General features: G+C 69.7%; 51 protein-coding genes, 1 tRNA gene and 1 pseudogene (1 of these 53 cut by a window edge). 25 read left to right on the top strand and 28 right to left on the bottom strand.

Annotated features, from left to right (window positions below; translation table 11 throughout):
- Together ACFW5B_RS18670 and ACFW5B_RS18665 are read right to left on the bottom strand one after the other, a co-directional pair.
- Window positions 1–209, bottom strand: the beginning of a protein-coding gene (locus tag ACFW5B_RS18670; protein ID WP_386440237.1) for an NADP-dependent oxidoreductase. The gene continues 697 nt to the left of window position 1, outside the view; only the first 209 of its 906 coding nucleotides appear in the window; the start codon lies at window positions 207–209; its stop codon lies off the left edge, out of view.
- Window positions 210–309: 100 nt separating this feature from the next.
- Window positions 310–1,380, bottom strand: coding sequence for an alkene reductase (locus tag ACFW5B_RS18665; protein WP_386440235.1), 1,071 nt, complete (start codon window positions 1,378–1,380; stop codon window positions 310–312).
- Between the two features lie 253 nt (window positions 1,381–1,633).
- On the opposite strand from ACFW5B_RS18665, the gene ACFW5B_RS18660 reads away from it, so the two are divergent.
- Complete coding sequence (locus tag ACFW5B_RS18660; RefSeq protein ID WP_386440233.1) at window positions 1,634–2,242, top strand: MarR family winged helix-turn-helix transcriptional regulator; 609 nt, start codon at window positions 1,634–1,636, stop codon at window positions 2,240–2,242.
- 231 nt (window positions 2,243–2,473) lie between these two features.
- On the opposite strand, the gene ACFW5B_RS18655 is transcribed toward ACFW5B_RS18660, so the two are convergent.
- Window positions 2,474–2,857 carry a winged helix-turn-helix transcriptional regulator gene (locus ACFW5B_RS18655; protein WP_386440231.1) on the bottom strand — a complete coding sequence of 128 codons (384 nt, stop codon included), beginning with the start codon at window positions 2,855–2,857 and terminating at the stop codon, window positions 2,474–2,476.
- A 233-nt stretch (window positions 2,858–3,090) separates the two neighbouring features.
- On the opposite strand from ACFW5B_RS18655, the gene ACFW5B_RS18650 reads away from it, so the two are divergent.
- Entirely contained in the window at window positions 3,091–3,609 is a 519-nt protein-coding gene (locus ACFW5B_RS18650) for a luciferase family protein (RefSeq protein ID WP_386440229.1), read from the top strand.
- Window positions 3,610–3,730: 121 nt separating this feature from the next.
- Entirely contained in the window at window positions 3,731–4,237 is a 507-nt protein-coding gene (locus ACFW5B_RS18645; RefSeq protein ID WP_386440228.1) for a DUF6640 family protein, read from the top strand.
- 32 nt (window positions 4,238–4,269) lie between these two features.
- Here the strand turns inward: ACFW5B_RS18645 and ACFW5B_RS18640 are convergent, their stop codons facing one another.
- From ACFW5B_RS18640 to ACFW5B_RS18610, 7 genes are all read right to left on the bottom strand, one after another.
- Entirely contained in the window at window positions 4,270–4,692 is a 423-nt protein-coding gene (locus tag ACFW5B_RS18640) for a DMT family transporter (RefSeq protein WP_386440347.1), read from the bottom strand.
- Window positions 4,693–4,694: 2 nt separating this feature from the next.
- Window positions 4,695–5,015 carry a DMT family transporter gene (locus ACFW5B_RS18635; protein ID WP_386440226.1) on the bottom strand — a complete coding sequence of 107 codons (321 nt, stop codon included), beginning with the start codon at window positions 5,013–5,015 and terminating at the stop codon, window positions 4,695–4,697.
- A gap of 450 nt (window positions 5,016–5,465) precedes the next feature.
- Entirely contained in the window at window positions 5,466–6,182 is a 717-nt protein-coding gene (locus ACFW5B_RS18630; protein ID WP_386440224.1) for a hypothetical protein, read from the bottom strand.
- A 347-nt stretch (window positions 6,183–6,529) separates the two neighbouring features.
- On the bottom strand, window positions 6,530–7,777 hold the full coding sequence (locus ACFW5B_RS18625) for a dienelactone hydrolase family protein (RefSeq protein ID WP_386440223.1): 1,248 nt from the start codon (window positions 7,775–7,777) through the stop codon (window positions 6,530–6,532).
- Window positions 7,778–8,510: 733 nt separating this feature from the next.
- Entirely contained in the window at window positions 8,511–8,867 is a 357-nt protein-coding gene (locus ACFW5B_RS18620; RefSeq protein ID WP_386440221.1) for a carboxymuconolactone decarboxylase, read from the bottom strand.
- Window positions 8,868–9,092: 225 nt separating this feature from the next.
- Window positions 9,093–9,908: a hypothetical protein gene (locus tag ACFW5B_RS18615; RefSeq protein ID WP_386440219.1), complete on the bottom strand. Its 816-nt coding sequence runs from the start codon at window positions 9,906–9,908 to the stop codon at window positions 9,093–9,095.
- Window positions 9,909–10,025: 117 nt separating this feature from the next.
- Window positions 10,026–10,658, bottom strand: a complete 633-nt coding sequence (locus tag ACFW5B_RS18610; protein WP_386440218.1) for an RNA polymerase sigma factor — start codon at window positions 10,656–10,658, stop codon at window positions 10,026–10,028.
- A 304-nt stretch (window positions 10,659–10,962) separates the two neighbouring features.
- On the opposite strand from ACFW5B_RS18610, the gene ACFW5B_RS18605 reads away from it, so the two are divergent.
- From ACFW5B_RS18605 to ACFW5B_RS18595, 3 genes are all read left to right on the top strand, one after another.
- A complete protein-coding gene (locus ACFW5B_RS18605; protein ID WP_386440217.1) occupies window positions 10,963–11,856 on the top strand; it encodes a hypothetical protein in 894 nt (297 codons plus the stop codon).
- A gap of 14 nt (window positions 11,857–11,870) precedes the next feature.
- Window positions 11,871–14,279: a glycosyltransferase gene (locus ACFW5B_RS18600; protein WP_386440215.1), complete on the top strand. Its 2,409-nt coding sequence runs from the start codon at window positions 11,871–11,873 to the stop codon at window positions 14,277–14,279.
- 82 nt (window positions 14,280–14,361) lie between these two features.
- Window positions 14,362–16,629: a transglycosylase domain-containing protein gene (locus tag ACFW5B_RS18595; RefSeq protein ID WP_386440213.1), complete on the top strand. Its 2,268-nt coding sequence runs from the start codon at window positions 14,362–14,364 to the stop codon at window positions 16,627–16,629.
- A 321-nt stretch (window positions 16,630–16,950) separates the two neighbouring features.
- Here ACFW5B_RS18595 and ACFW5B_RS18590 read toward each other — a convergent pair whose 3' ends face one another.
- Window positions 16,951–17,991: an Lrp/AsnC family transcriptional regulator gene (locus tag ACFW5B_RS18590; protein WP_386440211.1), complete on the bottom strand. Its 1,041-nt coding sequence runs from the start codon at window positions 17,989–17,991 to the stop codon at window positions 16,951–16,953.
- 116 nt (window positions 17,992–18,107) lie between these two features.
- Here ACFW5B_RS18590 and ACFW5B_RS18585 point away from each other — a divergent pair, with 116 nt between their 5' ends.
- The 4 genes from ACFW5B_RS18585 to ACFW5B_RS18570 all read left to right on the top strand — a co-directional run bounded on the left by ACFW5B_RS18585 (window position 18,108) and on the right by ACFW5B_RS18570 (window position 22,792).
- Complete coding sequence (locus ACFW5B_RS18585) at window positions 18,108–19,319, top strand: M20 family metallopeptidase (RefSeq protein WP_386440209.1); 1,212 nt, start codon at window positions 18,108–18,110, stop codon at window positions 19,317–19,319.
- A 136-nt stretch (window positions 19,320–19,455) separates the two neighbouring features.
- The gene (locus ACFW5B_RS18580) at window positions 19,456–20,808 is read left to right on the top strand and encodes an MFS transporter (protein ID WP_386440207.1); all 1,353 of its coding nucleotides are present in this window, start codon (window positions 19,456–19,458) and stop codon (window positions 20,806–20,808) included.
- A gap of 104 nt (window positions 20,809–20,912) precedes the next feature.
- A complete protein-coding gene (locus ACFW5B_RS18575) occupies window positions 20,913–22,358 on the top strand; it encodes an aspartate ammonia-lyase (RefSeq protein WP_386440205.1) in 1,446 nt (481 codons plus the stop codon).
- Between the two features lie 140 nt (window positions 22,359–22,498).
- Window positions 22,499–22,792, top strand: a complete 294-nt coding sequence (locus ACFW5B_RS18570) for a hypothetical protein (protein ID WP_386440203.1) — start codon at window positions 22,499–22,501, stop codon at window positions 22,790–22,792.
- A 690-nt stretch (window positions 22,793–23,482) separates the two neighbouring features.
- On the opposite strand, the gene ACFW5B_RS18565 is transcribed toward ACFW5B_RS18570, so the two are convergent.
- The gene (locus ACFW5B_RS18565; RefSeq protein WP_386440201.1) at window positions 23,483–23,959 is read right to left on the bottom strand and encodes an ArsI/CadI family heavy metal resistance metalloenzyme; all 477 of its coding nucleotides are present in this window, start codon (window positions 23,957–23,959) and stop codon (window positions 23,483–23,485) included.
- A 79-nt stretch (window positions 23,960–24,038) separates the two neighbouring features.
- Between ACFW5B_RS18565 and ACFW5B_RS18560 the strand changes: the two genes are divergently transcribed.
- From ACFW5B_RS18560 to ACFW5B_RS18550, 3 genes are read left to right on the top strand one after another with little or no spacing between them, the layout of a single operon-like run.
- A complete protein-coding gene (locus tag ACFW5B_RS18560) occupies window positions 24,039–24,446 on the top strand; it encodes an ArsR/SmtB family transcription factor (RefSeq protein WP_386440199.1) in 408 nt (135 codons plus the stop codon).
- Window positions 24,443–25,570 (top strand): ACR3 family arsenite efflux transporter, encoded by a 1,128-nt coding sequence (gene arsB, locus ACFW5B_RS18555; protein WP_386440197.1) that lies wholly within the window; start codon window positions 24,443–24,445, stop codon window positions 25,568–25,570. Before ACFW5B_RS18560 ends, arsB begins: the two co-directional genes overlap by 4 nt.
- Complete coding sequence (locus tag ACFW5B_RS18550) at window positions 25,563–25,982, top strand: arsenate reductase ArsC (RefSeq protein ID WP_386440195.1); 420 nt, start codon at window positions 25,563–25,565, stop codon at window positions 25,980–25,982. The genes arsB and ACFW5B_RS18550 overlap by 8 nt, the downstream gene beginning before the upstream one ends.
- Before the next feature lie 241 nt (window positions 25,983–26,223).
- Here ACFW5B_RS18550 and ACFW5B_RS18545 read toward each other — a convergent pair whose 3' ends face one another.
- A complete protein-coding gene (locus ACFW5B_RS18545; RefSeq protein WP_386440193.1) occupies window positions 26,224–26,961 on the bottom strand; it encodes a hypothetical protein in 738 nt (245 codons plus the stop codon).
- The gene (locus tag ACFW5B_RS18540; protein ID WP_386440191.1) at window positions 26,958–27,305 is read right to left on the bottom strand and encodes a PadR family transcriptional regulator; all 348 of its coding nucleotides are present in this window, start codon (window positions 27,303–27,305) and stop codon (window positions 26,958–26,960) included. Before ACFW5B_RS18540 ends, ACFW5B_RS18545 begins: the two co-directional genes overlap by 4 nt.
- Window positions 27,306–28,428: 1,123 nt before the next feature.
- Here ACFW5B_RS18540 and ACFW5B_RS18535 point away from each other — a divergent pair.
- The 6 genes and pseudogenes from ACFW5B_RS18535 to ACFW5B_RS18510 all read left to right on the top strand — a co-directional run.
- The gene (locus ACFW5B_RS18535) at window positions 28,429–33,165 is read left to right on the top strand and encodes a DUF6531 domain-containing protein (RefSeq protein WP_386440189.1); all 4,737 of its coding nucleotides are present in this window, start codon (window positions 28,429–28,431) and stop codon (window positions 33,163–33,165) included.
- Window positions 33,166–33,401: 236 nt separating this feature from the next.
- Window positions 33,402–33,584 carry a hypothetical protein gene (locus ACFW5B_RS18530; RefSeq protein ID WP_386440187.1) on the top strand — a complete coding sequence of 61 codons (183 nt, stop codon included), beginning with the start codon at window positions 33,402–33,404 and terminating at the stop codon, window positions 33,582–33,584.
- A gap of 1,161 nt (window positions 33,585–34,745) precedes the next feature.
- Entirely contained in the window at window positions 34,746–34,949 is a 204-nt protein-coding gene (locus tag ACFW5B_RS18525) for a cold-shock protein (RefSeq protein WP_006604711.1), read from the top strand.
- 345 nt (window positions 34,950–35,294) lie between these two features.
- Window positions 35,295–36,809 (top strand): DEAD/DEAH box helicase, encoded by a 1,515-nt coding sequence (locus ACFW5B_RS18520; protein ID WP_386440184.1) that lies wholly within the window; start codon window positions 35,295–35,297, stop codon window positions 36,807–36,809.
- Between the two features lie 126 nt (window positions 36,810–36,935).
- The gene (locus ACFW5B_RS18515; protein WP_386440182.1) at window positions 36,936–37,244 is read left to right on the top strand and encodes an SCO5918 family protein; all 309 of its coding nucleotides are present in this window, start codon (window positions 36,936–36,938) and stop codon (window positions 37,242–37,244) included.
- 30 nt (window positions 37,245–37,274) lie between these two features.
- Window positions 37,275–37,582 (top strand): annotated as a pseudogene (locus ACFW5B_RS18510) (hemolysin III family protein); the annotation flags it as partial.
- 218 nt (window positions 37,583–37,800) lie between these two features.
- Here the strand turns inward: ACFW5B_RS18510 and ACFW5B_RS18505 are convergent.
- The 9 genes from ACFW5B_RS18505 to ACFW5B_RS18465 all read right to left on the bottom strand — a co-directional run bounded on the left by ACFW5B_RS18505 (window position 37,801) and on the right by ACFW5B_RS18465 (window position 46,350).
- Complete coding sequence (locus ACFW5B_RS18505) at window positions 37,801–38,139, bottom strand: MerR family transcriptional regulator (RefSeq protein WP_386440180.1); 339 nt, start codon at window positions 38,137–38,139, stop codon at window positions 37,801–37,803.
- A gap of 842 nt (window positions 38,140–38,981) precedes the next feature.
- Window positions 38,982–39,557, bottom strand: coding sequence for a hypothetical protein (locus ACFW5B_RS18500; protein WP_386440178.1), 576 nt, complete (start codon window positions 39,555–39,557; stop codon window positions 38,982–38,984).
- A gap of 244 nt (window positions 39,558–39,801) precedes the next feature.
- Complete coding sequence (locus ACFW5B_RS18495) at window positions 39,802–40,071, bottom strand: hypothetical protein (protein ID WP_386440176.1); 270 nt, start codon at window positions 40,069–40,071, stop codon at window positions 39,802–39,804.
- 84 nt (window positions 40,072–40,155) lie between these two features.
- Entirely contained in the window at window positions 40,156–40,653 is a 498-nt protein-coding gene (locus ACFW5B_RS18490; protein ID WP_386440174.1) for a hypothetical protein, read from the bottom strand.
- Between the two features lie 46 nt (window positions 40,654–40,699).
- Window positions 40,700–41,035, bottom strand: coding sequence for a hypothetical protein (locus ACFW5B_RS18485; protein WP_386440172.1), 336 nt, complete (start codon window positions 41,033–41,035; stop codon window positions 40,700–40,702).
- A gap of 952 nt (window positions 41,036–41,987) precedes the next feature.
- Window positions 41,988–43,481 carry an MFS transporter gene (locus tag ACFW5B_RS18480; protein WP_386440170.1) on the bottom strand — a complete coding sequence of 498 codons (1,494 nt, stop codon included), beginning with the start codon at window positions 43,479–43,481 and terminating at the stop codon, window positions 41,988–41,990.
- Between the two features lie 218 nt (window positions 43,482–43,699).
- Entirely contained in the window at window positions 43,700–44,935 is a 1,236-nt protein-coding gene (locus ACFW5B_RS18475) for a cytochrome P450 (protein ID WP_386440168.1), read from the bottom strand.
- A 1-nt stretch (window position 44,936) separates the two neighbouring features.
- On the bottom strand, window positions 44,937–46,142 hold the full coding sequence (locus ACFW5B_RS18470; protein WP_386440166.1) for an NAD(P)/FAD-dependent oxidoreductase: 1,206 nt from the start codon (window positions 46,140–46,142) through the stop codon (window positions 44,937–44,939).
- Between the two features lie 16 nt (window positions 46,143–46,158).
- Window positions 46,159–46,350 (bottom strand): ferredoxin, encoded by a 192-nt coding sequence (locus tag ACFW5B_RS18465; protein WP_361121489.1) that lies wholly within the window; start codon window positions 46,348–46,350, stop codon window positions 46,159–46,161.
- Window positions 46,351–46,791: 441 nt separating this feature from the next.
- Between ACFW5B_RS18465 and ACFW5B_RS18460 the strand changes: the two genes are divergently transcribed.
- Window positions 46,792–47,295 (top strand): hypothetical protein, encoded by a 504-nt coding sequence (locus ACFW5B_RS18460; protein WP_386440164.1) that lies wholly within the window; start codon window positions 46,792–46,794, stop codon window positions 47,293–47,295.
- A gap of 379 nt (window positions 47,296–47,674) precedes the next feature.
- Entirely contained in the window at window positions 47,675–48,316 is a 642-nt protein-coding gene (locus tag ACFW5B_RS18455; RefSeq protein WP_386440162.1) for a TetR/AcrR family transcriptional regulator, read from the top strand.
- A 279-nt stretch (window positions 48,317–48,595) separates the two neighbouring features.
- Here ACFW5B_RS18455 and ACFW5B_RS18450 read toward each other — a convergent pair.
- Window positions 48,596–48,669, bottom strand: a tRNA-Gly gene (locus ACFW5B_RS18450).
- Between the two features lie 278 nt (window positions 48,670–48,947).
- On the opposite strand from ACFW5B_RS18450, the gene ACFW5B_RS18445 reads away from it, so the two are divergent.
- The 3 genes from ACFW5B_RS18445 to ACFW5B_RS18435 all read left to right on the top strand — a co-directional run bounded on the left by ACFW5B_RS18445 (window position 48,948) and on the right by ACFW5B_RS18435 (window position 50,479).
- Complete coding sequence (locus ACFW5B_RS18445) at window positions 48,948–49,106, top strand: hypothetical protein (RefSeq protein ID WP_016573140.1); 159 nt, start codon at window positions 48,948–48,950, stop codon at window positions 49,104–49,106.
- A gap of 215 nt (window positions 49,107–49,321) precedes the next feature.
- Window positions 49,322–49,897 carry a dCTP deaminase gene (gene dcd, locus ACFW5B_RS18440; protein WP_386440160.1) on the top strand — a complete coding sequence of 192 codons (576 nt, stop codon included), beginning with the start codon at window positions 49,322–49,324 and terminating at the stop codon, window positions 49,895–49,897.
- Between the two features lie 84 nt (window positions 49,898–49,981).
- Window positions 49,982–50,479, top strand: a complete 498-nt coding sequence (locus ACFW5B_RS18435; protein WP_386440158.1) for a phosphoribosyltransferase — start codon at window positions 49,982–49,984, stop codon at window positions 50,477–50,479.
- A 144-nt stretch (window positions 50,480–50,623) separates the two neighbouring features.
- Here the strand turns inward: ACFW5B_RS18435 and ACFW5B_RS18430 are convergent, their stop codons facing one another.
- Entirely contained in the window at window positions 50,624–51,187 is a 564-nt protein-coding gene (locus tag ACFW5B_RS18430; protein ID WP_386440156.1) for a hypothetical protein, read from the bottom strand.
- A 329-nt stretch (window positions 51,188–51,516) separates the two neighbouring features.
- Between ACFW5B_RS18430 and ACFW5B_RS18425 the strand changes: the two genes are divergently transcribed.
- The gene (locus ACFW5B_RS18425; protein WP_386440154.1) at window positions 51,517–53,022 is read left to right on the top strand and encodes a ricin-type beta-trefoil lectin domain protein; all 1,506 of its coding nucleotides are present in this window, start codon (window positions 51,517–51,519) and stop codon (window positions 53,020–53,022) included.
- A 93-nt stretch (window positions 53,023–53,115) separates the two neighbouring features.
- On the opposite strand, the gene ACFW5B_RS18420 is transcribed toward ACFW5B_RS18425, so the two are convergent.
- The 3 genes from ACFW5B_RS18420 to ACFW5B_RS18410 form a co-directional block, all read right to left on the bottom strand.
- The gene (locus ACFW5B_RS18420) at window positions 53,116–54,060 is read right to left on the bottom strand and encodes a Yip1 family protein (protein ID WP_386440153.1); all 945 of its coding nucleotides are present in this window, start codon (window positions 54,058–54,060) and stop codon (window positions 53,116–53,118) included.
- A 99-nt stretch (window positions 54,061–54,159) separates the two neighbouring features.
- Complete coding sequence (locus tag ACFW5B_RS18415; RefSeq protein WP_386440151.1) at window positions 54,160–54,717, bottom strand: GNAT family N-acetyltransferase; 558 nt, start codon at window positions 54,715–54,717, stop codon at window positions 54,160–54,162.
- Between the two features lie 73 nt (window positions 54,718–54,790).
- On the bottom strand, window positions 54,791–56,110 hold the full coding sequence (locus ACFW5B_RS18410; protein ID WP_386440149.1) for an FG-GAP repeat domain-containing protein: 1,320 nt from the start codon (window positions 56,108–56,110) through the stop codon (window positions 54,791–54,793).
- Window positions 56,111–56,307: the final 197 nt, after the last annotated feature.

Here is a 56,307-nt window from a genome sequence, read left to right as displayed (position 1 = left end):
CCGGCCGCATCCAGGCCGGGGATCACGGGAAAGCGGGCGGGGACGGTGCCGGCCATCAGACCGGACCGGATCTTGAGGTCGAGCGGGTTCACGGACGCGGCCCGCACCCGGACCCGGACCTGCCCCGGTCCGGGCTCCGGCGTGGTGACCTCCGACAGCCGCAGCACCTCAGGCGCTCCGTACGCGGAGAAAGTGATCGCTTTGGACATCAGAAACTCCCAGGAACAGGAAGGGGTGGGTCAGGGATGGTGGGTCAGGAACGGGGTGCAAGGGACGGGCCGTTCGCCCGCAGGCCGGCCGCTCAGCCGCTCAGCCGCCGAGGGCGGGGTAATCGGTGTACCCGCGGTGGTCGCCGCCGTAGAAGGTGGCCTTGTCGGCGGTGTTGAACGGACCGCCGGAGGCGAGGCGCCGGGGCAGGTCCGGGTTGGCCAGGAACAGCGCGCCGTAGGCCACCATGTCCGCGCTCCCGTCCTCGATCAGCTCCAGCGCGTCGGGGCCGGTGACGTCGGGGTAGGTGAACGGGTTGAGGACGAACGTGCCCGGCCAGTCCTTGCGCAGCCGCGCGGTCAGCTCGCGGTCCGGGCCCTCCATCAGGTGCAGATAGGCCAGGTCCAGGCCGCCGAGCCGCGCCAGCAGCGCGCCGTAGACCTCGGCCGGGTTCTCCTCCGCCATGTCGTTGTACACGTTCCCGGGCGAGATCCGCAGGCCCACCCGGTCGCCGCCGATCGCCTCGGTCACGGCCGTGACGACCTCGACGGCGAAGCGGATCAGGCCCTCGGTGTCGCCGCCCCAGCCGTCGGTGCGCCGGTTGGTGTGGGGCGAGAGGAACTGATGGATCAGGTAGCCGTTGGCGCCGTGCAGCTCCACGCCGTCGAACCCGGCCTCGACCGCGTTACGGGCCGCGTCGGCGAAGTCGGCGACGGTCTGCCGGATCTCCGCCTCGCTCAGCTCCTTCGGCGTCACGAACTCCTTCGGCCCCTCGTGGGTGTAGACCTGGCCCTTGGCGGCCACCGCCGACGGCCCCACCGGCACCAGGCCGTCGGGCAGCAGGCTGGGGTGGCCGACCCGGCCGGTGTGCATCAGCTGCGCGAAGATCACGCCGCCCTCGCGGTGCACGGCGTCGGTCACCGTCCGCCACGCCCGCACCTGCCCGGCCGTGTGCAGACCGGGGGTGTCCGGGTATCCCTGGCCGACGGCCGAGGGCTGGATGCCCTCCGTGACGATCAGCCCGGCGGCGGCGCGCTGTGCGTAGTACGTCGCCATCAGCTCCGTCGGCTCGGCGCCCGGCCCGTACGCGCGGCTGCGGGTCATCGGCGCCATGACGACGCGGTTCGCCAGCTGCTTGCCACTCAGGACGATCGGATCGAAAGCGGTGGTCATGAGTCTCTCCCTCGGAATGAGTGGTGCTCCGCGACACGGCGCTCGGACGCGGACACCAGCGGATGCCTGTCTGAACAAGTAAATCACCTGTCCGAACAAGTAATGGCGTCGAATCCCTTCCCGCTCTCGAATGTGAAGTAAGTAACTCCTTGCTGCCAGCGCGTATGCGCCCTGGATCGGCATCGCCCCACGTGGAGCGGGCCCGGAAGGTAAGGTGAGACTGTCCAAGCAGGAAAGTGAGGTTGAGGGGCAGATGACGCAGTCCACGCCGGGAGCCGGGAAGCCGGAAGCGGGGAAGGGTCCCGCCGGGATCGGGCAGGAGGCCACCGTCCCGGTGCCGGCCGCGGCCAGTGGCGGGCCGGTCAGTCACGCGATCTTCCGCCTGGCCCGCCTGCACCGGATGTTCGCCGGGCAGCTGCTGCGCCGCATCGGCCTGCACCCGGGCCAGGAGCTGGTCATGATGCACCTGTGGGAGCTCGGCCCCCAGCGCCAGGCCGACCTGGTGCGGCTGATGGACTCCGACGCCGCCACCATGACCCGTACGGTCCGCCGGCTGGAGCAGGCCGGCTTCGTCCGCCGCCGCCCCTCGCCCACCGACAAGCGCGCCTCACTCATCGAGCCCACGGCAGCCAGCCACGCCCTGCGCCGCGAGGTCGAACAGGTCTGGACCCACCTGGAGGCCATCTCGACGGCCGGCCTCACCGACGACGAACGCGCCGCGGCCCTGCACACTTTGGAGCGCCTGGAGCAGAACCTCGTACGGGCCGCCGCCGAGGCGGGGGGAGTGGGCGCGGAGACGGGCTCGGACGCTCGCGGTGGCGCAGGCACGGCCACCAACTCCGGTGCAGCCGAGGAGGATTAGCCCTCCAGCGGCACCAAAAGGGCCACAGGCGGCAACGGGCATCGACCGTCAGTCACCTCTGTTGCCGTGCCCCACAACAGAGGTGAACCCGGCCGGACCCATCGCCCTCCCCGGGGCACCGCTCCCGGTGCTTCGCCACCGCCTGCGCGTACGCCACCCGTTGGTCGAGCCTGCCGTTCCGGGCCCGGAGCCGGGCCCCCGTCGACCGCCCGCCCGGCCCTGGTCGTCCGCTCAGCCCTGGGCCCAGGCTTCTTCTTCCTCGCGTGCCGCGTCGAAGGCGCGGCGGGCGGCGGAGACGGCGGGGAGGTGAGCGTCGGACCAGTCCGTGATGGCGCTGAAGAGCGGCGTCAGGGTGCGGCCCAGGTCGCTGATCTCGTACTCGACCCGCGGGGGGATCTCGGCGTGGTACGTGCGGTGGACCAGGCCGTCGCGTTCGAGCTGGCGCAGGCGCTGGGTGAGGACCTTGGGGGTGATGGTCGGCAGGTGCCGCTGCAACTCGTTGAAGCGCAGGCGGCCGTGGTGTTCGAGGACCCACAGGATCGGCGTGGTCCATCGGCTGAAGACCAGGTCGATCACCGGGTTGATCGGGCACGCCTGCTCCACGGCGTCGGTCACGACTGCGCCTTTCCTTCCCGGCCGCGATCACGCCCGCGGCCACGACCCATGCCCACGCCCCACGAACGCGGCAGGGCACTTTCCTGTCGGAAACCACTATATCCAGGAAACTAGCCTGGTGATGTGCCCAGCGGCGACAGGGGCCGGCCGACCCCGGTCCCGCCGAGGCTGCAGGACGCGCACCGCTTGCCCCGCGGAGGGGAGCGGTCCCCGTAGACGAAGGAGACATCACCATGACATTCCCGGCACTCCCCACCCGAGAAGGCGAACGGCCCCGGACCGGCCCCGAAGTCCCGCACCTGCAGCTGAGTCAGCGCAGCCCCGCCGAGGTCAGGGAGGCGCTGCTGCGCTGGTTGGACGCCGCGCTGCCCGGCACCACCTGGGGCCGCAGCAAGGTGTCGGCCCCCAGCTCACGCGCGCGGTTCCTCGACGGCACCCTTCCCGCCCCGGGCGCGGTGCTGATGCCCCCGCGCGGCGATGAGGAGTTCGTGCACGTGCACGCCGACGGCAGCCTCCACCTGGCCCTGGACCCGGCCGACCACGCCGCCTTCCTGTCCTCCGGCTGGGGCGAGAAGCATCCGCTCTACGACCACGGCATCAACGTCGTGATGCTCTACGCCCCACGCAACGAGACCGAACTGGACACGGTCCAGCAGGTCATCGCCGCCTCCTACCGCTATGCGACGGGGCGGGCGCCGGCGTCGGCGCCGTCGATGCCTGAGGCCGCACGGTCCGACGCCACCAGGGTCTGAGGCCGCACGGTCCGACGCCTCCCGGGCTCGGCTTCCCTTCCGTCCCGGGCCTCTCCTTCCCGGGCCCCCTGGACCGGCCGCACCCGGCCGGCCGCCCCACCGACACGAAAGGTCACTTCCGATGCGTAACTCCCCTTCTCCCGCGCCCGCTTCCGGCGTGGCACCCGCCCGGTCCGCCGCCCCGGCACGTGCGGTGGCCGGCAAGGTGATGCTCTCGCTGGTCGCCGTCTTCACCGGCGTTTCGCCCTACGTCGCCGACTGGAACGCCACCCACGTGCTCAATCCGCTCTGGCCCGCACACGCCAGGTTCCACAACGGCCAGACGATGGCCATGGGCACACTCCTCGCCCTGGCCACGCTGTACTTCGTCTGGCGACGCCGCGGCGACGCCGATTCCAGCCTGCGCGCCGCGGTCGTCCTCGCCGGCCTGTACTGGGTCAGCCAGGCGGCGGCCATCCTCTACCCGGGTGCCGCCTACTTCGATCCGCAGTTCGACAAGCCGGGCATGTACGTTGCCGGACTGCCGGTCCAGGCGGTCATCGAGATCGCCGCCCTGGCCCTCATCGCGGGCGGCGCCCTGCTCGCTCGTCCGGCACCGGACGCCGACGCACCGACGACCAGCATCTGACCGCCCATCCGGACGCGCCGGCGACTCCGGCTCTATCCCGCCGACGGGCCCGGTGGCGTCGGAGGTGTTGCCGGGGGTGTGGTCGCCGTCGGCTTCTCGGAGGTCAGGTGGAGTCCGACCACGCCGGCGACGATCGCGAGGAAGCAGACCACCTTGCCGAGCGTGATCTGTTCGTCGAAGAGCAGCGCGGCAAGGAGGACGGAGCCGATGGTGCCGATGCCTGTCCAGACGGTGTAGCCGATGCCGACATCGATGGTCTTCAGGGCGAGGCTGAGCAGATAGACCCCGCCGCCGCACGCCACGACGGTGATGGCGGACGGAACCAGTTTGGTGAAGCCGCCGTTGGCGGCCGAGCCGAGCGCGAAGATCACCTCGAAGACGGCGGCGACCAACAGCCAGGTCCAGGCGGCCGCGGGACTCTGCTTCCGCTCCGTGCCCGTGTGCTCCCCGGTCATCTTCACACCCCCGAGAGCAACTTGAGGCCGGTGACTCCGCCGATGATGGCGACGAAGCAGACCACCTTGACCGGCGTGATCTTCTCCTTGAAGATCAGCGCCCCGAAGATCACCGTGCCGACGGCTCCGACCCCGGTCCACATCGGATAGCCGACCCCGACATCCAGCGTCTCCAGGGCCAGGCTGATGAAGTAGATGCCGCCCACGACGCCGACCAGGGTGATCAGGGAAGCCTTCAGCTTGGTGAAGCCCTGCGAGGCGCTCGCGCCGAGCGCGAAGACGATCTCGAAGATGATCGCGAGGATTAAGTAGATCCAGGCCATGGTGGAAGAAGGGTCCTCTCCGACTGATGTCCCCGGGCCGGGGCCTCATCGGCCGGCGGCCCGCCGCCCGCCGTCGAGTCGCGTTCGGCGACCCCTGAGGTGCTCGGCGCGCATCCGTTCCAACAGGAGGCCGAACGGGGTGTCCAGGCGCGGTATTCCCCGATTGGCTCCACCCGGTTTCCGCCGGGCTCGTGGTACGGATGGTGGACGCTATCCGAGGTGCCGCCGAAGTCGAGCGGCGCCATGCCAGAGAAGCGGGCACAACAGCCCGTTGACGCAGGGGACACCCGCAGGCCGCTGCCGGCCGAGGCGCACGGAGCGCAGGCCGCGGGGGAAGACGGGCCACCGGGGCCCCGTCGGTGAAGCCTCTGCTCGTGCCGGGCCGGAAGGCCTCGTGCCGCCCGCCGCGGAAGGGTGCGGCGAGCGGCACGAGGTGGGGTGGCAGCAGCCTCAGGAGGGGCTGGCGTTGCCGCAGCGGGAGACCTTCTCCTCTTCGGTCATCGGGCGGGACTGCTTCCGGAAGGCGTTGTACGTCACGTCGGCCTCAACATCCGTGAACTCGCGCGCCGGGATGGCCTTCACGGAGTCCCCTTCGTACGACCAAGTGCCCTTCAGGGTCTGGGTCATCGGAACCTTGTCCAGCCAGTAGATGGTGTAGGGCTGGTCCTGATTGACCGTGTCGGTGATGCCCGTGGTCTTGGTGTGGACCTGGCTGTAGTCGATCCTCGGGAGGACTTCAACTCCCATGGCGGCGGGGACCTTCAGCCCCATGCTGACGACGAGGCCGTTGCCGTTGGTCTCCTCCTCCTTGTAGGTGAAGGAGCCGGTGGTGGCGCAGGTGTCGTGGAATTCCGAGACCCGCTCCGGCGTACCCTCGGTCGGGTCGCTGACGAACTCGCCGCCGGAGACGGTGCACTTGTCGCCGCAGCTCGAGAGGAACTCAGCGCGCTTCTGCGGGTCGGCCAGCGGGTCGGGGCCGGGGGCCAGGCTGGGTATCGGCGACGTCCCCATGAGCCCCCCGCCGCTGGTGCCGCCTCCGCCTCCATCCGCCTGCGCCGGGGTGACGGTCAGGCACAGCGTTGCCGCGACGGCCATGGCCCCCACCGCGGCCGCCTTCTTCCCCCGCCCACTGCCGAACGGGAAAACGTTGCGTACTCGTATGGTCATGTCTGTTTCCCTTGCCTTCCACCTGAAGCGCGGATCACGTGCTGCGGCACCGTCCTCACCTCCGGGTGAGGCCGTCCAAGAAGGCGGCACCCGTCATGTGCGGAGGAGCGCGTCAGCTGCGAACCGCCCTGAACGCTCGGTACGCCATGAGCTTCCGCGGCAGCGCTCATGTGTGGCTCATGTCTTGCTCATGGCAGTGTGTCCGGATGCGCCGGTCTCGTCACCGCGCCGTTCGCCCGGGCCGTCGCCACCACGGCCGTACGGTGTGGCGCACGGCCACGGCGAGATGCGTGGGCGAAACGGACGCCCGCCCGTCAGCCGCGCGCCCGGTGCCCCGGCCAACTCCCTCAGAAATCCTCGCTCTTGCTCACCTTGAGGTCTTTGGGGATCGCGGGCAGCAGCCGCTCGCCCGAAGCGACCTCGGGAATCCGCAGCGGGTCGGTGAAGGTCACCTGCGGAGCTTTCCGGAAGGTGACCGAGGGGCCGCCGGTGCGCAGGTTGCCGCCCTTGGGGGTGACGCCGCGCAGCGCCGGCAGACGGTAGGCGGACGCCTTGTGCCGGGCCTGCCGGAGGAAGGACGCGGTCAGCTGGGCGGTTTGCGCGCGGGCGGCGGCCGGAGCGGCGGCCTGGCCGGCGGAGCAGCCCGGCCCGTCCGCGTGCGCGGGGGCGAGGTTGGTGTTGAGCATCGCGTGGCCGGTGCCGGGCAGCACGACGTCCGCGGCCACCGCGGTCCGCCCGGACTTCGCCAAGTCCTTCACCGTGTTCCGTCCCGCGTCCGCTCCGGTGTCCTCGTCACAGGCGCCGCGGATGTTGAGCACCGGCACCGTGTGGGTCGCCGGCTCCGCCGGCGCCGCCGGTTCGAGGGCGACCGCGCCGAACAGCCCGGCCCGCTTGGCGGCCTTCTGGGACAGGACGTAGCCACCGCCCCGGCTGTGACCGACCAGGCCCACCCGGGACGTGTCGATCCGCCCCTTCGTCCCGGGGATCTTCAGGCCGTGGCCGATGCCCTTGTTGAGGTCGGAGAGCAGCTTCAGGTGCGCGTCGATCAGCTGGGTGTAGCCCTTTTCCGGGTTGGGTTCGCCCACCCACCACTGCTCGGCGGCGACCGCGTCGACGGCTACCGCGACGAAGCCTTGACGGGCCAGCTCCTCAACGAGGTACGACAGGCCGGCGTCCTGGCGCAGGTAGTCCTGGCCGAGACCTGTCTGGGGCCTGGGATCGTCAGGGTCCAGGCACACCAGGGGCCACCGGGTCTTCACCGGCCGGTCGGCGATGCCCTTCGCGCCCGTCGGCACGCAGTTGGGGTGGGACCCGTGCACGACGAGGACGACCGGGTGGGGGCCCTTCCCCTTCGGCATGCCGAGCACGCCGTGCACCTGAGTCGGGTTGCCGCTGTCCTTCATCGACGTGTTCTTCAGCAGGCCGGGCGCGAGCCGGTAGCTGGTGAGAGTGGCACCGGAGCCCCGCGCGCCGGCAGCGGCCTGCTGGGGGGCGGCGGTCAGTGCCGGTGCGGCCGAGGCGGCCGGGACGACGGTCGGACCGAGGGCGACGGAGGCGGCCACGAAGGTGGCGGGCCAGAGCTTGGATATCTTCACAACCGCGGAGATGCAGCACGGGACCCAGCCGTTCCCTTTATGGCGTGTCGCCGGGAATGACATGAACGGTCCCTCGGTTCCGCGCCGTTGTGGCGGGAGACGCAGAAGGCAGTGCCGCCGAGCCCCGCCATCCCCGGAGCAGGAGCGGTCGTTCGTCCTGCCCGCTGAAAGTGCGGCGCGGGCGCTCACGCCCGCTGTTCACGGAAACGGGAGTCCTACGCCATGCCGGTCTCGGAGGGCACGGAAGTGTTGACCGCGTACATCCGACCTCCACGCCGGGACGGGTGGCCCCTGACGAACTCGACCCCACGGCACCGCAATGCGTCGTGAAGGTGCGGGCGCGCATGGACCACCGGACAGGTGCGTGAACCGGTCGGTCTTCGCCGACGGCACGGATGTGCGTGTACGGGGCCGGTGACCGTCGGCCCGAAGCGAACGATTAACGAAGGGGGAGCGACCGTGATCGCTACCTCCGTTCCCAGACGCCCCTACCTGCGCTCTCTCGCGCAAATCTCCGCCCTTGCCCTCGTGGCGCTCGGCTGGACGGTGTCACCGCTCAACGCCGGGGTGGCCCATGCCGATTCCTCTGCCGCGTCGGCCCTGACGATCACGACCAGTCAAGGGCCCGGTCTGACGTCGGTCCGGCTCGCGAGCCGGACCGGGCAACGGCCGCTGCGGTGAGATGGAGCCGAAGTCCGGGGATCGATGCGGGCACGCGTGAAGCCGGTGGCCCTCAGGACTTCTTCCGGCTCTCGGCTTCCGCCTGCGCGATGAGTTCGGCTTCGGAATCGGCCAGCGCGATGGCGAAGCCGAATGCCTCGGCGAGGTGACCAGCGGCTGACATGACGCGCGCCGTGCCCACGACGGGAGCGATCGCCACGAGAACATCCTGCAATTGCTCGCTCGTCAGCCGGGCCTTGAGCGCGGGACCGACGTGAGCCAGGTAAGAGACCGCTGGCGCGTCCATGGCCACGAGTGCGGCGATACGGGTCAGGATGAGCGTGCCGTCATCCATGCCGCAGCGCTCAAGGGAATCGATGGTCATGGCGGCGATGGTGTCGAGAACGGGAGCGTCAGACGCAGTGGCCATGTTCGGACCGCCTTCCGGTGCCCTACGGAGCCGACGCGCGATCTACGCGACCCACCTGGAACGGCGTTCGTCTCGTGCGCCGGTGCCTACCCCTCTCACCGTAGGAGCCTCCCGGGCCCCACGCATGTCGGCTACGGAGACGCATTGCCCCTCCGGGGCGCGCTTCCTGGCGCTGTCCGGGCGGGGCGCACGGGAGTTCACCCGCCCCGGCCGCCCACCGCGTGGCTACTGGTTCTTCTCGCTGCCGTTCCCACCGCTTGCCCGGCCGTTGCCGGTCGCGTGGTGCGTGCCGCCGGGGTCGGCGTCGGGTGTGCCGTTGCCGGAGGCGCCGGTGTTCCCTTCCGGCCCGTTGCCGGCGTGCGCGGCGCCGTTGCCGGGTTTGCCCGTGCCGGCCGGCCCGTTCGGCGCCGCCGTCGCCCGCGTCAGCTGCTCGGAGCAGTACGCGGCGACCTCGCCCTTTCCGCCGGCGGCCGCGACGAGCCGCTGCCAGGCCGTTGCGTCGAGTGCTTTGCCGTGCCCCCCGGCCTGCTGGTAGGCGCGGCAGTGGGCCTCGGTGTCCTTGGCCGGGGAGGGGCGGTTGGTGGGGCCGGGGCGGCCGGAGGACGTCGAGGGGGTTCCGCCGCCCGGCTGGTCCGGGGCGGTCGCAGAGGGGTGCGCGGTGCCCCCGGTACCGGCACCGTCGGCGGACGAGCCGGCCGGACCGATGGCCGCGTACGCGACACCGCCCAGGGCGAGGCCGGCGAACACCGCGCCGAACGTCATCCGCACCGGGCGCCGGAGACTCCGCTCCTCGCGCGGCCGCCAGTCGTCCCGGCGCCGGGTACGTGCCCGGCGTGCGCCCGTGCCGTGGGCGGCGGCCCGGAAGGCGCCCAGGGCCCGTTCCTCGGCCTCGGGATCGAGGTGGTCCGCGCGGATGACGGCGCCCAGCACCGTTTCCAGCGTGGCGGAGTCATGCGCGTCCCGCGGGCCGGAGACGGTGCCGTCGGGGGGCCCATGCCGGTGACGGACCGGTGCTCCGTCACCGCTCAGCCGTTCACCCATGTCCGCTTCCGTTCCTGTCCGTTCCCGTCCGACCGGTTCGATTCGTCGAGGCGCCGGTCCTCGGCACCTTCCGACCGCTCACTGTCGCCCTCGTCCGTCCTCGTGCGCCCTCGTCGTTCATTTCGACTTCCCCAGCGTTCGGCAGGCCGCATCCGTCACACCCTCGTCCGCTTCGCCGCCGACGCCCAGCTGGCGGGCCAGACGCTTCAGGCCCCGGTGGGCGGCCGTGCGCACCGCTCCCGGACGCTTGCCGAGGACGCGTGCGGCGGCGGGACCGTCCAGGCCCACGACGACCCGCAGGAGCACCGCCTCGGCCTGGTCCTGTGGCAGCCCGCGGACCAGTTCCAGCGCCTGCTCGGTGGAGAGGGACTCCAGGGCCTGGTCATGGGTGTTCTGCGGTCCCGGCAGGTTCAGTACGTCCTGTTCGGTCCCGCCGGACCGGGGCCGCACGCGCTGGCGGCGCAGATGGTCCAGTGCCCGGTGCCGGGCGATCGTCGTGGTCCAGCCGCGGAATCCGGCCCCGTCGCCCTGGAAACGCCCGAGGTCGCGGGCGATCTCCAGCCAGGCGTCGGAGGCCACGTCCTCCGCGTCCCCGCCGACCAGCCCGTGCAGATAGCCGAGCAGGCCCGGTTGCACGATGCGGTAGGCCATCGCGAAAGCGGCCTCGTCGCCGTCCTGGGCCCGCGAGACCGCTGCGCCCAACGCGTCGTCGCACGTCCCTGCGCGCCGGGTTTGCCCTACTTGACCCAAGCCTGTCCTCGTTAGCGCCGGTTTTTGTGGCGAGTACGTGTCGTCCGCCGCGCTACGGTCGCATCGACGGCCCATGGTGAACAGCGTCCGTCCTCACGGAACGGCCCATGGTGAACAGCGTCCGTCCGCACGGAAGTGTCACAACGGCCAGTGATCCTTCACGTCTTCCGCTCGCCCCTTGTTCATATCGCCCCATTTCGGAGACTTCGTCCGTCCCGTGCAGTCCAGGTGTAACGCTTTCGGGCGCGTGCGCTCTTTCCCTGCGGGCGACCGCGTCGGTCGGCCAGGACAGGGGACACGACTCGTGCGGTGGACAGACGGAAGCGGAGCGGCGTACGGCGAGGATCCGTACGGCGGCGCCGGCTACACCTATGCCTACGGGCGCCACGAGTACTCCTATGGTCACGAGTACGGCTACGGCCACGCGTACGGCAATGGCCACGCCTCTCCCCATGTCAACGAAGACGCCTATGGCCACGTGTACGGAGGAGGCGTCACCGGCGTCGCCACCGACACGGCCCCGCAGCCGTGGGACGGGGCACAGCCCGCCCAGTGGACCCACCCGACGGGGCAGTGGACGCACCCGACAGGGCAGACCACCACAGCGTGGGACCCCCTGTACGGCGACGCCCTCACCGGGCAGCTCCCGCCGGTGCTCCCCACAGAGCAGCTGCCGGTGTCCGACACGGCGCAGATACCGGTGTCCGAGACGCCCGGCCACCCCGTCCCTGAACCTGACACCCTCCGGAGCGAGTCAGCGGGGCCCGTCTTCGTCGATTCCTCGGGGCGACGCCAGCGCCGCGTGCTCCGCGCCGCCCGGCTGATGATGATCCCCGCCGGCGGCTATGTCGCCGTGCTGATCAGCACGATGCTGGGCGGCACCGGCGTCAGCTCTCCGTTCGTCCCGCACGCGGACTCCCCGCACCCGGCCAAGCCCACGGCGACCGCACCCGACTCGTCGTCCGGCACCGCACACCCGGCGCGGAGCGCGAGCCCCGCCGCGGCGCGGAAGAACTCCGGCACCCCGGTGCGGCATGCCCCCGGCCCCACCGACCGGCCGGGAGTCTCCACCGCCCCTGCGGCCTCGTCCCGGCCCACGACTGCGCCCACCGGGACCGCCGCCCCGGCCTCGACCGCCGCCCCCACCCACCCCTCCAAGGGGCGCGCCCTCGGCTCGTCCCACAAGCCCGTGAAGTGATCCAAGGCCCCGACGTGACCGACCGCCGACACCGCAACGCTCCCGCCCGCCGCCCCGGCCGGATCACACCCCGCGCCCACTGGCTCCTGCTGAGCGTGCTTGCGGTGACCCTGTCGGCGGCCCTCCTGTTGCAGGGTTACACCCACCACATGTTCGGGATCACCTCGGACGCCGTGACCGGTGCGCGAGGGCGGCACGAGGCGGTGCCCAGCCGGGTGACCCACGGCGGCCCCGTGATCGCGGGCGCCGCCACCTCCGCGCACACCGCCCGGGTCAAGGACCGCACCCTCGCGCTCACCTTCGACGACGGCCCCGACCCCGTCTGGACGCCGCGCATCCTGGACGCGCTGCGCCGCAACCATGTGCACGCGACGTTCTTCGTCGTCGGAACCCAGGTCGTGGCGCACCCGGAGCTGGTCCGCCGGATCGTCGCCGAGGGCCACCAGATCGGCATCCACACCTTCACCCATCCCGACCTGGCCCGCCTCGCCCCCTGGCAGCGTTCCCTGGAGCTGCGGGAGACGCAGCTCGCGGTGGCCGGCGCCGCGGGGGTCACCACCGCACTGCTCAGGCCGCCGTACTCCTCGAAGAGCGACGCGCTGGACGATGCCGACTGGTCCGTCCTCCAGCAGGCGGACGCGGCAGGCTACGTCACGGCGCTCACCACACGGGACGCCGAGGACTGGCGGCGCCCCGGTGCGGACCGCATCGTCGCCCGTGCCACACCCCACGGCCACGCCGGGCAGATCGTGCTGATGCACGACGGCGGCGGTGACCGGGCACAGACCGTCGCCGCGCTGAACACCCTGATCCCACGGCTCAAGGCGCACGACTTCCGGTTCGCGACGGTCGGCGCCTCGGTCGGCATGGCCGGGCCGGTCCGGCGCGCCGGACTCGGTGACCATCTGCAAGGTCGGGCCCTCATCGGGCTGCTGCAGGCCGGCGACTGGACCGTGTGGCTGCTCGGCGTGCTGATGTGCGCGGCCGGAGCGCTCAGCGTGCTGCGCGCGGCGGTCCTGCTGCTCGCGGCCCGCCGGCACCGGCGGCAGCGGACGGGGGGCCGCGGCCGGACCTGGGGGCCGCCGGTGACCGCACCGGTCAGCGTCATCGTCCCCGCGTACAACGAGAGCGCCGGGATCGAGGCGTCCGTGCGCTCACTGCTCGCCTCGGACCACCCGGTGGAGATCATCGTGGTGGACGACGGTTCCACCGACGGCACCGCCGACCTGGTGGAGTCGCTCCACCTGCCGGGGGTGCGGGTGATCCGGCAGCGGAACGCGGGCAAGCCCGCCGCGCTCAACACGGGCCTCGCCGCCGCCTCCTGCGAGCTGGTGGTGATGGTCGACGGCGACACGGTCTTCGCACCCGACACGGTCCGCACGCTCGTGCAGCCCTTCGCCGACCCCCGGGTGGGCGCCGTCTCGGGCAACGCCAAAGTCGTCAACCGCCATGGCCTGCTGGGCCGCTGGCAGCACATCGAGTACGTGGTCGGCTTCAACCTCGACCGCCGCCTGTTCGACCTCGCCGAGTGCATGCCGACCGTCCCGGGGGCGGTCGGCGCGTTCCGCCGCCGGGCGCTGTTCGCCCTCGGCGGCGTCAGCGACGTCACCCTCGCCGAGGACACCGACCTCACCATGGCGCTGTGCCGCGCCGGCTGGCGTGTGGTCTACGAGGAGGGCGCGGTGGCCTGGACGGAGGCGCCCGCGTTACTGAACGCCCTGTGGCGGCAGCGGTACCGCTGGTGCTACGGCACGCTCCAGGCGATGTGGAAGCACCGCGGCGCCCTGGTGCAGCGCGGCGCCGCCGGAAAACTGGGCCGACGCGGCCTGGTCTACCTGCTGCTCTTCCAGGTGCTGCTGCCGCTGCTCGCACCCGCCGTGGACATCTTCGCCCTGTACGGGCTGCTCTTCCTCGACCCGGTCCGGATCACCGGGCTCTGGCTGGCCTTCCTGGTGCTGCAACTCCTGATGGGCCGGTACGCCTTCCGCCTGGACGGGGAACCGCCCGGCCCGCTGTGGAGCCTGCCGTTGCAGCAGTTCGTCTACCGGCAGCTGATGTACCTGGTGGTGATCCAGTCCGTCTTCACCGCCGTTGCGGGCTCCCGCCTGAGGTGGCAGCGCATGGAGCGGTACGGCAGCCTCCAGACCCCGGGGGCCGCGCAAGCGCCCGGCACCGACCTGCCTCCGCAGGATCCCGGCCCCGCGCACCCGGCGCCGTACGGCCGTGTGCCGTGGCAGGCGCCGGACGGCCGTCAGCCGCAGCAGGCGCCGTACGACCCCTTCCACCAGATGGCACCGTACGCCGGCCTTCCACAGCCCCCGCCCCCCAACGGATACCGGCAGCCCCCGCCCCCCAACGGTTACCGGCAGCCCCCGCCCCCCAACGGTTACCGGCAGCCCCCGCCCCCCAACGGTTTCCGGTAGCCCGCACCGCACCAGATATCGCAGTTGTACCGAGCAGTTGCACAGAGCAGCAGCTGCAGTGAGAGGACAGTGATCCGAGCCCATGAGCGGACACCGGCGCCGACCGTCGCAGCAGCCCCACGACGGAGTGGAGCCGGAGGAGAGACGCTGGAGACGGTGGATCGACTACCCGCGCCGGGGCAGGACGGGCCCGCGCCGCTGGCTGCCGTCGGTGCGTCAACTGCTGGCGCTCTTCCTGTTCTTCTTCGGCTGCACGACGGCGGCCGTGGGCTATGCGTACGCCACGGTCACCATCCCCGACCCCAACCCCAGGACGCTGCTGCAGAACAACGTCTACTACTGGTCGGACGGCACGGTCCTGGCGACCGACGGCAGCGTCAACCGGCAGAACGTCCCGGTCTCGCAGGTCCCCGCCGACGTGCGGTGGGACTTCATCGCCGCGGAGAACGCCTCCTTCTACACCGACCCGGGCATCGATCCGCAAGGCATCCTCCGTGCCGTCTTCCACATGGCCGGGGGCGGCAGCGTGCAGTCCGGGTCGACGATCACCCAGCAGTTCGTCAAGAACACGTACCTGGACCAGTCGCAGACGGTCTCGCGGAAGTTCAGAGAACTGCTGATCTCCACCAAGATCGGCGCCGGTATGAGCAAGCAGCAGATCCTCCAGGGGTATCTGAACAGCTGCTTCTTCGGCCGGCAGGCCAACGGCATCCAGGCCGCGGCCCGCGCGTACTACGGCGTTCCGGTGCAGAAGCTCACCCCGAGCCAGGGAGCCTTCCTCGCCGCGGCGGTCAATGAGCCGAGCCTCTTCCAGCACGCTGACTCCGACCCCAGGGCCCGGGCCAAGGCCAAGGCACGCTGGTCCTGGGTGCTCGACCGGATGGTGAAGATCGGCAAGCTGACGCCGGGACAGCGCGCACGGTACGCGGCCGCGGGGTTCCCGACACCCAAGAAGTGGACGCTCGGTTCGGGCCTCCCGGGCCAGACCGGCTACCTGGTCCAGCTCGCCCGGTCGTACGCCCAGGCACACGACCGGAGCATCACCGACGGCAGCCTGAGCAGAGGCGGCTACCAGATACACACCACCTTCGACCGGAAGCGGACCGCGAAACTGGCCAAAGCCGTCGCCAAGGTCCGTGCGGAACGCCTCGACCCCGCCCACCGGTCGGTCGACCGGGACGTCCAGGTAGGAGCCTCCTCGGTCGATCCCAGGACCGGCAGGATCCTCGCCGTCTACGGCGGTTCCGGCTTCGACCACGCCCACTACTCGGACAACGCCGACACCACCGGCGTCCCGGTGGGATCGACGTTCAAACCCATCGTCCTCGCCGCCGCGCTCCAGCACCGAGCCGTACTGAAACCCGGTGAGCCCCCGGCGCCGATCACCCCGGCCAGCAAGTTCAACGGCGACGACGGCATCAAGATCAAGGACCAGCAGGGCAATTACGTCACCGACGACAAGGACCCCACCGGCCTCCTCCACCAGCGCAACGACACCCGCCGGCGCTGGGGCTACATCACCCTGCGCAAGGCGATGGAGCAGTCGGTCAACACGCCCTACGTGCAACTGGGAGAGGACGTCGGCCACCAGAACGTGGTGAGCACGGCGCAGGCCCTCGGCCTGCGCCCCGACAGCCTCGCCGCCCCCAGTGCCGGCTTCTACATCGGTACCTCGACACCGAGCGCCATCCGCATGGCAGGCGCCTACTCGACCTTCGCCGCCTCCGGTATGCGGGCCACCCCCTACTCGGTGACCAAGGTGACCCACAACGGCTCCGCCCTCCCCGGATTCACCGCCCCCGCCCCCGTACGGGCGCTGCCGGCGGCCATCGCCGACAACGTGACCGACGTCCTCCGGGGCGTCATCGCCAAGGGCACCGGCACCAGGGCCCAGGCCCTCGGCAGGACGGCCGCGGGCAAGACCGGTACCACCGACGACTTCCACTCGGCCTGGTTCGTCGGCTACACCCGCCAACTGGCCACCTCCGTGGTCCTCTTCCGCGAGGATCCCGCCCACCCCCAGCTGCAGTCCCTGGTGGGCGTCGGCGGCCTGCAGAAGGTGTTCGGCGGCGACATCCCCACCGAGATCTGGACCCGGTACATGAGCGACGCCCTCGCCGGCCTCCCCGACGCCCCCTTCCCCGCCCCCGTCTCCCTCGGCCACGGCGCCAACGAGCCGGGCGCCCCCACACGCTCCCCGTCCGTCACCCACCACAAGAAGGACGACACGACCGACCGGAGCGACGGGACGGGCAAGACCGGCAGGCCCGGCAAGCGGACGGACACCCCTCCCGACGCGTCGGAAGCCCCGACAACGTCCCCCAAGTGCCGCCACCACAAGTGCCGTTGACCCGCTGCGCACACCGGTTGGCCCAACGGTGCTGCCCGGTCACGGTAGTTGGGCGGAGCCCGCGCTGCTCGGTGTCACGCTTTCATGGTTGGCGCCCGGCTGCTGTGGCGGGAGAAGCCCGGACCACCAACTCGTCCTGGGCACCCAGGCGCTCTTGGACGCCGTCGTAGCCCTGGCCGAGGAAGCGGCACGTCAGCCGCGACTGGCCGTCGCCGCCTGACGACCAGCCGCGCCGCCCCATCGGAAAGCCGGGTCGGAATCCCTGACCCGGCTTTCCGGCCGGCGCCGCGGTTCCCACCGCCGGGAGCCCGCGGGCGGAGGTCAGCGAAGCAGTGCCTCCGGCATCCCGGCCCACGGATTGATCGGTACCGTGCCGACACTGCGGCCGTAGTCGTCGAGCAGCCAGCCCATGCGTTTCGTCATGCGCAGCACGACCGCCCGTTCCGTCAGCTTCAGGGCCGGGAAGCGTTCGGCGAGTTTCTCCTCCAGCCGATGGCTGTCGCCCAGGGAATGCAGCCAGACGATCACCAGCAGGTTGTCCGTGCCGGTCATCGCCGCGCACATGCGGATCTCCGGAAGGGTGACCAGGGTGCGCGCGGTCTGCTCCAGGTCGCCCGGCGGGACGCTCGCCCAGAAGTGGGCGATGACCGGCCAGCCGCTGATCACCTCGGCCACCTCGCAGCGGAAGGACACCAGCCCGTCCCGGACGATCCGCTCCAGCCGACGCCGGGTGGTGGACACGCTCATCGAGGCGCGGTCGGCGAGCTCGGCGATCGTCCGGCGGCCGTCGTCGCCGAGAGCGAGCACCAAGTCGCGGCAGGAGTCGGGCAGCAGCCCCTCGCCGACGGTGCGCGGCGGGGCGTGACGGGCGAGGAGGGTGCGCTGGTCGGAGGTGAGCGCCTGGAGACGCCATCTGCTGGCTTCGCTGTAGAAGTGCGTCGCGGTGTGGGTGCGCGTGCCGCGGACCCCGGTGAGCCGGCTGACGTAGTCGAGGATGAAACGCGACAGCGCCTGCAGATCGGTGAACAGCACGATGAGGAACAGGTCGCGTCCGCTGCCCACCTGGGAGACCGAGGCGACCTGGGGGACGCGCATCAGCGCGTCCACGACGTGGTGGCGGCTGCTCGGTTCGCAGTCCACCTCCAGGAAGGCCAGACAGTTGCGTTCGGCCCACACGGAGAGCTTGGGGTAGGCGGTCACCCAGGCGAGCCCGTCCGCACTGATCCGCTCCCAGCGCCTCGCGGCCGTGACCGGATTGATGCCGAGTACCTTGCCGATCTCCGTCCAGGTGGCCCGCGGGGCGATCTGCAGGACGTGGATGAGAGCCAGATCCGCCTCGTCCAGGTTGAAGGAATCCTGCATGAGCGTTCACCGCCTGGCTCTTTCCTGCCATTTCAGCACCGGCGTGGTGGGCGCGTCCAGCCTGAGGAAGCCGCCGAACGGACGGCGGCGCGAATGCTGGAGGTATCTCCCCCGCAATGACGATCTGCGTAGACGCGACTACCTTGCGCGATGACATGGTGCGGCTGCGACGCAACCTGCACGCCGACCCCGAGGTCGGGCTGCACCTGCCCCGCACCCAGGAGAAGGTCCTGGCGGCGCTGGACGGACTGCCGCTGGAGATCTCCACGGGCGACCGGCTGTCCTCGGTGACCGCGGTGCTGCGCGGCGGCCGGCCCGGCCCGGCCGTGCTGCTCCGGGCCGACATGGACGGCCTGCCGCTCCCCGAGCGCACCGGCCTCGACTTCGCCTCCCGCACGGACGGCGCCATGCACGCCTGCGGACACGACCTGCACACCACGATGCTGGTCGGCGCGGCACGGCTGCTCGCCGCCCGCCGCACCTCCCTCGACGGGGACGTGGTGTTCATGTTCCAGCCGGGGGAGGAGGGCTGCGACGGCGCCGGCGCGATGCTCGCCGAGGGCGTGCTCGATGCGGCCGGCCGCCCCCCGGTCGCCGCGTACGCGCTGCACGTGTTCACCACCGGCTTCGACCACGGCGTGTTCGCGGCCCGCGGCGGCGCGACCATGGCGGCCACCAGCGACCTGGACGTACGCGTCGTCGGCGCCGGCGGCCACGGCTCGGCCCCGTACCGCGCGAAGGACCCGGTGCCCGCGGCCTGCGAGATGGTGACCGCGCTGCAGACCATGGTCAGCCGGGTCTCCGATCCGTTCGACCCGGTCGTGATCACCGTCGGGTCCTTCCATGCCGGCGTGCGTCGCAACGTCATCCCCGAGGCCGCCCGGTTCGAGGCCACCGTGCGGACGTTCTCCGCTGCGGCGCAGAACCGCATCAAGGACGCGTCGGTCACCCTCCTCCGCTCGATCGCCACCGCCCACGGCCTGCGGGCCGAAGTGGAATTCACCCCCCGCTACCCGGTGACGGTCAACGACGCAGACGAGACCGCCTTCGTCGAGTCCACCGTGCAAGAGGAGTTCGGCGCACACCGCTTCCGGCCGTTGCCGCACCCCCTCACCGGCGGGGAGGACTTCTCCCGGGTCCTGGAGAAGGTCCCGGGGAGCCTGGTCATGCTGGGCGCGACGCCTCCGGGCGCGAACCCCGCGGCGGTCGCGAACAACCACTCCTCGCACGTCGTCTTCGACGAGGCGGTGCTCCCCGACGGCGCCGCCCTCCATGCCTCGCTCGCCGTCCGCCGGCTCGCCGCCGAGCCCACCGGCTCCCTCGCCTAGCGGGTGCCTTTCCGGTCTCCGTGGACCAGCCTGCGGTGCCAGGCGTCGCAGGCCCACGGAGACCGGGAACCCGTGGCCCGGCCGTGGCACCCCCCCCGGCCGCAGTACCCCGTTTCCCGCCCGCCCTGGAGATACGATGCCCATCCAGACCTCGCCCCGTCCGGCACCCGAGCCGTCCCCGGACCCGTCAGAGTCGCAGATGTCCGCGCAGCCCCCGAGCATGTCCCGCTGGGAACGACGACGCGTCGTCCTCGGTACGGGGATCGGCAACGCCCTCGAATGGTACGACTGGCACATCTACGGCATCTTCGCGCCGTTCTTCGCCAAGCAGTTCTTCGACCCGCACGACGAACTGTCCGCGCTGCTTTCGACGCTGGCCATCTTCGCCGTGGGATTCCTGATGCGACCGGTGGGTGGATTCCTGTTCGGCTGGCTCGCCGACCGCAAGGGCCGCCGCTTCTCCATGCTGACCTCCATCGGCCTGGCCGCGGCCGGCAGCCTGGCGATCGGCGTCGCACCCACGTACACCAGCATCGGCGTGGGCGCCTCCGTCTTCCTTCTGCTCGCCCGGCTCACCCAAGGACTGGCGCACGGCGGCGAACTGCCCTCCGCCCAGACCTATCTCGCCGAAGCCGCCCCGCCCGCCCGCCGTGGCCGCTGGACCAGCGCCATCTATGTCTCCGGAGCCTGCGGCATCCTCCTCGCCACCTTGCTCGGCGCCGGCCTGGCCGCCGCGTACGGGGCACACGGAGTGGCGGCGTGGGGCTGGCGCGTGCCCTTCGTCGTCGGCGGACTGCTCGGCCTGTACGCCCTGTTCCTCCGCCGCCGGCTCACCGAAACCCACGCCTTCACCAAGGAGCACGCCGCCGACGCCACCGGACGACGCCCCTCCGTGCTGCGCGGCATCTGGCAGAACCGCGGCGCGGCCGCACGGGTGATCGGCCTGACCGTCGGCGTCACCGTCGTCTACCAGTCGTGGACCGTCGCCGCACCGGCCTACGCCATCGGCGTGCAGGGGCTCGACGCCACCGCCGTACTGGCCGCCGAGGTGGTCGCCATCGTCGTGTTCATCGCCGTACTGCCCCTGTGCGGCGCCCTGTCCGACCGCATCGGGCGCCGGCCCAACATGCTGGTCTTCGGCCTGGGCATGGCGGTGCTCTCCTACCCCCTGAGCCACCTGGCCCGAGCGGGCGCGGTGTGGCAGCTCGGCCTCGCCATGACCATCGCCCTGGTCCTCATCGCCCTGTCCGTGTCCATCCTGCCCGCCCTTTTCGCCGAGCTGTTCCCCACCCGCGTGCGGGCCACCGGCACCGGCGTGCCCTACGCCATCGCCGTGGCCCTGTGCGGCGGCACCGCGCCGTACCTCACGACCTGGCTCTCCGGCCACCACGTCCCGGGCTACTTCACCGGCTACGCCATCGCCCTCCTGCTGCTCGGCGTGCTCGTGGTGCTCACCACTCCCGAGACGCGCGGCAAGCCCCTCGACTGACCGCACCGCCGGCACCGTCTCCCCCTCCCTCTCCCACGGCACGCCCGTTCCCCGCCCGCAGGCCGGACCCCGCGTCCGGCCTGCCCCACACTGGAGCACTCCCCATGGCGGACGACCGCTTCCGCACCGAGCACGACCTCCTGGGCGACCACCCCGTCCCCCACGACGCCTACTACGGCATCCACACGCTGAGGGCGGTGCACAACTTCCCCATCACCGGCACCGCCCTGTCCGCCCACCCCGACCTCGTCAACGGCCTCGCCGCCGTCAAGCAGGCGGCCGCACTGGCCAACCGCGACCTGGGGCTCCTCGACGCCCACAAGGCCGACGCCATCGTCGCCGCATGCACCGACATCCGCGCCGGCCACCTGCACGACCAGTTCGTCGTCGACGTCATCCAGGGCGGAGCCGGCACCTCCACGAACATGAACGCCAACGAGGTCATCGCCAACCGCGCACTGGAACACCTCGGCCACCGGCGCGGCGACTACCGCCATCTGCACCCCCTCGACGACGTCAACGCCTGCCAGAGCACCAACGACGCCTACCCCACCGCCGTCAAAGTGGCCCTCCACATCGCCGCCCGACGTCTCAAGGAGGCGATGTCCACGCTGCGCCACGCCTTCGAGACCAAGGCCGGAGAATTCTCCGACGTCGTCAAGACCGGCCGCACCCAGCTCCAGGACGCGGTGCCGATGACGCTCGGCCAGGAATTCGGCGCCTACGCGGTGATGCTGGGCGAAGACGAGCAGCGTCTCCTGGAGTCCTGCAGCCTCCTGTGTGAGATCAACCTGGGCGGTACCGCCATCGGTACCCGCCTCAACTCCCACCCCCGCTACGCCGCACTCGCCCGCGAACACCTCGGCGCGCTCACCGGACTGCCCCTGTCCACCGCCCCCGACCTGGTTGAGGCCACCCAGGACGCGGGAGCGTTCGTCCAGTTCTCCGGAGTCCTCAAACGCATCGCCGTCAAGATCTCCAAGACCTGCAACGACCTGCGCCTGCTGTCGTCCGGCCCCCGCGCGGGCTTCGGCGAGATCAACCTCCCGGCGGTGCAGGCCGGCTCCAGCATCATGCCGGGCAAGGTGAACCCGGTCATCCCCGAAGTGGTCAACCAGATCGCCTTCCGGGTCATCGGCAACGACACGACCATCACCCTGGCCGCGGAGGCCGGACAGCTCCAGCTCAACGCCTTCGAGCCGGTCATCGCCCACTGTCTGTTCGAAAGCACCGCCCAGCTGCGCGCGGGATGCTTGACCCTGACGGAACGCTGCGTCAACGGCATTACCGCCAACCGCGACCACCTCCGCGCCGTGGTCCACGGCACCATCGGCATCATCACCGCCCTCACCCCACGCATCGGCTACGCCCAGGCCGGCGCCGCCGCACAAGAAGCCCTGGCCACCCACAGCTCCGTCGCCGACGTCGTCCTGGCCCGCAAACTCCTCACCCGCGCCGAACTCGACCGCATCCTCCGCCCGGAATCCCTCACCGGCACGACCGAGGGCGACCAGACCCCGCACGGCGCCCCCATCCGAGAGCCCTCGTGAGCGCATCCAGGTGCACAAATCCTGCGCTCATCCCCCCACGCTGACCAAAATGCTCCATTTATCCGCCTCGGACGGACCGCCCGTCAATCTGAGGGAAACCGCTGAACGGGCCCGTCCCCTTGGAGAAACAGGTGAGCACCATGGCCAGATGGGAAGTCCGCATTCCCACCTCCGCACCCGACGGCGCACGCGGGTTCCAGATGTTCCTCTACGACCTCCGGAACCACAGCGAGGCCCTGGCCCGCTCCCGCGCGCTCGTCGACGTCACCACCCCCGCCGCCTTGCACCACCGCCGCGGCGCCACCGCCGACACCACTGCCCTCGCCATCACCCTGCGACCCACCAACCCCCTCTGGGGCCCGCCCGATCAATCCGAACCTGTCCCGCGTCACCTCACCTGGCGCACCCTCAGCCCGGCCCCCGCGGCGGGGTGACGTCGCGCGCCCGCGGCCCACGGGGCAGGGCAAAAGCGCCGGGCACCGTGGACGGGCGGTCTGATGGTGTGCGATCCACTCCGACGGCCGGTTCGGCACAGATCTGCCCTGATGCTGCCGAAGGCCGTCGCGCCTCCGCACCGGCAAACCTCCGAGGAGCAGGAACGACGATGGCATCCGATCCGGCAATCGCCCAGGTGACCATGACGCTGGCTGCCCTTGCCCGGACGACGAGTTCACCTACACCGGACGCCAGCGTCCGCACGCCCCGTTCCCGGGTGCCCCTTCGAGGGGCCCCGGGCCCCTTGCCGTCGAGCTCCCAGAGAAAGGTGAACAAGTTGAAGATGGCGGTAGACGATCTCTGCGGTCCTGAGAGCGCCCGGTTCCTTCAGGAGCACGTCCGGCAGCCGGCTCGAGGGCCCGAGCGTCTGCCGGACATGGCCTTGTCGCTGCCGCACAATGGACGTGAGCCCCAAGTCACCCACCTGGGGCTCACGCTATGCAGCGGGTGGCGGGAATCGAACCCGCGCTCTGAGCTTGGGAAGAGACGGCTCGCGGAAGCCCGCCGTGCGGACGGGATTGAGCATGCAAGACCGGCGTGACGAGTCGGGGCTCCCGCATCGCCATGCCGGGTCCTTCTCGGCCGGTGCCTCCTGGGCGCAGCTGTTGCTGAGGGGCGAGCGCCGGGCATCAGCTACCGCAGGCGCAACCCGCGACCGGCTCCGTGGCGACTGTCTTGCTCGCACAGCAGGCGTTGCTGCCGGTGCCTGCGGACGGATCGGTGCTCGTGCCGAGCGTCTCGGCGTCGGCCTTGACGACGTAGACCTCCCACGGCTCCTTGCCGGGGCCGTGCACCCACACCTTGTCCTGGAGGGCGTAGCAGCAGGAGGTGTCGTTCTCCTCGAATGTGGCGAGGCCGGCGTCCTTGAGGCGGGTCGTGGCGGCCGTCACCTGGTCGGTCGACTCGACCTCCACGCCGAGATGGTCGAGGCGGGTTTCCTGTCCCGGCTCACCCTCGATCAGCACGAGCTTGAGCGGCGGCTCGGTGATGGCGAAGTTGGCGTACCCCTCACGTCGCTTGGCCGGCTCGGCACCGAACAGCTTCGAGTAGAAGGTGACCGACGCTTCAAGGTCGCTGACGCGCAGGGCGAGCTGTGCACGTGACATGGCGAGACTCCGATCGGCTTGCATTGGTGTCCGTCGATTCAAGGTTGCATCCTGATTTGAGGAACGTCAATATAGAGATATGTCGAATCAAGAGCTCGTGGTGATCGAGCAGACCGGCGAAGCCGGTGAATGCTGCCCCGGCCTGCTTTCGGCCCCGCTCGACGAGGGCCAGGCCGTAGAACTGTCGAAGGTGTTCAAGGCCCTCGGCGATCCGGTGCGGCTCCGGCTGCTGTCGATGATCGCCTCGAAGGCCGGCGGCGAGGTGTGCGTCTGCGACCTCACTCCCGCGTTCGACCTGTCACAGCCGACGATCTCGCATCACCTCAAGCTGCTTCGACAGGCCGGCCTCATCGACTGCGAGCGGCGCGGGACGTGGGTCTATTACCGGCTGCTTCCCGAGATGACTGATCGCCTCGCGGGCATCCTCACGCGTCCCGCGGGCGGGCTGCTGCCCTCCCGTGTCGGGGCAGACGGTGTGAGCGCGTGAGTGCCGCACCCGAACAGGCGGTCGCGGGCCGGCTGTCCTTCCTCGACCGCTACCTCGCCGTGTGGATTCTCGCCGCGATGGCGCTCGGCCTCGGCCTCGGGCGCCTCGTGCCCGGCCTCGGGGACGCTCTCGCCAAGGTGACCGTCACCGGGGTGTCGCTGCCGATCGCGCTCGGCCTGCTCGTGATGATGTACCCGGTCCTCGCCAAGGTGCGCTACGACCGGCTCGACACCGTCACCCGCGACCGTCGGCTGCTGCTGCCATCCTTGCTGCTGAACTGGATCGTCGGCCCGGCGCTCATGTTCGCGCTGGCGTGGCTGTTCCTTCCCGACCTTCCCGAGTACCGCACCGGCCTGATCATCGTGGGGCTCGCCCGCTGTATCGCCATGGTCATCATCTGGAACGACCTCGCGGGAGGCGACCGCGAGGCCGCCGCCGTCCTGGTCGCTCTGAACTCGGTGTTCCAGGTGATCGCATTCTCGGCGCTCGGCTGGTTCTACCTGTCCGTGCTCCCCGGGTGGCTCGGCCTTGAGCCCGGCGGGACGGGGTCTCCCCTGCTCGAACGGAGCCGAGAGCTTGGGGAGGTGTCCGTAGCGGAGATCGCCCGCAGCGTGCTGATCTTCCTCGGCATCCCGCTCACCGCCGGCTACCTCACCCGCCGGATCGGAGAGAAGGTCAAGGGACGCGCCTGGTACGAGTCCGAACTGATCCCGCGCATCGGCCCGTTCGCGCTGTACGGCCTGCTCTTCACGATCGTCATCCTCTTCGCGCTGCAAGGCGACGCGATCACCTCGCAACCGCTCGGCGTCGCCCGCATCGCGCTGCCGCTGCTCGGGTACTTCGCCCTGATGTGGGCGGGCTCCATGGCACTCGGGCGCTCCGTCGGCCTCGACCACCCGCGCGCGACGACGCTCGCGTTCACGGCCGCCGGCAACAACTTCGAGCTGGCCATCGCGGTAGCCATCGCCACGTTCGGCGCCACCTCCGGACAGGCCCTCGCGGGCGTGGTCGGCCCGCTCATCGAAGTGCCGGTGCTGATCGGCCTCGTGTACGTCGCGCTCTACGCCCGCCGCTACTTCACCGCCCCCGCGCCCCTGACCGAGGAGGGCCCCGCGCATGCCTGACCCCGCTCTGCCCTCCGTGCTGTTCGTCTGCGTCCACAACGCGGGCCGCTCGCAGATGGCCGCCGCGTTCCTCACGCACCTCGCGGGCGACCGCGTAGAGGTGCGGTCCGCCGGCTCCTCCCCCGCGGACGCCGTGAACCCGGCCGTGGTCGCGGCGATGGCCGAGGTGGGCATCGATGTCTCGGCCGAGGTGCCCAAGGTGCTCACCGTCGAGGCCGTGCAGGCATCCGACGTCGTCATCACGATGGGCTGCGGCGACACCTGCCCCGTCCTCCCCGGTAAGCGGTACCTGGACTGGCAGCTGCCTGACCCCGCCGGGCAGGGCGTCGCGGCCGTACGGCCCCTCCGCGAGGACATCGAGCAGCGGATTCGCGGACTGCTCGACGAGATCGCCCCTGAGAAGCAGGCGTGACCACGTGCGGGACGGGACGACCTCGTACGGGCCCCCGCGGCACGGCGCATCAGAAGCCTTCGGGGGCGGATTCGGTGCGCACGCCTGAACCGGCCCGCACAACGATCGAGGCCCAGGTTGCTGACCTGGGCCTCGATTCCGGAGCGGGCGACGGGACTCGAACCCCCGCTCAGAGCTTGGTCATCAGGGGCTTTGGAGTGCCAGTACCTCTCCGGCGCGGCACCGGCACGGTTCGGGGCGGTCAGGCGGCCGGCAGCCGGTACTTCACCCGGGACCCGTTGAGGGGCGGGCAGGTGCGGTCGTGGACCCAGGCGGCGGCCGCCGCGACGGCGCCGGTCATCGCGACCGGCGCGACCAAGACGGTGGCGATGGCCTGGAAGTACGGGAACGCGTAAGCCCCGAGGAGGTTGATCGCGGTCCCCAGCAGGGTCGCTGCCAGGAGAATCAGGGGAAGGGCCTTGGCCAGGGCCCGCGTGGTCTTCTCGCGTGCGGGGTCGTGCCGGAGTTTCGCGGCCACGGCGCGCCGGATGAGGAAGAAGGCGGCGACCAGGCACACCGCCCAGCCCACCCACATCAACGGAGTGCCGGGATTGGGGTAGTGGTGCACCTCCCACACCGGCGGTCCATGCAACTGCGTGGTCATCGCTTCGCTGTCGCGGTCGAGGAGGCCACCCGGTGTTCCTGCCCACCAGAGGATGACGGCGACGACGGCGGGGAGGGCGGCGCCCCTGGCCGCCGCGGTGGCGGTCTCCTTCAGGTTCGGGCGGGTGGGCAGCAGACCGCGTTCGGCCGCCCAGGAGGTGGCCAGCGCGTCGACGTCGCCGCCGATGTAGTCGGTGACTGACCGGCCGTCGAAGGCGGCGGCGGTCAGGTCCGCCGCCAGCTCTTCGGCCATCTCATCGGTCGCGTCCTGTTCGATTCCGAGGCGGCGCCACGTCTCCATGACCTGGTGTATTGCGTCCTCGACCGTCAGCGTCATGATTCCTCCCGCGTGGGCTGGCTGATGATGGAGCCGATGCTTGTGGCGAATTCGTTCCAGTCGCGGCTCCACGACCGGAGCATCTGCATGCCCGCTTCGCTGGGCCTGTAGTAGGTACGGGCGGGACCGCCGTCCCCACTGCGGCGTTCGATCTCGACCAGCTCGCGTTTGCGCAGCCGCGCCAGCGCCGGGTAGATCGAGCCGTCCGCGACGTCGAGCCCCGCCTTCGCGAGCCGGACGGTCATCTCGTACCCGTACACCGGGGCCTCCGCCATCAAGGCCAGCAGGCACATATCCAGCACCCCTCGTAGCCACTGGGCGCGTGGGGTGGATGTCTCCTCCATGGCCAGTACCTTACACAGCACGAGTCATGCATTGCAAGCTAGTGCTGTGCAAGCTAGTGCCGTGCAAGGTAGTGCCGTATGCCGACCATCCTCCGACGGCGTTGCTGAGCCACCGGACCGACGAGGTGGACGCCGAGTTCAGCGCGTCGCCGGCCGACCGCCGGCGCCCCGAGCAGGTGCCGCGGCGTTCGACCGAGGGCCGACCCGACCGGGCGCGCGCTGGGCGAGGCGCTCGCGCACTGGAGTCCGCCGACGACCTGCTCGGCTCCATGCCGGAGCGCCACCCTGACAACGGGCGCGTGCCCACGCCGATGCTCGTCGGGCTGTCCGCCAGGGAGTTCCTGGCCGTCGTGGAGGGCTCCGTCGACGCGCTGCCCTCGGACCCGGCCGCCGCCCGGCCACGCCGGCTGTGTCAGCCACCACGAAACCGCCCCAGGGCAGGGGTAGAAGAAATCGGGCACGTTCGCAGCCCGTGGGGAGGGCGTGCGCACATCTCACCGGACACCCAGGGTTGTTGCCGATGCGCCCTCCTGCGGGCGCATCGATGCGCTGAAGGCGCGTCACCCCGAAAGCTCCCAGACAACAAACAAGGCCCAGGTCACCGACCTGGGCCTCAACTATGGAGCGGGTGACGGGAATCGAACCCGCGCTCTGAGCTTGGGAATCAGGGGCTTTCGGATGGCTAGTGCCACCCTGACCAGCGCGAACACCGCAGGTTAGATGGGTGTGCCCGGCTGGATTTCTTCCCGTTGTTGGCCACTGTTGACCCCCTGTCTGGCACGACAGTGGCACAGCGATGCACCTGTTCCGAAACGGGAGTGTTCCCGCAGGGGGAGACTCAGCGTGCGCCACAGGCTCTGTGGCTTACGGCACGCGGATTGCTTTGGCGAAGGCACTGCTGTTGAGGGTGGGGGATGTGGCTGCACCGAAGTCGCCTCCCTACTGGCCGAGGAGGCAGATGCTGACGGCATCGACCAGTGCGAGGCAGGCGGGCCCGATCCAGTCCCACGCTGATATCGACGATCGACACCCGTTGCATCTGACTCAGATCGCTCTTGGGGGGCTGTTTACCCTGATGGGATTGTGATCATCTGACTGTTAGTCGACGGGGGCGTGGTTTGTCGTGGGCGTGGTGCTGCCGGGGTGGGCGGATGAACTGCTCGACCTGATCGGTGTGTCGTGGCCGAATGTGGACGAGGACGACTACCGCGAGATGGCAAATGCCATGCGGGAGTTTGCCGATGACATCGATGAAGGCACGAACGAGGCTCACACCGCGATCCAGGGCCTAGTCGGTTCGGCGGGCGGTTCCACGGCCGTGGAAGCGCTGAACACCCACTGGGGCAAGATCAAAGGCAAGCACCTCCAGGGGCTGGCTGGTTGCGGCCGGGTGGCGGCGACGGCGATGGATGGCGTCGCCGTTCTCATCGAGGGTGCGAAGATCGGCGCGCTGGTACAGCTCGGCATCCTCGCCGCGGAGGTCATCGCCGCGCAGGCCGCGGCCCCTTTCACCCTCGGACTCTCCGAGGTTGGCGCGCTGGCCGCGACCCAGGCAACCCGCGTGATCGTCAAACGCCTCTTCAAGGAGGTCTGCCAGCAGGTCGCCGAACAGGTCATCAGCATAGCCCTGACCCCCGTCGAGGAAGCTCTCGGCGCCATGGTCGGTGACCTCGTAGTCCAGCTCGGAGCCAACGCTCTCGGCGTCCAGGACGGAGTCAACCTCGGCCAGACCGCCAAAGCCGGTAAGGGCGGCTTCAACCAGGGTGTCCAGAACACCAAGGATTCAGCTAAGTCGGCGGCCGACAACCCTATGGAGCTCCTCAGCGCCGGCGGCGGTCGAGGTGGTGGCGGCGGAAACCTCGGTGGAACCGGCAGCGCCGGCGGCAGTGGTGGGTTCAGCTTCGACAAGGACGAGCACGATCGGGTCGTGACGAGCCTGGAGAGCGCGGGCGGCACATTCCGCAATAAGGCCGGCGGCAAGATCGGGCGGGCCAGGAGCCACCACGGCCGTACTCGTGGCAAGGATGCCATCGCGGATGCCGCCAATGCCATGCTCGACAAGGTCATCGACGGCATCGAGGACGGCGTGAAGAAGACCGCCAAGCACCTCGACGACAACATGACCCGCGGCATCAAGCAAATGGCCAAGAATCACCAGGACAACGACAAGGGGCTGGCCGACCACTTCAAGGGCCTCAACAAGGACGGCAAGAAAGACCCCAAGTCCCCGGACGGTGGTGGTTCAGGCGCCGGTGGTGCAGGCAGCAACACGCTGCCGAACGCGAGAGGTTCGAACACCAGGCGGCCCTCGAAGAGTGAGGCTGCCAAGCAGGCGGACGCCGACGGTCCCCACGACAAGACCCGCAAGGACGAAATCAAGGAGACGGACGGCACCGACCCGGTCGACCTGGCAACCGGCAAGGTGTTCCTGTCCCAGACCGACATCGCACTTCCCGGTGCGCTGCCGCTGCTGTTCACCCGCAAATACGAGTCCTCTACTCGTATCGGTCGGCACATCGGCCCGTCCTGGTCGTCCACCGTCGACCAGCGCCTGGAGATCGATGCCGAGGAAGTCGTCCTCGTCACCGAGACCGGACTGCTGCTGCGCTACCCGATCCCGGAGACCGACGCGCGAGTCCTGCCGAAGCACGGCCCCCGCTGGCCGCTAACGCGCACGGTTCAGGGTGACTGGGCCATCCACGACCCGGAGACGGGGCAGACACGCTACTTCACCGACGCCCTGCACGCCCCTGGCATCGCCCTGCCCGACGAGATCACGGACCGCAACGGGCACCGGATCACCTTCGACTACGCGGATGCGACCGGCATCCCCTACGCGATCCGCCACAGCGCCGGCTACGAACTCAAGCTGACCAGCGACGAAGACGGGCGTCTGACTGCCCTCCACCTGGCGGGCGCGGGGGAGGACGGAGCGGACCAGCTGATCCGCTCCTACGGCCACGACGAGGCAGGAAACCTCACCACCGTCACCACTTCCACCGGCGCGGTGACCCGGTTCGAGTACGACACCGAACACCGCATGACTGCCTGGGTCGACTCCAACGACTCCCGCTACGAGTACACCTACGACTCCCGCCACCGCTGCACCACCCAGGCCGGAGCTGAAGGGCACATCTCCAACCGCTTCACTTACAGCGAGATCGACACCGAGACCGGGCACCGCGTCACCACACACACCAATGGCGAAGGCTTCCCAACCCGGTACCTCATCAATGACCGCCTTCAGGTCATCGCGATCACAGACCCGCTAGGGAACACCACGCGTACCACGTACGACACGCACGATCGCCCGCTGCAGATCACTGACCCGCTCGGAAACACCACACGCCTCACACACGACGAGGACGGCCACCTCGTCTCCATCGTCCGCCCGGACGGCTCCATCAGTGTCGCCACCTACACCGGCCTCGGCCTCCCAGCGGAGATCACGGGACCTGATGGCCTCACCCTCCGACAGGCGTATGACGCCAAAGGCAACCGGACCGCCGTCACCAATCCCACCGGCCACACCATCCGCTTCACTCACGACGAAAACGGCCACCTCACCTCGGCAACCGACGCACTGGGCAACATCACCCGGGTCCGGTGCGACGCGGCGGGCCTCCCGCTCACCGTCACCGATCCGCTCGGCGCCGTCACGACCTTCCACCGGGATCGCTTCGGTAACACCACCTCCGTAACCGACCCACTCGGCAACACCACCCACTACACCTGGACTGTCGAAGGACATCTCGCGACCCGCCTGAATCCTGACACTACGCAGGAATCCTGGGTCTACGACGGTGAGGGCAACTGCACTGCCCATACCGACCCTCTGGGCAAGGTCACTACGTTCGAATACGGTCACTTCGATCAGCTGAAGGCGCGCACTGAACCGGATGGTGCACGCCACGAGTTCGTGCACGACACCGAGCTCAAGCTCATGAAGGTCACCAACCCCCAGGGCCTGACCTGGCGATATGAGTACGACGAGGCCGGCCGTCTGATTTCCGAGACGGACTTCGACAACCGCACCCAGGACTACAGCCACGACGCCGCGGGTCGGCTGACCTCGCGCAGCACCGCACTCGGCCACGTGATCGGCTTCACCTATGACGCACTGGGGCGCAAGACCACCAAGGACGTCGATGGCGAACTCACCACCTATGCCTACGACGTCGCTGGGCGCCTCGCCCGGGTTGTCAGCCCAGACAGCGAACTCACCTACGCCTGGAATGAGCTCGGTCAGGTCGTTGCCGAGACGGTGAACGGCCGCACCACCGCCTTTACCTACGATGTCCGCGGGCGTCGAATATCGCGCACCAGTCCCACCGGTGCGGTGAGCACCTGGACCTATGACGCGGCAGGGCAGCGCACTGGACTCGACGTCGCCGGGCGCACCCTTGCCTTCACCCACGACGCACTAGGCCAAGAGCTCTCCCGCACCCTCGGCGACATCACCTTCGCCCACACCTACGACTCCGTCGGCCGACTCACCAGCCAGCATGTCGCCTCAGCCTCCGAAACAATCCAGCATCGCGCCTACACATACCGCGCGGACGGGTACCTCACCGGCATAGACGACCACCTCAACGGACCACGACGCTTCGAACTCGACTCTGCAGGCAGGGTCACCACAGTCTCCGCCCACAACTGGGCCGAGACGTATGCCTACGACACGGCAGGCAACCAGACCCATGCCACCTGGCCTGACCGCCACCCGAATCCCGAGGCCCGTGGTGAGCGCACCTACACCGCTACCCGACTCAACCGCGCGGGCGGTATTCGCTACGAATACGACGCAGCCGGCCGTACCACCCTTCGCCAAAAGACCCGCTTGTCCCGCAAGCCCGACACGTGGCGCTACACCTGGGATGCCGAAGACCGCCTGATCACCTGTATCACCCCCGAGGGCACAGCCTGGCGGTACACCTACGACCCCATCGGCCGACGCACCGCCAAACTACGTCTGACCGAAGACGGCCGGAACATCGCTGAGCAGGTGACATTCACGTGGGACGGCACCACCCTTTGCGAACAGACCACCCTCGTTCGCGGACAATCCGCACAAACGACTATCACGTGGGATCACCATGGCTTCACGCCCCTGACCCAGCGAGAACGCCGTACGCAAGCCCACGCTCCGCAACACGAGATCGACCAGCGCTTCTTCGCCATCGTCACTGATCTCGTCGGAACCCCAACCGAACTCCTTGACGAACAGGGCGCCATCGCCGCCCGCACCCGCGCCACCCTCTGGGGCACCACCAACTGGAACGCAGATGCCACCGCCCACACCCCCCTCCGGTTCCCCGGCCAGTACTTCGACCCCGAAACCGAGCTCCACTACAACTTCTTCCGTCACTACGATCCCGATACGGCGCGCTACACCACCCCCGACCCTCTCGGCCTGGCGCCTGCCCCTAACCCCATCGCATACGTCCGCAACCCGCATATCTGGGCTGACCCGATCGGGCTGGCGCCATACGATCGCTATCGTAGAGACTCCCGAGGGCCAGCTGATATTTTCAGAGATGGATTTGCGCCTCGCGGAAACAATATGAGCCTGGAGGAACACGTCTACGGCGTCGCTGGCGATTTCACGCCTCCTTCAGGGTACGTGTCCACCACAGAATCCCTTGATCATGCTCTGAGCCGCCAGCGTCGAAGTGGAGGTCACGTCTACCATGTGCAGGCGGGAGATGGCGGTATCGACGCAAATGCGGAACTCCCTGGGAATCCACATGCTGACGAGATGGAGTTTTCCTACCCTCGCGTCATCAATCCATCTGAGATTGTGGGAGCATGGGGGCCTTCAGGTGACTGGATACCCAATCCAAACTTCAAGGGAAGTCGATGACAGAGTCCGTCGCACTGACCGCGGCCGGCGAAGGTGGTAGTCGCGCCGAGGTCGTAATCCTACGGTTCACTACCACTGACCCTTATCAGTTGACCGCCATCAGAAAAGGTCATCCGGAGGTTACTTACTCGGGGAATCACCTGACGCATTGCCTGCGGAAATTTCGCAAGGACCTCGAATCCGAAGGGCTCCTATTGTGCTGCCAAGGTGCCCGAGTAGACGTTACATTGTCGGGAATGCAGGCTCAGATGGAGGGAGGGCGATTCCCTTATACCTTCGATGCGGCATCCGGCAGAGTAAACAAAGAGGTGGTTGATATCTTCGCGCCGGCCAAGTTGGAAGAGGTCGTCACCACGGCGGTGCAGCGCGCCGCAATTTTCGACTTCTACGGCATCGAAGATCGCGGTGAAGAAGCCTGACACCTTTCCCAGGCGGCTGAGTAAGCTCCGGTCCTTGCCCAAGGGGCGGTGAGGAGAAAACGGTGCACATTGAGGCCGAGGCCGAGAGAAGATCGATGCCCAGGAAGCGCTGAGCGCGTGATGAGTGGATCGGTGAGTTGTCCACGATCCGTTGCTGGCCCGTCAGGTGAGGACACAACGGTAAACGTCATGACCGCTGAGCGGGGCCGGGCCGACGAGATGTCGGCCCGGCCCCTGCCATAGCCACCTCTTGCGTCGGTCTTGATCTGGGCGGTCTTGGGGCAAGGCAACTTTTCCTGTATGCAGTGACTTCAGGGACGAACTGGCGGGTGGCAAGTTCTTCCGGACAGGGGCATATGGCGATCAAGATCGTGCCTGCGGCGGAGGCGTAAGCGGTGTCTCTACGGCGTGAGCACCTTGGCATCGTCACCACGATCGTGATGATCTGGGTCAGAGGGGCCCTCACTCTGGGCCGCTTACCTCAGAGTCGCGCGACAGTGGTCTCCTCAACGCGCAAGCTTGATGACAAGCACCGAGCGATGCAGAGCCCCGGTGTTGTCAGTGCCCGCGGATACGGTCCCCACCATCGCACACGCGAGCATGCTGTCTGGTCGTCGGCGCCGGGCCGCCAATGAGCCGGGTGCATCTTGCTGGTTGGTCAGCAGAGGCTCAACAACCGAGAGGCCTTCGAACTCGCTGGCCTTGAGCCAGACCAAGGACCTGCGTCGACACCGGCCGCCGTGGCGGCCGCGCGGCGCGGCGCGAACTGTACCGGTGCGGTGCGGTCAGGCACAGATGGTGCCCGGCCCGTGCCTGCGGGGCCTGGGCGGTGGCCGAGGAGGGCGGCGCATTTCCAGTCGAATAGAGGCGAGCGCCGGTGCTGAATATCTCATGCCGCAACTGCAGAAATGACTACGGGGGCGGTAGTTGTTTTTTGCCCTCTCGAAAGCGTCGGGATCATGTGCCGCGCACGGCCCGCCAGCGCGTGCTACCGTCGATCTCAGTTGCAGTTGTGGTTCCCAAGACTTCAAGCGTGCTCGCTGTCGTACATGGCGGAGCGCTTTCGTATTTCCGGTGTTTGTTTCCGGACGGGCAATCAACGCAGCGACACGGAGTCCGCGCGGTGTGGGCTCCCGGGCACTGCCCCGAAGGAGATATGACATGGCTACTGGCACCGTGAAGTGGTTCAACGCGGAAAAGGGTTTCGGCTTCATCGAGCAGGAGGGTGGCGGCGCCGACGTCTTCGCCCACTACTCGAACATCGCTGCCCAGGGCTTCCGCGAGCTGCAGGAAGGCCAGAAGGTGAACTTCGACGTCACGCAGGGCCAGAAGGGCCCGCAGGCCGAGAACATCGTTCCCGCCTGACGCTGATGCGTACACCGTAGCTGGGGCCCGCACCTTGGGTGCGGGCCCCAGCTCGTTGCTTTGCAGTGCTTCCCGTGTGCCCACAACGGCCGCCCACGCGGCGTGCGGGCAGCCAGTTCGACTTCCGGCCGCTATGACACGGTGGGCAATCCGCCCGAGTTCATGCTCCGGCAACTGTTTCGCTCTTCTTTTGCGGCGTTGCCGTTCCCGCTCGGGTGTGCAGGGTCGCCATATTTCCGTCCTGCTTCGTTTCATCTCAATTCATCGGTTCGTTCTTGCGGTTCTCTGTGTGCGGCTCATCGCCGCCGGGAATTCCTCGACGTACCGCATCGAGGAAGGTTCGCCTTGAACCGCACAGCTCGCACGAATGACCGCTACTCCCGCTCTGCCGGATCGTCCGGCTCAGGCCGCGGTGGTTACCGCTCCGGTGGGCCGAACCGCTCGGGCGCGGGCCGTTCCGGGGGCCCCGGACGGCGTCCCGCGACACTGCGGGGAGAGTTCGCCCTGCCCGTCACCCACACTCCCGCCCTGCCCCCGGCCGAAACTTTCGCCGAGCTGGACATGCCGGCGGCGCTGCTGGCGGCCCTCAGCGCGGAAGGCATGTCCGCCCCGTTCCCCATCCAGGCTGCCACGCTGCCGAACTCGCTGGCCGGACGCGATGTTCTCGGCCGCGGACGTACGGGATCGGGCAAGACGCTGGCCTTCGGTCTGGCCCTGCTGGCCCGTACCGCCGGACAGCGCGCCGACCCCCGCCAGCCGCTGGCCCTGGCCCTGGTCCCCACCCGGGAGCTGGCCCAGCAGGTCACCGACGCACTCACCCCCTACGCCCGATCGCTGAAGCTGCGGATGGCCACCGTCGTCGGCGGGATGTCGATCGGCCGCCAGTCCAGCGCACTGCGCGGCGGCGTCGAGGTGGTGGTCGCCACGCCGGGACGGCTCAAGGACCTCATCGAGCGCGGCGACTGCCGCCTCAACCAGGTCGCCGTCACCGTGCTGGATGAGGCCGACCAGATGGCCGACATGGGCTTCATGCCTCAGGTCACCGCCCTGCTCGACCAGGTCCGGCCCGAGGGGCAGCGCATGCTTTTCTCGGCCACCCTGGACCGCAACGTCGACCTCCTGGTCCGCCGCTACCTCACCGACCCGGTGGTCCACTCCGTCGATCCCTCGGCGGGTGCCGTGACCACGATGGAGCACCACGTGCTGCACGTCGACGGTGCCGACAAGCACGCCACCACCACCGAGATCGCGGCCCGCGAAGGCCGGTCGATCATGTTCCTGGACACCAAGCACGCGGTCGACAACCTCACCAAACACCTGCTGAACAGCGGCGTGCGCGCCGCGGCCCTGCACGGTGGCAAGTCCCAGCCCCAACGCACACGCACCCTGGCCCAGTTCAAGACCGGCCAGGTCACCGTCCTGGTGGCCACCAACGTCGCCGCCCGCGGCATCCACGTCGACAACCTCGACCTCGTCGTCAACGTCGACCCGCCGAGCGATCACAAGGACTACCTGCACCGCGGGGGACGCACTGCCCGCGCCGGGGAGTCCGGCAGCGTCGTCACCCTCGTCCTGCCCAACCAGCGCCGCAGCATGAAGCGCCTGATGGCGGACGCGGGCATCACCCCGCAGTCCACCCAGGTCCGCTCCGGCGAGGCCGAACTGAGCCGCATCACCGGCGCCCAGGCACCCTCCGGCATCCCGGTCACCATCGCCGCACCAGTCGTCGAACGCGCCAAGCGCAGCGGCTCTTCCTCGCGTGGCCGCCGCAGCCGCCCCGCCCAGGCCCGCCGTGCCGCCGGATCATCCCGGACCGCGACACCGATTCCGCGGCAGACCTCCTCGGCCCCGGCCGCCTGAGGCCGGTCCTGGACGATCACGCTCAAGGACGGGCACGCCCTGGGCATCGTCGTCCTCACCCGTTGATCCCTCTCCGACCGGGCCGGCGATCCGTTTCCGGCTTCTCTTCGACCTTGTAGAGGCACTATGCGCGTCGTCATCGCCCGCTTCCCCTTCGACCTGCTCAAGACCGAGGTGCAGGAGGCGATGAAGGGCGTCAAACCCGAACCTGTCACGGGTGAGTCCGTGCTCATCGGCCGCCGCCATTACCCCGTCAAGCAGGTCGGGGAGATCATCACCCGGCAGGACCGCCGTGACTTCTCCGCCGGTGAAGTGACCCGAGCCCTGAGCCGCCTCGGCTTCGTGTGCCGCCCGGCTGCCGCGCTCGTGCCACCGACCGGTCTCACACCACTGGAGAGGGCGTCGGCCTTGCCGGGGCACCCGGCCCGGGCCTGACCGGACCGCTGTGGGCAATGAACGGGGGGCGTGCGGACGGGGGCGCTGGTCGGCATCGCCTTCCGCGTCCTCTGGGCCGGAGCTCCCCCGCTGGCTGTACACCCCTGCTGCCTGGCCCTGGGCTGGGCACCGGTGTGTTACCTGCCTGACTTCCTGCACACCGGCGGAGCGGCCGTACTCACCCTGATCGGGCCGGCGGTCTCCTCCACAGCGTGGGCGCTGGGGTCTACGCCCTCCAGTGACCTGCCTGCTCACCTCGCTGGTTCCCCTTTCACGAGGTCTTCCACGTCCCGACTGCGGCAGGCTTCACCGCGCTCTGCATCGCCATCCCCCTCGCCGTCTGCCGACCACAGCGGGGGACGCCTCGACCGCGGTGCTCAGCCGGGTTGGCGTCAGGCTGCCGGCGAAGAACTCCGGCGACGATATCGGCGGAGCTCCTCTGCGTGGCTGCTGCGGGGTCAGCTGTGACGCCGGCCTGGCCGAGGCCGGCTGAACGTCCCCGAGGCCGGCTGAACGTCCCCGAGGCGGCGGCCGTGCGCGGGCGCGGGATCGGAGTTCAGCCGTCGGTCTTGAGGCGGGGCTCGGAGGGTGAAGCGCGCAATTCTTCGTTGATGCGCCGAGCTTCGTCGAGCTGGTCTTCGAGGATGATGATGCGGCAGGCGGCGTCGACGGGGGTCCCCTGATCGACGAGTTCGCGGGCGCGTGCGGCGATACGCAGCTGATAGCGGGAGTAGCGGCGGTGGCCACCCTCGGAACGCAAAGGCGTGATCAGCTTGGCCTCACCGAGGGCCCGCAGGAAGGTGGGGGTGGTGTCGAGCATTTCGGCGGCTCGCCCCATGGTGTAGGCGGGGTAGTCCTCGTCGTTGAGACGGTCGTGAGAGTTTTCTGCGGTCATTGGCACCTCTGATCGGGGAACGCGTCGTGGGGCCCTGGTGCCGAACACGCACCAGGGCCCCGAGGGATTAGAACACCATCTGCCGGCTTACTGCAGTGCCGGCCTTCTGTTTCCGCACCGTCGCCCGGGAGAGGGCGGGAAGTGCGGGGATCGCGGATGCGTGACCGGGGACCACCTTCCAATCTGGGGCCTGCGGTACCCGAGCGGCTCACTTCCTCGCCCGGGCGATCCTGATGGCGTCTGCCTCCTTCTCTTCCTTCTGCTTCTGCTTGCTCATGCGGATCCTGCGGTTCTGCTCGCGACCCCGGGGGCCGCCCGGCCCGGCAGCCAGTCGCGGGGCCCACCTGCATACCTTTCGGCCCCACGACTCCACTGCCGTGCCTCTTCTGAGACTGCATGCACGGCAGTTCGACCTCTACCGTGCCTTTCGATCTCTTGGCTACGACGAAGAGCCTAACGCCCCGAGGGGTGGATGTCTACTGCCGCCATGACAGATTTTCTCTGAAGGTGATGGCCGAGTTTCTCTCGTCCGCGTCTGATGGAAGCTGCACCAGGAAGTGCGTTGCCGGGTGTGGGGACGGAGGGGCGGGCACGCTGCCTGCCTCGGGAAGGGGCGCAGCAGATAACAGGCGGGGGTGCGCGCAGCCCGGACAGCATCCATCGAGTCGGCGAGCTGACCGCGCGTTCACTGGCAACCTCACCCCAGCACCGGATCCCGAGAGCGCGGACGCCTTGATCGGACCGGACTCCCAGGGCGGGTTGTTGCGACTCCGTGATTGCCGATGTGTCAGTGACTGGTGGAGGGCAGACGCCAAACGGACAGGGCGGGGGCGGATGGAGGGTTACCGCTCCCAGTACTTCGCCGCCGCCTGTGCGTACGCCACCCGGTGGTCGAGCCTGTCGTCCGGGACCCGGAACCGGCCGCGCGCGGACTCGGTCAGGGCCGCCCGGCCAAAGAGCTCACCCGGTGGCTTCCAGGCCGTCCGCAGTGGCGCGGCGATGGCGTCGCCAGGGGAGTCGGACAGCGCCAGGGCAACCAGGTACAGCAGGACGAACGGCAGCATCACCAGGCACAGGAGCAGTGACGGCACCGTCCCCTCCCGCCCACGCAGCACCGTTCCGTCGGGCAGGTGGATTTCGTACACGGGCCGCCACCGCTTCTTCTTCGGCGGCAGGCGCAGTTCGGCCAAGTGCTCGTGGTCCGGGGTGAGCACGGCGAGGCGACCACCGTCCTTCCGGACGACCACGGCGAGCGGCGAGCCACCGACACGGGCAGCGGCGAGGAAGAAGCGTGGTTTGCATCCCTCGGGAAGGGGGCGGCCGTCGGGGGCCCCACGGCGGACGTGGACGGGGGCGGAGCCCCGGGGGCGCAGTTCGTAGCGCTTGCCGTCGGGGTGGCGGGTGAAGGCGAGTGTCATGGAGTGTCTCGTCTCGTCAGTTCTGGGCGCCGCACAGTGTGCCCAGGGGAAACACGCCGACGCGGTGAAGAATGCGAGGGGGCCGACGAGCAGGCGGGCAGCCTGCGGCCGTCCGGGAGGAAGACCTCGCACGACGGCAGGCGGCTCCCCGCCGCTCGTGGAACTCGTCGAGGCGCGCGAGTTTTCGGTCGTGCGGGTCCTCGGCGGAAACAGCCGTCACAGTGGGGATCACCGTGCCTCCCGCCTAACCGAACACCGCGCGCACGCCACCGGCCGCCGGCGTCTCCGGGCGGTCCTCCGCCTGCTCCGCCGGGCGGACGACCAGAGACTCACCGATCTGCCGCAGGATACCCGTGTACCGCGGCAGGTCGGCGAAGCACGGTGTCGTGAGAGCGAGCACCACCAGCCAGCCTCGAACCGGAGAGGGGACGTACCACTCGACGTGGGCGAACTCCAGTGCCGGAAGGATGGCCTCGCCCTCCGTCTCGGCGCGGGTCAGCCTGTGGGCGGCCACTCTGCTGCAGGTCTTTTCGCTCGTACGACCTGGGAAGTCGGAAGGCCGGGACGCCGTTTGCCGTCCCGGCCTCAGAGCCGGCTTTCAGCGCAGACCGTACGCGTGGTGGTAAGGCGCTTCGGCGTCGGTGGCCCGGAGGAAGTGAGGCTGCTTCTTGGGCCTGCCGCCGCCCGTACGGCAAGCGACCCCAACCGGGGCGCCACAGTTGGGGCACTCCCAGTCAAGGGCTTCCGCCAGTCCCTGTGCCTTGATCTCGTCGAGCACCGCCCTGCGCTGCTTCCACCAGGCTTCCCTCTCGGGCCCTGTTGCCGGTGGCTCCGAGTTTTGTAGCTGACGGAACGCTCGCTGGCGCTCGGGATCGGCGAGGGGGCCCGACAGGGGTTTGGTGACGACGGCGGCCTGGGCTTCCTTCTCACCCGCCTCAAGTTCCGACTCCAAGGCGTCGACCCGCTGACGCAAGTGGTGCTCGAAGTCAGCCAGCGTCGCCTCAGGATGCGTTCCGGAGAAGTTCAAGGTCTCCAGGTGGAAAGCGCGCAGAATGCCGAGCGTGTGCTGCGCTCTGTGGTTGGTGAACTCGCGCATCGTGGTACCGGTGGTCCTCTCGTTTGGCGGCCGGGTGGGTGAAGGCTCAGAGGTACCGGCCGAAGGCCGTCTCCAAGCGCTCGACGGCATCGTCGTGGGCACTCAAATGCGGCTGCATAACCCACAGGTCCTCACGGAAGGGCTCGAACCCCAAGGACTGCCAGGTGCGTTGGGTGCTCGCCTTCTCCCGTGCCTCCCGTGTCCTGTCCTCCCGTTCGTCGACAGGGATGTCGATCGGGTATGGATGTGTCGCCACGAGCGCCGCCCGGCCGGCCACCCAGCGGAGCATGCGGCCGATCAACAGCCGGCCGATGCCACCCAGGTCACGCCAGGCCGGCGCGATCCGTGCCCGGTCGATGATGACGATGTGAGTGCCGCTCACCAGGCAGTCCTCCAGGTCGCCATGGAGGCCGAGTTCGCCGGACTTGTCGAAGAGGGGGGGCGAAGTGCTCGTAGTCGGTGTCGCGCGATTCCAGCGACGCGTAGACGTGGCCGATGCACCGCAGGTCCAGTGTGAGCCCGGACATGGACAGGATCGTCAACTCCTGACGCTGGTCCTGCGAGGTCTGGGCTAGCGATATACCCGGGCCGAGGAGGCGGGATCCCGCTTTCCATGGGGCGTTTCCTGGTATCGGCGGCGCTCCTACGGGCAATGGCGAGAGTCTTGCGCCTTTCCCGCATCAATGGGTGTGCCGGGGAGCTGGCGAGTGGCTCGGATCACAGGCCATGCGACCCCCTCCGTCGGTCTCGGGTGTCGGCCGAGCTGGTACAAGGTGGTGCGCCGTGCGTCGTGTGCCTTCTGGGCTGGGCATTTTCGCGAGCGAGAGAGGGCACGTGGAGGGCACGGCGGGTCGTGGGGGCTAGGCAACAAACAAGGCCCAGGTCGCCGACCTGGGCCTCAACTATGGAGCGGGTGACGGGAATCGAACCCGCGCTCTGAGCTTGGGAATCAGGGGGCTTCTGTGCACCCACGCCCTTGCTGACCAGGTAAAAAGGACGCTGCTCCGGCTGGTGAGGACGAAGAAGTTTCCCTTTGCTGACCGTGGTTTACCGCTCGAACTGGCACGACACTGGCACGACGGTCGGAGTGGCTGCGGCAGGGGGCGTTTTCGTGGTCGTCGGGTTGCCGGGGTGCGTGGGGAGTGTGGCTCGGTCGTGCGCGGATTGCTTGTGTGAAGTGATGCTCCTAGGTGGGTGCAAGCGAGGTGGGCGCGGCTGCGATGCGCCCGCATCCGCGTCGAATCACCTCGGTTCGCAGCTGCTTCGTACTTCGGTGAGAAGTGCGTTCAGAGTCTTGGTGGCGTTGGGGACCAGTCGTGCTACTGCCCTGTCGATTACGTCTGGCCGGGAGAAGAAACGTGCGGCCACCGTCGGGACCGCTCGAACGGCCACGATCTCAGCGATGGCCGTCTGCTGGCCGGTGGAGAGTGAGGGGGTCGGCCGGGGATGCACAGGGTCACCAGGGCGGCCAGCACGGCACCGGCTCCTCCGAGAACGAAGCCGGTGCGGAAGCCCGCCTGGCTCGGAACGGTGACCGACCCCATGCGGGTGGTCATGTGGGCCAGCACGACACCGACCACGGCGCTGGAGGCCGAGGTGCCGATGGAGCGCATCAGGCTGTTGAGCCCGTTTGCCGCCGCCGTTTCGTCCACCGGGACCGCACCCATGATCAGCATGGGCACGGCCGCATAAGCCAGGCCGATGCCGGCGCTGACGACGCTGGAGACGACCAGGACACCCCACAGATGACCCATCAGCGGCAGCGCGAGGGCGTAGCCCGCCGCGATGACCAGGGTGCCCAGCAGCAGCGACGTCTTCGGCCCGCGCGCCGCCGAAAGCTTGGCCGCGTATGGCGAGACCGCCATCATGACCAGACCGGAGGGGGCCATCCACAGGCCGGCGGCCATCATGGACTGGCCGAGCCCGTAGCCGGTCTCCTTGGGGAGGGCGAGCAGTTGGGGCGCGATCAGCGACATGGCGTACATGGAGAAACCGACGGCGACCGAGGCCAGATTGGTCATCAGCACCTGCCGCCGCACAGTGGTCCGCAGGTCGACCAGCGGGGCCGACGTACGAAGTTCCCACCAGCCCCAGGCGAGGAGCACCACGATCGCGGCCGCGAACAGGCCGAGCGTGGTAGGGCTGCTCCATCCCCAGTCGGCTCCCTTGGACACCGGCAACAGCAGGCAGACCAGGCCCGTGCCCACTCCCAGTGCCCCTACCAGGTCGAAACCTCCGGCTGCGGTGGCCGGTGTGCCGGGAACGAGGAACAGCACGAGGAGCGCCATGACTATGCCCAACCCTGCTGCGCCCCAGAACAGCACATGCCAGTCGGCGTGCTGCGCGATGAGTGCCGCGGCAGGCAGGCCGAGTGCGGCGCCGACGCCGAGGGAGGAACTCATCAACCCCAAAGCGCCACCCAGCCGTTCCGGCGGAACGACGTCGCGCATCAGGCTGATGCCCAGCGGGACCACGCTCATGCCCATGCCTTGCAGGGCTCGGCCCACCACCATGGCTGTGAGTGAGTCCGTCAGGGCGCAGCTCACGGAGCCGAGCACCAGCAGGGCGATGCTGACGAGCAGCAGACGCCGCTTGCCGTAGAGGTCGCCGAGGCGGCCGATGACCGGGGTGGCCACCGCGCCCGCGAGCAGGGTCGCCGTGATGGTCCAGGAGGCGTTGCCGGCAGTGGTGTGCAGGAGGCGGGGAAGGTCGGGGAGGAGTGGCACGACCAGGGTCTGCATCAGCGAGACCGTGATCCCGGCCGCGGCGAGCACGCCGATGACGGGGCTGCTGCGGGTGGTTGATGTGGTCGAGCGGTGTTTGCTCACGGGGCGGACTCCTACGGTGCGCCGAACGGCAGACGAGCGGGGAACAAGTGGCGGGCGACATGGTGGGCCGGGGATATCAGGGGCGGCCGATGGTTCACCTGCACCTCGGACAGAGGTGACAGCTGCGGCTGACGGCACACCGGTGCTCGGCCGGTCAGCCGGCGTCGGCAGCGACGGCACCGTCTCGGCCGACTGGCCGAGACGGTGCTTCTCTCAGGTCACCAGGTCACCGGCAGTTCGAACACGCCGTTGATGTTCGCCCATGACTTGAACGGGACGTCTTCGACAGGGATGGCCAGTCGCAGTGTGGGGATGCGGCGCAGCAGAGTTTCGAAGATCACGTGTAGTTCCATGCGGGCGAGCGGCTGGCCCATGCACTGGTGCACTCCGTAGCCGAAGGCCATGTGGTCGCGGGCTTGGCGGTGGATGTCGAAGCGGTCCGCATCGGGGTAGTGGGTGTCGTCGCGGTTGGCGGCGAAGTTGAGGGGGATGATTCCTTCTCCTGCGGGGATGACCACGCCACCGACTTCGAGGTCCTCGGTCGCCACGCGTGTCACCACCAGGTGGACGATGGTGAGGTAGCGCAGCAGTTCTTCTATGGCGTTGGGGATGAGTGCGGGGTTCTGCTGCAGTTCGGCGAGCTGGGCAGGGTGTTGCAGCAGGGTCAGGGTTCCCAGGGCGGTCATGCTGGCGGTGGTGTCGTGGCCCGCGACGGTCAGCACCAGGGCGATGTTGGCCACCTGCTCAGGCGGGATGACGCCCTCCCGGGCTGCCTTGACCAGCTGCCCGAGGATGTCGTTGCCGGGGTCCTCGGCGGCTTCCCGCGCGGCGCCCAGCCGGGACACGTACGCGTGGAGTTCCGCGTGCGCGTTCCGGGCCTGGTCCATGACGGTGGGGTCGGAGCCGTCGCCCCGGTGTCCCAGCTGCTCGGCGATCTTGTTGAAGAACGCCTGGTCCTCCACCGGTACGCCCAGGATCCAGCTCAGTACGGTGGAGGGCACCGGCAGCGCCAGCGCTTGGACCAGGTCGATGGGGCGGTGCGGGTTGGTGAGCATCGCATCGATGGCGTCGTCGACCAGCGCCTGGACCGCGGGGCGCATTGCCTCCACTCGCTTGACCTGGAAGTTCTTCGACAGCAGGCGGCGGTAGAGGGTGTGTTCCGGCGGGTCCATCCGCAGGAAGGAGCGGGTGTTGTCGGGCGCCGATTCCTCATGGCTGGAGAAGATCAGGGGGAATCCCGGGTGGCGAATGTCGGCGCTGACCCTCGGGTCGGCCAGTACGGCGCGGACATCGTCGTAACGGGTGACCAGCCAGGCCGGTTCGCCGGCCCTGGTGGTCACCCTGGTGACCGGGCGCTCCTCACGGAGCCAGGCGTAGATCTCCGGCGGGTCGAAGGGGAGGCGCGGCCAGGGGAAGGACGTGGCAAGGGTGACTTGCGCGGTTTCCGGGTTCATCTCACGCACCTGTCTCATATCGCTCGAACGAAGGGGTTTCCAGCAGTTGCTGCCGATACCGGCGGAGGTGTTTGGGGCTGTTCCAGCCGAGCACCGCGACGGGACGGCCGGCCGCGTGGAAGAGGGCCACGAACGCCCCTTCGGCGGGGTCGCCCTCGACGACGGTCATCTCTGCGCCGGCCGGGATCAGGCCGTACACCTGGATCTTGGCCTCGTACTGGTCCGTCCAGAAGTACGGGAGCGGGTCGTACGCGTCCACGTTGCCGTGGAGTAGGTTGCGAGCCGCCGCCATGCCCTGTTCGGTGGCGTTCATCCGGTGCTCCAGGCGCATCCGCCGCCCGTAGCGGGCGCTGGGCCACGAGGACACGTCCCCGGCGGCGAAGACGCCCGGGGCCGCCTGGCAGTACGCGTCGCACGCGACCCCGTCCATCAGTGGCACGGCGGAGGAACGCAGCCACTCCACCTGCGGCGTGGCACCGATGGCGACCAGCACACAGTCGGCGTCCAGCACGTCGCCGTCGCTGGTTCGTACGCCCGTCACCCGTCCGCCGTTGCTGACCAGGCCGGTGACGCCTCGTCCGGTGTGGAGCCGCACACCGTGTGCGCGGTGCAGCTCGGCGACCAACGCGCCTGTCTGTCTGCCGAGCTGGCGTTCCATGGGTGTCGGTTGCGGGTCCACGACGCTGACGTCGAGGCCAAGGTCGCGGATGACGGCCGCGGCCTCAAGGCCCAGGAAGCCGGCGCCGATCACGACCGCGCGCGGTTCCTGCCGCAGATGGTCACGGAGCGCGGCAGCATCGTGTTCACCGCGCAGGACGTGGACACCGTCCAGGCCGTCTGCGAACGGCAGCCGACGCGGCGCGACCCCCGTCGCGATGAGCAGGCCGTCGAAGGCCAGTTGCCCACCCTGGTCGAGGTGGAGTCTGCGCCCTGGCAGGTCGAGTCCGGTCGCGCGGCACCCGGTGCGCAGTTCGACGTCCAGCCCGGCGTAGTGATCCGCGGTGCGTAGCAGCGTCTGAGGGAAGTCCCATGTACCGGCGAGGACTTGTTTGGACAACGGTGGACGGTCATAGGGCGGACTCGGCTCATCGCCCAGGAGAGTCAGCCGCCCGGTGAACCCTTCTCGGCGCAGGGTTTCGACGCCGGTGAGCCCTGCGGCTCCCGCGCCGACGACAGCGATGTGTTGCAGGTGTTCGGGCGGAGGCACGGCGGGGGTGTTCACCTCACGCCTCGGCCATGATCGCGGCTGCCGGGCAGAGCTGAATCGACTCCTGCGCCGCGCCCCGTTCGGCTTCGTCGGGCTGTTCCTTCAACAGGACCACGACGCCGTCGTCATCCTGGTCGAACAGGGTGGGGGCGACCAGGACGCACTGCCCGGACGCAACACAGCGCTCCGCTTCTATTCGTACTCGCATCAAGAGCCTCCTTCGGCCGGCGCCGCGCGGCCGCGCGGCGCCGATGGGTCGGTAAGGGATCGGTCGAACAGCTGATGTGGCGGGATCTGCGGTGCGAGGTGTCGGTCCCCCGAGGGTGGTGCCAGCGCCGCGCCATGCCGGGTCGCCTGAGGGGTATGCCAGGCGGTGAGTCGTGCCCAGCAATTTCAGACGGTCAGCGTCCGTTATTGATGGTGCGACGCTATGGCTCTGGCCTTCAGGCTGTCAAGTGAGGGAAGGGCAGGCCCGTATGCAGGACGCACAACGCCCCCTCGCATCCGTGCACCCGACCACGGAGCGCACAGGAGGGCTCTTCCTGCCCGGTGCCACCTCGCCTGCGCAATCCTTGCTTTCAACACCGGTTGTTGGGACGACGCCCGCACGGAAATCGAGGCCGACCTCGATCCCGGCGAACACTTCGCCATGAGCCGAGCGCTGCGCGCGCTCGCCGCGCTCATTGCGCTGCACCGCGGTCGGCAGTCCATCGCCGCGGCCCACTTCGACGCCCTGGCAGCGGCAACCGACGTCGGAACGGTCGCCTGGTTCTACGAGTACCTGCCCCTGCGCGCCCACGCTTTCGCCGACGAGGCCCAAGGCGATCCCGAGAGCGCCTACGTCCGGCTCGCAGCTGCCTTCGACCACGGAGTCGGAAACCTGCCCAGCCAACTGATCCTCGGCTTCCTGGCCCCGACCTCGTCCGACTCGCCCTGGTCAACGGCGACACCAGCAGTGCGCAGCGCTACGCACACGCCGCGCCCGCCCGCGCCGGACACCGCGGCGCGCCTTACCACCTCGGCGATGACCTCCGATGCCAGGGACTCCTGGCAAAGGACCCGGACCTGCTTCTGGAAGCGGCCCACTGCTACCCAGGCCTTTGAGCGAGGCGCATGCCTACACCGACGCGGCCGAGCTGACGGCCCTGCGTGACCAACCAGCCGAGGCCCGCACTCTGCTTGACCAAGCACTGACGATCTACCGAAGCCTGAACGCGCGCCGGGACGCGGACCCTGCCATGTCCCGCCTGCGTGCCCTCGGTGTTCATCGCGGCGTACGCCGACCGCACACCAGCACCCGCTACGGTTGGGAGGCGCTCACCACCACCGAACGCATCGTGGCGGATTACGGCCATGGGCTCCCACCGCTGTGGAGACCCTCCCCGCTGCTGCACCCAGGACATCGGTCGCGGCCGAGCCCCGGCCAGGGCGGTCTCGTCCACCGGCGAGAACGGGACCGGCGAGGTCCCCGCCGAGGAGCCCCCCGCCCGCCACCCGCACCAACGCCGTCCTGACATGGCAGACTCGTCGTCGTGCCTCACGACACCCCCAGCAGAAAAGGGCCCGGCCGCCCTGCCGATCCCGACATCGAGCCGCGGATTCTGGCCGCCACACTCGACGTCTACCGAGAGGTCGGCTGGTCCGGGCTGACCCTGGACCTGGTGGCACGACGGGCCGGCGTCGGTAAGGCGGCGCTGTACCGACGCTGGGACAGCAAAGAGAAGCTGATCGTCAGCGCACTTGCCTCGCAGCGTTTCACCGACGAATTCCCCGACACCGGTTCACTGCGCGGTGACCTCATCGCCACCACCCGCGTTCTGCGCCAGTCGTTCTTCGGCCCATCCGGCCTGGTGCGACTCCGCGCAGCAGTCGAAGCCAAGATCTACCCCCAGCTGTTCGGACAGGCCGTGGCCGAGCTGAGACACCTGCACAGCAAGACAGTTGCCGAGGTCCTTCGCCGCGCTGTCCAGCGCGGCGAAGTCGCCGACGACGCCACCACGCCGCTCATCCTGGAAACCTTGATCAGCACCCTGATACAACGCTTTCTGGTCACGCCCGTCGACGAACAGGCTGACTTCGAAACAGCCTACGATGACAACGCCACACGACTCGTGGACTTCGTCCTCGCCGGCGCCGCCTACCACCCGCCCAGAACAGCTACCGAAGACATGTAGCCGCTGCGCCGGACGCGCACCTCTCTCAATCGGGCCGCTTCCTCATACGCGCCAGCACGACCGCTTGGACCACCTGCGACGGCCGAGGGACGAGATCGGCTGCGACTCCGGGAGAACAGCTCTACGCGCTGATGGTGCTCGCCGCGTGACCTCTGAGGTGTCGTGTGCTACCTCTCTGTCCGCCCTGTAGAAGGGCGTTGGGGCGGGCCGAGGGCGTGCCCACTCCGAAGGGGTCTGGGCAACGCTGAAGCCCCAGTTCGCCGACCTGGGGCTTCCATATGGAGCGGGTGACGGGAATCGAACCCGCGCTCTGAGCTTGGGAAGCTCATGTTCTACCATTAAACTACACCCGCGTAATCCCGCCTCTGAGCGAGAGCGGAACATCGTCGCACACTCTACCCCATCGCCGCCCCGCGGCGCATTTGGCATGCCCGGAGGGTGTGTGCGGGGGTGCCGTGGCGGTGTTCGCGGCTTGTGGTGGGTGGGGTGCGGGGGTGTGTTCGGGGGTGGGATGTGGGTGCGGGGGGCGGGAGTTGGGGCGTACGGTTGGGCGGCGGAGTGCCGCGTGTGAGGGCGCCCAGTTCATCCCCTAATGTGGCTTTTGTTGTCCACGCAGTTGGGAGAGGACTTGATGGAGCGCACCGTCGTACGTTGTGCCGAGGGCCACGTGTTCAGCACCGCTTCGTTCCCGATGCAGACCACCGACCGGCTCGGTCCCGGACGGCTGTTGCGCTGCCCGCGCTGCGCTCGACTGCGGCACTCGGTGCCGGTCGAGCACGCCAAGCGGTAGCGAGCAGGAGAAGTGCGAGAGTCGTCACGACGGGCGCAGGGGTGAGCCAGGAGGCTCGCGGCGCTCGGTGAGGACAGCGGCCGTGCCGTGTGAGAGAGGCAGTGGCCGGAGGCAGGCAGAGGTAGGCAGAGGAGTGGACGAGGGCCCGGTCTCCCAGGTGGGGGCCGGGCCCCTCGTCGTGCGAGGGGGGCCGGGCGGGCGCGTATCCTCGTCTCGTGCTTCTCTCAGACAAGGACATCCGGGCCGAGATCGATGCTGGTCGGGTGCGCATCGACCCCTACGAAGAGTCGATGGTGCAGCCGTCCAGCATCGACGTGCGGCTCGACCGCTTTTTCCGGGTGTTCGAGAATCACCGGTACCCGCACATCGACCCTGCCGTCGAGCAGCCCGACCTGACGCGTGAGGTCGTGCCGGAGGGCGATGAGGCCTTCATCCTGCACCCCGGTGAGTTCGTACTGGCCTCGACGTACGAGGTCATCACGCTGCCCGACGATCTGGCGTCCCGGCTGGAGGGGAAGAGCTCGCTGGGGCGGCTGGGGCTGCTGACGCATTCCACCGCCGGATTCATCGACCCCGGGTTCAGCGGGCATGTGACGCTGGAGCTGAGCAATGTCGCCACGCTGCCGATCAAGCTGTGGCCGGGCATGAAGATCGGGCAGCTGTGCATGTTCCGGCTGACCTCGCCGACCGAGCACCCGTACGGGAGCGAGCGGTACGGCTCCCGCTACCAGGGGCAGCGTGGACCGACGCCGTCCCGTTCGTTCAAGAACTTCCACCGCACGCAGGTATGACACAGCCGCGTCGGGGTGGGCGGCGCGCTCTGCAGGGCGGGCGCGTGGCAGAGGGTGTGGACACACGAGGTCTGAGAGAGATACGTGAGTGACGTGCGGGAGAACCTGACGTACGAGCGGTTCGGCGGGGCGATCCGTGAGCTGGCGCAGACGATCGCCGATGACGGGTACGAGCCCGATGTCGTGCTGTCGATCGCCCGCGGCGGCGTCTTCGTCGCCGGCGGTCTGGCGTACGCGCTGGACTGCAAGAACATCCACCTGGTGAATGTGGAGTTCTACACCGGGGTGGGGACCACCCTGGAGATGCCGGTCATGCTGGCGCCGGTGCCGAACGCGATCGACTTCTCGGACAAGAAGGTGCTGATCGCGGACGATGTCGCGGACACCGGCAAGACGCTGAAGCTGGTCCATGACTTCTGCCAGGGGACGGTGGCGGAGGTCCGCAGCGCGGTGATCTACGAGAAGTCGCAGTCGCTGGTGAAGTGCGAGTACGTGTGGAAGCGCACGGACGAGTGGATCAACTTCCCGTGGAGCGTCGAGCCCCCGGTGGTGCGGCGCGCGGGGCAGGTTCTCGACGCCTGAGGCGAACCTGGCCGGCCGATCGCCGCTCCCTGTAAGGGAGTTGGCGGTCGGCCGGTTTTTTTGTTGCGTCGCCTCCGGCCACTCGCGTCCCGGGTGCTCCACCCCTGCTTCGTGGTGGTGGCATGACGTGTTCCGTCCCCGGGGTCAGAGCAGCCAGGCCAGGTAGGCGGAGAGGGCTGTTCCGGCGACGGACGCCAGTGCCAGGCGCTTGGCGAACCAGGCGAGCCGGGTGCCCCGTACCGCCGTGAAGAGGTCCTGACCCATCGTGCCTCTGCGGGGAAGGACGCCGCTCGCCGTTACGGGCAGCGCTGCCGAGCCGATCAGCAGGCCCAGGAAGGTGAAGGCGAGGTGGCTCCAGGCCGAGCTCATGCCCGTGACGACGTAGCCGGCGGCGCCCTTGCGGACCTGGAGCGTGTCGCCGGGGTCGGCCTCCTGGGTGTTCACTCGGGCCCGCGGGGCGGTCGACGGGCCCGCACCGCCGCCGGCCCCGACCGGGTGGAAGGTGCCGTAGCAGTGGCGCATGCCTCCTCCTCCGCCACCACCGCTGTGGCACTCGCTGACGGTCAGCTTGCCGCCGGTGCCCAGGAGGCCGCCGGCGACGGCGGCCTGGAGCAGGGTCACGCCACAGATGCCGAGGGCCACCAGGAGGCCGATGATGCCGACGGCGCGGCCTGCTGCGGTGGGCCCAGGGGCGCTCATTGGAGGCATGGACAGACCCTATGGCAGCGCTCGGTGCACAGCTGCCGGCGGTGCGGTGCACGGGAGGTGCTCGGCTCCTGAGGTGGCCCGGCCGGCCGATCGCCGCTCTCGGTAAGGGAGTTGGCGGTCGGTCGGCTTTTTGTTGTGCCGCTTTCGGCCAATCCCGTTCCGGGTGTTCCACCCCCGCCCCCCGCCGACTAGAACCCGCGGTAACAGCGGTAACAGGAGACCGGAGGGGAGGCCTCATGGGGCGTGCGAGACGTGGGCGGTGGGTGTTAGGTGGGCGGAGTACGGGAGACGGGTCACGTGCGGGGCGCGGGCACCGGCTGAGGGCCGTTGTGGCGACCTCGGCCGCGGCGCTGACCGTGGTGGGGACCGTGGCGGTGGGTGGGGCGAGTGCCGACACCAAGGGCGGCACGGCTGCTGCGGCCGCCAGGAGCGTCACGCCGCTGGCGCCCGAGCTGGAGAAGGTCCGGGCGCGGGAGGCGGAGCGGCTCTACGGGGATCCGGCCGAGCGGCCGCTCGGGGAGCGCAAGACCTCGGTGATCTCGCTGGGGGACAGCGAGATCTCGGGGGAGGGCGTCGGGACGTACGAGCCGGGGACGGACGGGCCGGACAACTGGTGTCACCGGTCACCGGACTCGGCGATCCACCGGACCGGGATCGGGGCGGAGGTGACGTACAACGCCGCCTGCTCGGGCGCGGGAACCGGCAACATCGTGCTCGGCGGCAGCAAGCAGTACGCCGATGAGCTGGTGCAGAGCGACAGTCTCGCGATCGCCGCCCGTAACACCCGGCTGAAGATGGTGCTCCTGGTGGCGGGCGCCAATGACGACCTCCAGTTCGGGCCGGTGATGACCGACTGTGTCACCCGCTGGTTCCTGCTCCAGGGCACCTGTGAGCCGAAGTACCAGCCGGGCTGGCAGGCGCGGGTCGACGGGCTGGTGCCGAAGGTCGAGCGGACGGTCGGCGATCTGCGGACCGTGATGCGGGAGGCGGGGTACGCGGACGGCGACTACCGGCTCGTGGTGATGTCGTATCCGAGTCCGATCGGGCCGGACGTGGAGGACAACCCGCGGTATCCGGGGAAGCTGCCGGGCGGCTGCACGGGATACACCTCGGACGCGGGCTGGGGGCGCAATGCGGCGGTACCGGCGTTCGAGAAGGGCGTGCGGAAGGCCGCGCGGGACGCGGGGGCGACCTACCTCGACGCCTCACGGCTGTTCCACGGGCACGAGGTGTGCATGGAGGACACCTGGGCCCGCGGGCTGTATGTGAACCTCTCCAACCCCTTCCCGCCGAACTCGAATTCGGTGCGGCAGTCCTTCCATCCGAATGCCCGCGGGCACGGCGCGTTCGCGTCCTGTCTGACCCAGCTGTACGCGTCGGGGCTGCGCGAGGCGTCCTGCGCCGATCCGGCGAGCACCGGGCGGCCGAAGCTGTACCCGGGTGCCTGGGACGACGCCTACCGGCCGCTGAAGAACGCCGGGACGGGCACCTGTGTGGACGCGACCGGGGCCGCCAGCCGTAACGGCACGGTGGTCGGCGGCTGGGACTGTCATGGCCGGCGCAACCAGGGCTGGTGGTACGACACGGAGCAGCGGTCGCTGCATGTGGAGCTGACCCAGGACCGGTGTCTGGACGTGCCGGGCGCGCGCTACGCGGCCGGCACCGGGCTGGTGCTGTGGAACTGCTCCGCCGCGGCCAACCAGCAGTTCGTACGGGCCGACGGCGGCACGATCCGGCCGGCCGCCGCGCCGTCGCTGTGCCTGACGCTGGCCGGCGCGAAGGAGCCGCTGCGGTTGCAGGGGTGTGACGGGTCGGCGGGGCAGCGGTTCGCCTGAGGGCGCGCAGGGCGTGAGCCCGCCATACGGGCAAGGGGCCCGCTCCGGAGCCGAGTGCTCCGGGGCGGGCCCCTTGCCGTGGCCGGTGTGGCGCTACAGCGTGCCGAGCTTCACCAGGGCGAGCAGTGCGACCAGCTGGATCGCGGAGGCGCCGAGCGCCTTGGGCCACGGCAGGTCGTGCGACTTGCTGACCATGGAGGTGAGCAGATAGCCGGTGGCGAGCCAGGTCAGCCAGCCCAGGACCTGGACCAGGGTGCTGTCGCCGCCGAGGAACATCCCGAAGAGCAGCCGGGGCGCGTCCGGGATCGTCATGATCAGCATGGTCAGGCCGATGGTCGGCTGCCAGGCGCCGTCACCGCCGAGCTGGCGGGCCATGGTGTGGGTCACCGCACCCAGGATCAGGCTGCCGACGACGAACATCGACGCCGTGAGCCCCACCCACGGGATGATGTTGGAGAGGGTGCCGTTCAGCACGTCCTCGCGGGCCTTGTCGAAGCCGAAGACCGCGAGCAGGCCGTAGATGAAGGTGACGATCAGCGCCGGGCCCCACACGGCGTGGTCGCGCATCTGCCAGAACGTGGGCTCGGGGCGCAGCACGATGCCGGACAGCAGCTGCTTCCAGTGCAGCCGCGGCCCGGCCGGGGGCGCGCTCGGCTGCCCGGCGCGGTAGGTGTCGCCCGTCCCGTAGGCGTCGGAGCCGCCGTCGTACCCGTCGGGCGCACCGTAGGCGTCCGGGGCGTCACCGACGCTGAACTGCTGGGTGTGACCAGGGTTGTTGTCGTTCGAATACGGTGCGTAGGACTGCTGCTGGGGTTGGTAGCCACCGTCGCCGAAGTACTCGGGCTCGCCGTGCTGCCCGTGCGGCTGCGGCCGGCCCTGCGGTCCGCCGCCGTACTGCCCCGGTGCCGTCTGCCACTGCCCAGGCGGCGAGGGGGGCTGCTGCTGCCCGTACGGCCCTTGCTGCCCGTACGGCGCCTGCTGCCCCTGCTGCCCCTGCTGTCCGTTCTGCGCGGGGCGGGCATCCCGTCCGCGACCCATCCTGAATCCAGCCACGTACTCGAAAGTACCTGGTCTGCGTGGATCGAGTGGCGGAGCCGGGGGATCGGGCCCCGGTTTGCTGCTGACCTGTGACATCCCCTAAGGGGTTCCCCGAGGGGGAACGGGGCCCTCGGCCGGGGTCCAGTGGAGGGTGAGGTCCGGCAGGTTCTCCATGTTGGCGCTGCCGTCGTTGGCGGCCACGATCCGGAAACCGTGGTGGGCGTAGAACGCCCTTGCGTCGGTGTTGAGTTGAAAGACATGCAGGTACAGGCCGTCGGGGCGGTGCCGTCGCGCCGCGGCGAGGAGGGCGGAGCCGATGCCGCGGCGCCGGACATCGGGGCGGAGGTAGAGCTGTTCGAGCAGCTCGCCCTGGAGGGACGCATAGCCGAGGACCTCCGGGCCGCGGACCGCGACCAAGGTGTGACTCTGCGGCAGCACGATCTCCCGGATCCAGCGGGTGACCTCTTCGTGGGTACGGCGCTGGGGCGGCAGGTAGGGCATGGTGGCCTGCCGTGACGCCTGGTGGACGGCGGCGATTGCGGGGGCGTCCGTGGGGAGGGCGAGCCGGACCGTGACGGGCGGGGCGGGCGGCGTCTCGCGGGGGGCGGGGCGGGCCGGAGCGCTCGGATCGCCGGCCGTGCCCGTGGCTGTGTTCATGGCCGTCATGCTCGGACGGGACCCGGGGCCGGGCAAGTGTATTAGCCACGGACCACAATCCGCCGATGGGGCGTCAGGAGGCCCTGAAATCCGCTGTGGTGAAGGAGAGGGCGGGTCGTGCGGAGAGGCCTGACGGGCCGCCGGTGAGGACCGTCACCCGGTCATGGGCGCGGCCGCGCCGGGTGAGCAGGACGAGGTCGGCGCGGCGGTCGCCGTCGAAGTCGGTGAGGGCGAGGACCGTGGTGCGGGGGCGGCCGGTGCCGGGCAGGCGGGGTACGGCCACACGGCGGACCGTGGTGGACAGCCCGTTCGCCGTACCGCTCAGGAGGGCGGGGCGAGTGCCGCCGATCACGAGGTCCGGGTGACCGTCGTGGTGCACATCGGCGGCGGCGAGGGTGGGAACGCCGCCGGTGCCCGTACGGATTCCGCCGGGCCGGCCGCCGACGGACAGCAGACCGCCGGAGTCGGCGGTGACGGAGGTCACGCCCCGCCCGCCCCCGGAGAAGCGCCCGAAGACCGTGGCATAACCGGGCGGGTAGGCGGCCGGGCCGGCGCGGAGCGGGCCCCGGGGGCCGCCGAGGGCGAGCCGGCTGCGGGCCCGGCGGCCGGGGTCGGCGGCCCGTACGAGGAGGTCGTCGGTGCCGTCGCCGTCGAGGTCGGACGACGCCAGGGGCGCCGTGGCCGCGAGGGCGGTCCCGGGGACGGCGACGGGCGCGCCGGACGCCTTCGGGGCGCCGCGGCGGGTGAACGGGCCCCGCAGATAGCTGATCCGGGGGCCGGAGGCGGTGACCGCCAGGTCGGGTGCGCCGTCGCCGTCGAAGTCGCCGCAGACCGGCTGGTCGGGCCATTCGTTGCCGAATCGCGCCCGGTCCGGGATGCGGAGGGTCACGGCACGGGCGGCGCCGAGGCCGTGCGGTGAGCCGAAGAGGAGCTGCACGGGGACGGGCGGGCGGCCGATGCCGTCGTACGGCGGGTCGGTGGTGACGACCAGGTCGCTGAAGCCGTCCCGGTCGAGGTCGCAGACGCTCTCGGCGTCGAAGGACGCGGGGACGGTCCCTCCGGAGCGGGCGGCGTGCCGGGCCGGGGTGAGCAACTCCCGGGTGGCCGGGGCGAGTCCGTGCGCGGAGCCGTAGACGATGCCGATGCCCGGGTCGTCGTCATGGCCGCCGGCCGGTGCGAGCAGGCTGTCGAGGACGAGGTCGGGGTGTCCGTCGCCGTTGAAGTCCTGGGCGGTGCGGCTGCCGTGGCCGGCGGGGACGGGGCGGGCCCGGGGCAGCGTGGAGGCGCGGTGGGGCGTGCTGGGGCGGGGGTCGCCGGAGGGCGAAAGCAGCCCGCAGGAGCTGAGCAGGAGGGCCAGCCCGAGCCCCGTCGTCGCGGCGAACCGTCGTCCCATGCCGTATCCACCCCACCCGTAACGCTGTTGTCGTGTCGTCCACCGCGCCTCCGATGTTTCCCGGTCGGCCGGTGCCCCGCAACGGCCCCCTGAGGGGGACCGGAAAGGCCGGCGGCCGGCCCCGGGGGGGGGGCGGGCGCCCCGCCGGCGCCGGGGGCCCGCCCGGGGGGGGGCAGCCGCGGGGGGGGGGGCCCCGG

The organism is Streptomyces sp. NPDC058773 (assembly GCF_042746015.1).
GTDB lineage: Bacteria > Actinomycetota > Actinomycetes > Streptomycetales > Streptomycetaceae > Streptomyces.
This window is presented reverse-complemented; position numbering and strand designations above follow the sequence as displayed.

Bases quoted from the DNA above. Each gene is read 5' to 3' on its own strand.
- ACFW5B_RS18665 (WP_386440235.1), bottom strand. From the start codon at position 1,380: ATGACCACCGCTTTCGATCCGATCGTCCTGAGTGGCAAGCAGCTGGCG.
- ACFW5B_RS18660 (WP_386440233.1), top strand. From the start codon at position 1,634: ATGACGCAGTCCACGCCGGGAGCCGGGAAGCCGGAAGCGGGGAAGGGT.
- ACFW5B_RS18650 (WP_386440229.1), top strand. From the start codon at position 3,091: ATGACATTCCCGGCACTCCCCACCCGAGAAGGCGAACGGCCCCGGACC.
- ACFW5B_RS18645 (WP_386440228.1), top strand. From the start codon at position 3,731: ATGCGTAACTCCCCTTCTCCCGCGCCCGCTTCCGGCGTGGCACCCGCC.
- ACFW5B_RS18640 (WP_386440347.1), bottom strand. From the start codon at position 4,692: ATGACCGGGGAGCACACGGGCACGGAGCGGAAGCAGAGTCCCGCGGCC.
- ACFW5B_RS18635 (WP_386440226.1), bottom strand. From the start codon at position 5,015: ATGGCCTGGATCTACTTAATCCTCGCGATCATCTTCGAGATCGTCTTC.
- ACFW5B_RS18630 (WP_386440224.1), bottom strand. From the start codon at position 6,182: ATGACCATACGAGTACGCAACGTTTTCCCGTTCGGCAGTGGGCGGGGG.
- ACFW5B_RS18620 (WP_386440221.1), bottom strand. From the start codon at position 8,867: ATGGCCACTGCGTCTGACGCTCCCGTTCTCGACACCATCGCCGCCATG.
- ACFW5B_RS18615 (WP_386440219.1), bottom strand. From the start codon at position 9,908: ATGGGTGAACGGCTGAGCGGTGACGGAGCACCGGTCCGTCACCGGCAT.
- ACFW5B_RS18595 (WP_386440213.1), top strand. From the start codon at position 14,362: ATGAGCGGACACCGGCGCCGACCGTCGCAGCAGCCCCACGACGGAGTG.
- ACFW5B_RS18590 (WP_386440211.1), bottom strand. From the start codon at position 17,991: ATGCAGGATTCCTTCAACCTGGACGAGGCGGATCTGGCTCTCATCCAC.
- ACFW5B_RS18585 (WP_386440209.1), top strand. From the start codon at position 18,108: ATGACGATCTGCGTAGACGCGACTACCTTGCGCGATGACATGGTGCGG.
- ACFW5B_RS18580 (WP_386440207.1), top strand. From the start codon at position 19,456: ATGCCCATCCAGACCTCGCCCCGTCCGGCACCCGAGCCGTCCCCGGAC.
- ACFW5B_RS18575 (WP_386440205.1), top strand. From the start codon at position 20,913: ATGGCGGACGACCGCTTCCGCACCGAGCACGACCTCCTGGGCGACCAC.
- ACFW5B_RS18570 (WP_386440203.1), top strand. From the start codon at position 22,499: ATGGCCAGATGGGAAGTCCGCATTCCCACCTCCGCACCCGACGGCGCA.
- ACFW5B_RS18565 (WP_386440201.1), bottom strand. From the start codon at position 23,959: ATGTCACGTGCACAGCTCGCCCTGCGCGTCAGCGACCTTGAAGCGTCG.
- ACFW5B_RS18560 (WP_386440199.1), top strand. From the start codon at position 24,039: ATGTCGAATCAAGAGCTCGTGGTGATCGAGCAGACCGGCGAAGCCGGT.
- ACFW5B_RS18550 (WP_386440195.1), top strand. From the start codon at position 25,563: ATGCCTGACCCCGCTCTGCCCTCCGTGCTGTTCGTCTGCGTCCACAAC.
- ACFW5B_RS18545 (WP_386440193.1), bottom strand. From the start codon at position 26,961: ATGACGCTGACGGTCGAGGACGCAATACACCAGGTCATGGAGACGTGG.
- ACFW5B_RS18540 (WP_386440191.1), bottom strand. From the start codon at position 27,305: ATGGAGGAGACATCCACCCCACGCGCCCAGTGGCTACGAGGGGTGCTG.
- ACFW5B_RS18530 (WP_386440187.1), top strand. From the start codon at position 33,402: ATGCAGGCTCAGATGGAGGGAGGGCGATTCCCTTATACCTTCGATGCG.
- ACFW5B_RS18525 (WP_006604711.1), top strand. From the start codon at position 34,746: ATGGCTACTGGCACCGTGAAGTGGTTCAACGCGGAAAAGGGTTTCGGC.
- ACFW5B_RS18515 (WP_386440182.1), top strand. From the start codon at position 36,936: ATGCGCGTCGTCATCGCCCGCTTCCCCTTCGACCTGCTCAAGACCGAG.
- ACFW5B_RS18505 (WP_386440180.1), bottom strand. From the start codon at position 38,139: ATGACCGCAGAAAACTCTCACGACCGTCTCAACGACGAGGACTACCCC.
- ACFW5B_RS18500 (WP_386440178.1), bottom strand. From the start codon at position 39,557: ATGACACTCGCCTTCACCCGCCACCCCGACGGCAAGCGCTACGAACTG.
- ACFW5B_RS18490 (WP_386440174.1), bottom strand. From the start codon at position 40,653: ATGCGCGAGTTCACCAACCACAGAGCGCAGCACACGCTCGGCATTCTG.
- ACFW5B_RS18475 (WP_386440168.1), bottom strand. From the start codon at position 44,935: ATGAACCCGGAAACCGCGCAAGTCACCCTTGCCACGTCCTTCCCCTGG.
- ACFW5B_RS18465 (WP_361121489.1), bottom strand. From the start codon at position 46,350: ATGCGAGTACGAATAGAAGCGGAGCGCTGTGTTGCGTCCGGGCAGTGC.
- ACFW5B_RS18460 (WP_386440164.1), top strand. From the start codon at position 46,792: ATGAGCCGAGCGCTGCGCGCGCTCGCCGCGCTCATTGCGCTGCACCGC.
- ACFW5B_RS18445 (WP_016573140.1), top strand. From the start codon at position 48,948: ATGGAGCGCACCGTCGTACGTTGTGCCGAGGGCCACGTGTTCAGCACC.
- ACFW5B_RS18430 (WP_386440156.1), bottom strand. From the start codon at position 51,187: ATGCCTCCAATGAGCGCCCCTGGGCCCACCGCAGCAGGCCGCGCCGTC.
- ACFW5B_RS18420 (WP_386440153.1), bottom strand. From the start codon at position 54,060: ATGGGTCGCGGACGGGATGCCCGCCCCGCGCAGAACGGACAGCAGGGG.
- ACFW5B_RS18415 (WP_386440151.1), bottom strand. From the start codon at position 54,717: ATGAACACAGCCACGGGCACGGCCGGCGATCCGAGCGCTCCGGCCCGC.
- ACFW5B_RS18410 (WP_386440149.1), bottom strand. From the start codon at position 56,110: ATGGGACGACGGTTCGCCGCGACGACGGGGCTCGGGCTGGCCCTCCTG.